This is a genomic window from Pseudomonas sp. JR33AA (genome assembly GCF_021378985.1).
Taxonomy (GTDB): domain Bacteria; phylum Pseudomonadota; class Gammaproteobacteria; order Pseudomonadales; family Pseudomonadaceae; genus Aquipseudomonas; species Aquipseudomonas alloputida.
The window spans coordinates 343,791-396,972 of the sequence record NZ_JAJSAW010000004.1 but is presented as its reverse complement, the minus strand read 5'-3'; the positions used below and the strand labels follow the sequence as shown (position 1 = coordinate 396,972).

The 53,182-nt window shown below is 62.0% G+C and carries 48 protein-coding genes, 3 pseudogenes and 1 riboswitch (1 of these 52 running past the window's edge); of the genes and pseudogenes, 29 read left to right on the top strand and 22 right to left on the bottom strand.

The annotated features are described in order from the left end of the window. Positions 1 to 185: 185 nt before the first annotated feature. The 6 genes and pseudogenes from LVS58_RS09915 to LVS58_RS09890 all read left to right on the top strand — a co-directional run bounded on the left by LVS58_RS09915 (position 186) and on the right by LVS58_RS09890 (position 5,663). Positions 186 to 1,067: a LysR family transcriptional regulator gene (locus tag LVS58_RS09915; RefSeq protein WP_233690925.1), complete on the top strand. Its 882-nt coding sequence runs from the start codon at positions 186 to 188 to the stop codon at positions 1,065 to 1,067. Between the two features lie 162 nt (positions 1,068 to 1,229). Beyond that, positions 1,230 to 2,414, top strand: coding sequence for an MFS transporter (locus tag LVS58_RS09910; protein WP_233690924.1), 1,185 nt, complete (start codon positions 1,230 to 1,232; stop codon positions 2,412 to 2,414). Positions 2,415 to 2,476: 62 nt separating this feature from the next. After that, positions 2,477 to 3,328 (top strand): LysR family transcriptional regulator, encoded by an 852-nt coding sequence (locus tag LVS58_RS09905; RefSeq protein ID WP_233690923.1) that lies wholly within the window; start codon positions 2,477 to 2,479, stop codon positions 3,326 to 3,328. 95 nt (positions 3,329 to 3,423) lie between these two features. Beyond that, on the top strand, positions 3,424 to 4,419 hold the full coding sequence (locus LVS58_RS09900) for an aldo/keto reductase (protein ID WP_233690922.1): 996 nt from the start codon (positions 3,424 to 3,426) through the stop codon (positions 4,417 to 4,419). A gap of 21 nt (positions 4,420 to 4,440) precedes the next feature. Continuing rightward, positions 4,441 to 4,683 (top strand): annotated as a pseudogene (locus tag LVS58_RS09895) (hypothetical protein); the annotation flags it as partial. Positions 4,684 to 4,697: 14 nt separating this feature from the next. Next, positions 4,698 to 5,663, top strand: coding sequence for an endonuclease (locus LVS58_RS09890; RefSeq protein ID WP_233690921.1), 966 nt, complete (start codon positions 4,698 to 4,700; stop codon positions 5,661 to 5,663). 43 nt (positions 5,664 to 5,706) lie between these two features. Here LVS58_RS09890 and LVS58_RS09885 read toward each other — a convergent pair whose 3' ends face one another. From LVS58_RS09885 to LVS58_RS09850, 8 genes are all read right to left on the bottom strand, one after another. Beyond that, positions 5,707 to 6,669 (bottom strand): 2-hydroxyacid dehydrogenase, encoded by a 963-nt coding sequence (locus tag LVS58_RS09885; RefSeq protein WP_233690920.1) that lies wholly within the window; start codon positions 6,667 to 6,669, stop codon positions 5,707 to 5,709. Positions 6,670 to 6,679: 10 nt separating this feature from the next. Beyond that, the gene (locus tag LVS58_RS09880; RefSeq protein ID WP_233690919.1) at positions 6,680 to 7,972 is read right to left on the bottom strand and encodes an MFS transporter; all 1,293 of its coding nucleotides are present in this window, start codon (positions 7,970 to 7,972) and stop codon (positions 6,680 to 6,682) included. Between the two features lie 55 nt (positions 7,973 to 8,027). After that, positions 8,028 to 8,978 carry a sugar kinase gene (locus LVS58_RS09875; RefSeq protein WP_233690918.1) on the bottom strand — a complete coding sequence of 317 codons (951 nt, stop codon included), beginning with the start codon at positions 8,976 to 8,978 and terminating at the stop codon, positions 8,028 to 8,030. Beyond that, positions 8,971 to 9,750: a sugar phosphate isomerase/epimerase family protein gene (locus LVS58_RS09870; protein ID WP_233690917.1), complete on the bottom strand. Its 780-nt coding sequence runs from the start codon at positions 9,748 to 9,750 to the stop codon at positions 8,971 to 8,973. Before LVS58_RS09870 ends, LVS58_RS09875 begins: the two co-directional genes overlap by 8 nt. Positions 9,751 to 9,816: 66 nt before the next feature. After that, positions 9,817 to 10,836 carry a transcriptional regulator PtxS gene (gene ptxS / locus LVS58_RS09865; RefSeq protein WP_233690916.1) on the bottom strand — a complete coding sequence of 340 codons (1,020 nt, stop codon included), beginning with the start codon at positions 10,834 to 10,836 and terminating at the stop codon, positions 9,817 to 9,819. A gap of 258 nt (positions 10,837 to 11,094) precedes the next feature. Further along, positions 11,095 to 12,342, bottom strand: a complete 1,248-nt coding sequence (locus LVS58_RS09860) for a cytochrome c (RefSeq protein WP_233690915.1) — start codon at positions 12,340 to 12,342, stop codon at positions 11,095 to 11,097. A gap of 12 nt (positions 12,343 to 12,354) precedes the next feature. Beyond that, positions 12,355 to 14,139 (bottom strand): GMC family oxidoreductase, encoded by a 1,785-nt coding sequence (locus LVS58_RS09855; RefSeq protein WP_233690914.1) that lies wholly within the window; start codon positions 14,137 to 14,139, stop codon positions 12,355 to 12,357. A 3-nt stretch (positions 14,140 to 14,142) separates the two neighbouring features. Beyond that, a complete protein-coding gene (locus tag LVS58_RS09850; RefSeq protein WP_233690913.1) occupies positions 14,143 to 14,889 on the bottom strand; it encodes a gluconate 2-dehydrogenase subunit 3 family protein in 747 nt (248 codons plus the stop codon). 374 nt (positions 14,890 to 15,263) lie between these two features. Here LVS58_RS09850 and icmH point away from each other — a divergent pair, with 374 nt between their 5' ends. Genes icmH through LVS58_RS09825 form a run of 5 tightly spaced genes read left to right on the top strand, consistent with a single transcriptional unit; the run spans position 15,264 to position 23,016 of the window. Next, the gene (icmH, locus tag LVS58_RS09845) at positions 15,264 to 16,112 is read left to right on the top strand and encodes a type IVB secretion system protein IcmH/DotU (protein ID WP_233690912.1); all 849 of its coding nucleotides are present in this window, start codon (positions 15,264 to 15,266) and stop codon (positions 16,110 to 16,112) included. 13 nt (positions 16,113 to 16,125) lie between these two features. Continuing rightward, positions 16,126 to 18,303, top strand: a complete 2,178-nt coding sequence (locus LVS58_RS09840) for a type VI secretion system Vgr family protein (protein WP_233690911.1) — start codon at positions 16,126 to 16,128, stop codon at positions 18,301 to 18,303. Then, positions 18,303 to 19,181, top strand: coding sequence for a DUF4123 domain-containing protein (locus LVS58_RS09835; protein ID WP_233690910.1), 879 nt, complete (start codon positions 18,303 to 18,305; stop codon positions 19,179 to 19,181). Before LVS58_RS09840 ends, LVS58_RS09835 begins: the two co-directional genes overlap by 1 nt. A gap of 14 nt (positions 19,182 to 19,195) precedes the next feature. Beyond that, positions 19,196 to 21,868 carry a T6SS effector BTH_I2691 family protein gene (locus LVS58_RS09830; protein WP_233690909.1) on the top strand — a complete coding sequence of 891 codons (2,673 nt, stop codon included), beginning with the start codon at positions 19,196 to 19,198 and terminating at the stop codon, positions 21,866 to 21,868. Next, the gene (locus LVS58_RS09825) at positions 21,868 to 23,016 is read left to right on the top strand and encodes a DUF6708 domain-containing protein (protein WP_233690908.1); all 1,149 of its coding nucleotides are present in this window, start codon (positions 21,868 to 21,870) and stop codon (positions 23,014 to 23,016) included. The genes LVS58_RS09830 and LVS58_RS09825 overlap by 1 nt, the downstream gene beginning before the upstream one ends. A gap of 12 nt (positions 23,017 to 23,028) precedes the next feature. Here LVS58_RS09825 and LVS58_RS09820 read toward each other — a convergent pair whose 3' ends face one another. The 6 genes from LVS58_RS09820 to LVS58_RS09795 all read right to left on the bottom strand — a co-directional run bounded on the left by LVS58_RS09820 (position 23,029) and on the right by LVS58_RS09795 (position 29,431). Continuing rightward, positions 23,029 to 24,309, bottom strand: coding sequence for an OprD family porin (locus tag LVS58_RS09820; RefSeq protein ID WP_233690907.1), 1,281 nt, complete (start codon positions 24,307 to 24,309; stop codon positions 23,029 to 23,031). Positions 24,310 to 24,355: 46 nt separating this feature from the next. Next, positions 24,356 to 25,672 carry an MFS transporter gene (locus LVS58_RS09815; protein ID WP_233690906.1) on the bottom strand — a complete coding sequence of 439 codons (1,317 nt, stop codon included), beginning with the start codon at positions 25,670 to 25,672 and terminating at the stop codon, positions 24,356 to 24,358. 67 nt (positions 25,673 to 25,739) lie between these two features. Then, positions 25,740 to 26,264, bottom strand: coding sequence for a gamma carbonic anhydrase family protein (locus tag LVS58_RS09810; RefSeq protein WP_233690905.1), 525 nt, complete (start codon positions 26,262 to 26,264; stop codon positions 25,740 to 25,742). A 12-nt stretch (positions 26,265 to 26,276) separates the two neighbouring features. Further along, positions 26,277 to 27,467 carry a CaiB/BaiF CoA transferase family protein gene (locus LVS58_RS09805; protein ID WP_233690904.1) on the bottom strand — a complete coding sequence of 397 codons (1,191 nt, stop codon included), beginning with the start codon at positions 27,465 to 27,467 and terminating at the stop codon, positions 26,277 to 26,279. Between the two features lie 24 nt (positions 27,468 to 27,491). Further along, the gene (locus LVS58_RS09800) at positions 27,492 to 28,421 is read right to left on the bottom strand and encodes a hydroxymethylglutaryl-CoA lyase (protein ID WP_233690903.1); all 930 of its coding nucleotides are present in this window, start codon (positions 28,419 to 28,421) and stop codon (positions 27,492 to 27,494) included. 98 nt (positions 28,422 to 28,519) lie between these two features. Further along, positions 28,520 to 29,431 (bottom strand): LysR family transcriptional regulator, encoded by a 912-nt coding sequence (locus LVS58_RS09795; protein ID WP_233690902.1) that lies wholly within the window; start codon positions 29,429 to 29,431, stop codon positions 28,520 to 28,522. A 269-nt stretch (positions 29,432 to 29,700) separates the two neighbouring features. Here LVS58_RS09795 and LVS58_RS09790 point away from each other — a divergent pair, with 269 nt between their 5' ends. The 7 genes from LVS58_RS09790 to LVS58_RS09760 all read left to right on the top strand — a co-directional run bounded on the left by LVS58_RS09790 (position 29,701) and on the right by LVS58_RS09760 (position 37,205). After that, positions 29,701 to 31,029: a hypothetical protein gene (locus LVS58_RS09790; RefSeq protein ID WP_233690901.1), complete on the top strand. Its 1,329-nt coding sequence runs from the start codon at positions 29,701 to 29,703 to the stop codon at positions 31,027 to 31,029. Positions 31,030 to 31,061: 32 nt separating this feature from the next. Then, positions 31,062 to 33,293: an Ig-like domain-containing protein gene (locus LVS58_RS09785; protein ID WP_233690900.1), complete on the top strand. Its 2,232-nt coding sequence runs from the start codon at positions 31,062 to 31,064 to the stop codon at positions 33,291 to 33,293. A gap of 15 nt (positions 33,294 to 33,308) precedes the next feature. Beyond that, positions 33,309 to 33,782, top strand: coding sequence for a curlin (locus LVS58_RS09780; protein ID WP_233690899.1), 474 nt, complete (start codon positions 33,309 to 33,311; stop codon positions 33,780 to 33,782). A gap of 16 nt (positions 33,783 to 33,798) precedes the next feature. Further along, positions 33,799 to 35,244 (top strand): curlin, encoded by a 1,446-nt coding sequence (locus LVS58_RS09775; RefSeq protein ID WP_233690898.1) that lies wholly within the window; start codon positions 33,799 to 33,801, stop codon positions 35,242 to 35,244. Between the two features lie 156 nt (positions 35,245 to 35,400). Next, complete coding sequence (gene alkB / locus LVS58_RS09770; protein WP_233690897.1) at positions 35,401 to 36,048, top strand: DNA oxidative demethylase AlkB; 648 nt, start codon at positions 35,401 to 35,403, stop codon at positions 36,046 to 36,048. A 168-nt stretch (positions 36,049 to 36,216) separates the two neighbouring features. Further along, the gene (locus LVS58_RS09765) at positions 36,217 to 36,504 is read left to right on the top strand and encodes a hypothetical protein (RefSeq protein WP_233690896.1); all 288 of its coding nucleotides are present in this window, start codon (positions 36,217 to 36,219) and stop codon (positions 36,502 to 36,504) included. An 86-nt stretch (positions 36,505 to 36,590) separates the two neighbouring features. Continuing rightward, positions 36,591 to 37,205, top strand: coding sequence for a Yip1 family protein (locus tag LVS58_RS09760; protein ID WP_233690895.1), 615 nt, complete (start codon positions 36,591 to 36,593; stop codon positions 37,203 to 37,205). A 20-nt stretch (positions 37,206 to 37,225) separates the two neighbouring features. On the opposite strand, the gene LVS58_RS09755 is transcribed toward LVS58_RS09760, so the two are convergent. From LVS58_RS09755 to LVS58_RS09740, 4 genes are all read right to left on the bottom strand, one after another. Beyond that, entirely contained in the window at positions 37,226 to 37,486 is a 261-nt protein-coding gene (locus LVS58_RS09755; protein WP_233690894.1) for a DUF1652 domain-containing protein, read from the bottom strand. Between the two features lie 258 nt (positions 37,487 to 37,744). After that, positions 37,745 to 38,632, bottom strand: coding sequence for a pirin family protein (locus LVS58_RS09750; RefSeq protein ID WP_233690893.1), 888 nt, complete (start codon positions 38,630 to 38,632; stop codon positions 37,745 to 37,747). A gap of 96 nt (positions 38,633 to 38,728) precedes the next feature. After that, complete coding sequence (locus tag LVS58_RS09745) at positions 38,729 to 39,601, bottom strand: alpha/beta fold hydrolase (RefSeq protein WP_233690892.1); 873 nt, start codon at positions 39,599 to 39,601, stop codon at positions 38,729 to 38,731. Positions 39,602 to 39,622: 21 nt separating this feature from the next. Then, complete coding sequence (locus LVS58_RS09740; protein ID WP_233690891.1) at positions 39,623 to 40,252, bottom strand: LysE family translocator; 630 nt, start codon at positions 40,250 to 40,252, stop codon at positions 39,623 to 39,625. A gap of 124 nt (positions 40,253 to 40,376) precedes the next feature. On the opposite strand from LVS58_RS09740, the gene LVS58_RS09735 reads away from it, so the two are divergent. The 8 genes from LVS58_RS09735 (at position 40,377) to LVS58_RS09700 (ending at position 47,780) form a co-directional block, all read left to right on the top strand. After that, entirely contained in the window at positions 40,377 to 40,856 is a 480-nt protein-coding gene (locus LVS58_RS09735; protein WP_233690890.1) for a GNAT family N-acetyltransferase, read from the top strand. A gap of 119 nt (positions 40,857 to 40,975) precedes the next feature. After that, positions 40,976 to 41,198, top strand: a riboswitch (cobalamin riboswitch). A 93-nt stretch (positions 41,199 to 41,291) separates the two neighbouring features. Continuing rightward, positions 41,292 to 41,480: a CbtB domain-containing protein gene (locus tag LVS58_RS09730; RefSeq protein ID WP_233690889.1), complete on the top strand. Its 189-nt coding sequence runs from the start codon at positions 41,292 to 41,294 to the stop codon at positions 41,478 to 41,480. Positions 41,481 to 41,489: 9 nt separating this feature from the next. After that, on the top strand, positions 41,490 to 42,176 hold the full coding sequence (locus LVS58_RS09725) for a CbtA family protein (protein WP_233690888.1): 687 nt from the start codon (positions 41,490 to 41,492) through the stop codon (positions 42,174 to 42,176). Beyond that, entirely contained in the window at positions 42,176 to 42,562 is a 387-nt protein-coding gene (locus LVS58_RS09720) for a cobalamin biosynthesis protein (protein ID WP_233690887.1), read from the top strand. Before LVS58_RS09725 ends, LVS58_RS09720 begins: the two co-directional genes overlap by 1 nt. A 34-nt stretch (positions 42,563 to 42,596) precedes the next feature. After that, the gene (gene cobM, locus LVS58_RS09715; protein WP_233690886.1) at positions 42,597 to 43,349 is read left to right on the top strand and encodes a precorrin-4 C(11)-methyltransferase; all 753 of its coding nucleotides are present in this window, start codon (positions 42,597 to 42,599) and stop codon (positions 43,347 to 43,349) included. Positions 43,350 to 43,415: 66 nt separating this feature from the next. Beyond that, a complete protein-coding gene (locus LVS58_RS09710; RefSeq protein WP_233690885.1) occupies positions 43,416 to 43,658 on the top strand; it encodes a DUF1272 domain-containing protein in 243 nt (80 codons plus the stop codon). Positions 43,659 to 43,879: 221 nt separating this feature from the next. Continuing rightward, a complete protein-coding gene (locus LVS58_RS09705; protein WP_014590838.1) occupies positions 43,880 to 44,494 on the top strand; it encodes a response regulator transcription factor in 615 nt (204 codons plus the stop codon). A 13-nt stretch (positions 44,495 to 44,507) separates the two neighbouring features. Next, complete coding sequence (locus LVS58_RS09700) at positions 44,508 to 47,780, top strand: transporter substrate-binding domain-containing protein (protein ID WP_233690884.1); 3,273 nt, start codon at positions 44,508 to 44,510, stop codon at positions 47,778 to 47,780. On the opposite strand, the pseudogene LVS58_RS25285 reads toward LVS58_RS09700, so the two are convergent. The 3 genes and pseudogenes from LVS58_RS25285 to LVS58_RS09690 form a co-directional block, all read right to left on the bottom strand. Continuing rightward, a pseudogene (locus tag LVS58_RS25285) lies at positions 47,755 to 48,174 on the bottom strand (methyl-accepting chemotaxis protein); the annotation flags it as partial. The gene LVS58_RS09700 and the pseudogene LVS58_RS25285 sit on opposite strands and share 26 nt — an antisense overlap. A gap of 117 nt (positions 48,175 to 48,291) precedes the next feature. Continuing rightward, a pseudogene (locus LVS58_RS25280) lies at positions 48,292 to 48,969 on the bottom strand (PAS domain-containing protein); the annotation flags it as partial. A gap of 313 nt (positions 48,970 to 49,282) precedes the next feature. Next, positions 49,283 to 50,302, bottom strand: coding sequence for a LacI family DNA-binding transcriptional regulator (locus tag LVS58_RS09690; RefSeq protein WP_233690882.1), 1,020 nt, complete (start codon positions 50,300 to 50,302; stop codon positions 49,283 to 49,285). Positions 50,303 to 50,508: 206 nt separating this feature from the next. Between LVS58_RS09690 and LVS58_RS09685 the strand changes: the two genes are divergently transcribed. The 3 genes from LVS58_RS09685 (at position 50,509) to LVS58_RS09675 (ending at position 52,902) form a co-directional block, all read left to right on the top strand. Further along, positions 50,509 to 51,048 carry a gluconokinase gene (locus LVS58_RS09685; protein WP_233690881.1) on the top strand — a complete coding sequence of 180 codons (540 nt, stop codon included), beginning with the start codon at positions 50,509 to 50,511 and terminating at the stop codon, positions 51,046 to 51,048. A 111-nt stretch (positions 51,049 to 51,159) separates the two neighbouring features. Beyond that, positions 51,160 to 52,512, top strand: coding sequence for a GntP family permease (locus tag LVS58_RS09680; protein WP_003253832.1), 1,353 nt, complete (start codon positions 51,160 to 51,162; stop codon positions 52,510 to 52,512). Between the two features lie 87 nt (positions 52,513 to 52,599). Then, positions 52,600 to 52,902 (top strand): hypothetical protein, encoded by a 303-nt coding sequence (locus LVS58_RS09675; protein ID WP_233690880.1) that lies wholly within the window; start codon positions 52,600 to 52,602, stop codon positions 52,900 to 52,902. 14 nt (positions 52,903 to 52,916) lie between these two features. Here LVS58_RS09675 and LVS58_RS09670 read toward each other — a convergent pair whose 3' ends face one another. Further along, positions 52,917 to 53,182, bottom strand: partial view of a sigma-54-dependent transcriptional regulator gene (locus tag LVS58_RS09670; RefSeq protein ID WP_233690879.1) — the 3' end only. 1,162 nt of this gene lie beyond the right edge of the window; the window shows 266 of its 1,428 coding nt (coding positions 1,163-1,428); its start codon lies beyond the right edge, outside the window; the stop codon is at positions 52,917 to 52,919.

The window sequence follows — 53,182 nt, the reverse complement described above, 5'->3', positions numbered from 1 at the left end:
TTGGGGTACTACCTCAAAATCTTTGTGGGATTGCAGATTTATTAAGCTGCGTGACTGAGATGTTGCAGGATGTCTCAGTGGCGCGCATCGTAGGCCCTCTGGTTAATAATAATAAATATATTGTTATGATGCTTAGCATCACAGTTCGTTATGAATGCATCTCGCATGAAAGGTAGCACCCCTCCATGAACCTCAAGGCATTGCGCTGCTGTGTCGAAATCGTCCGGCAAGGCAGCTTCACCAAGGCCGCGCAGCACCTGCACATCGCCCAGCCAGCGCTGAGCATGGCCGTTACCCGTCTGGAAGAAGAACTGGGGGTAACCCTGTTCAACCGCACCACACGCAAAGTGCTCCTCACGGCAGAAGGCGAGCAGTTCTTGCCGCGCATTGCCTCTGCCTTGCGAGAAATGGACGTTGCCCGGCAAGAACTGCGCGACATGGCCGACCTGAAGCGTGGCGAAGTGCGCCTGGGTATCCCGCCGATGTTCGGGCTGCACTACGTCCCCGGGTTGATGAACGCCTTTCGCAAGTTGTACCCGGGCATTGCCATGACCGTGTTCGAAGGCAGTGCCGAAGACATTGGCCATCGCCTTGAGCAACGGGAAATCGACCTGGCGCTGCTGGAGTCCCGGCGTGTACCGCCCGACAAGGAGTCGATCCTGCTGGGCAGCGACGAGATGCTGGCGTGCATGCACCCTGATCACCCCTATGCCGGCAAGGCCTGCCTCACCGCCGAAGACCTGCGCAATACCGACATGGTGGTGTTCGATCGCACCTTCGTTCAACGCCATCTTCTGGATGCGTTCTTCGCCGAACATGGCATCACTTACCAGGTGGCGCTGCAGAGCAACTTCGTCTCATTGGTGGTGCAGGCCGCGCTGGACAACATGGGGGTGGCGACCCTGCTGCGCTCGGTGCAGCAACGCACGCCAGGCATCGTCGGCGTGCCGTTCCGGCCAGCGCAGCAGATGAGTTTCCGCTTGTGCTGGCGCTCGGGGGAGTACCTGTCGCTGGCCAGCAAGCGGTTCATCGACTTTGCTGCACAGACGCATTACCTGGAGCGGTGAGGGCCAGTCTTCTGGGCGAGATGAGCAATCACCTGCTGCGCTGCACGCAGCTGCCGTGCCAGGACAACGTCGGGGAAGCCGGGTCGGCGTCCTCGACGTTGCAGCCATCGATTGACTATTATCCCACCTTGAACGTTTCAGCATGTTTCAATAAGGATACAGATGTCAGTCCAGGAACGCCCCCCGCTCCCCAGTAAATCCACCGTCGCCAAGATGGAAGCCGCCATGGCACTGGGCAGCTTCGCCATCGGCACCGGCGAATTCGCCATCATGGGCCTGATGCCCGACATTGCAAGCAATTTGCAGCTGAGTGAACCGCAGGTGGGCCATGCCATCAGCGCGTATGCGCTAGGGGTAATGGTTGGCGCCCCGACACTGGCCATTCTCGGTGCCAAACTGCTGCGCAAGCACATGCTGCTGCTGTTGATGCTGCTGTATGCCGTGGGCAACCTGGCCACTGCCTTTGCCCCCTCGTTCGGTGGCCTGGTCGCATTTCGTTTCATCAGCGGCTTGCCCCACGGCGCCTACTTCGGCATTGCCGCAGTGGTGGCCTCGAGCATGGTGACCAGGGATCAGCGCGCGGGGGCCGTTGCCCGGGTGATGATGGGCCTGACCTTGGCCATGTTGCTCGGCAACCCGGTTGCCACCTTCCTGGGCCAGTACTTCGGCTGGCGTTCGGCATTCGTGCTGGTCGGCGCGATCGCCCTGTGCACCATCGCCCTGGTCTGGCGTTTCGTGCCCCAGCGCCACGACGAAACACGCAGCGACCCGCGCAAGGAACTAAAGGCCTTTGCCCTCCCACAGGTTTGGATGGCGCTGGCTATCGCTTCGATCGGTTTTGCCGGCATGTTCTGCGTGTTCAGCTACCTGGCTCCGACCATGCTGCAAGTGACCCAGGTGTCGCCACAGTGGATTCCGTTCGGTCTCGCGGCCTTCGGCGTGGGCGGTATCGTCGGCAACATCGCGGGCGGCAAACTGTTCGACCGCCTGCAGTTCCGCGCCGTGGGCTTGGTACTGATGTGGTCGGTCGCCGTGCTGCTGTTCTTTACCTTTGCCGCCCAGGCGCTGTGGAGCCTGCTGCTGGGCATCGGCCTGGTGGGCACCATGATTGCTCTGGCGGCGCCGCTGCAAATCCGGTTGATGGATATTGCCCATGAAGCGCCGAGCCTTGCGGCAGCCTCGAACCACGCGGCGTTCAACCTCGCCAATGCACTGGGGCCATGGCTGGGAGGCCTGGCGATCACTGCAGGCATGGGCTGGACCAGTACCGGGTACATCGGCGCCGCGACTGCGCTGGTTGGCCTTGGCATTTACCTGCTGGCGCGGCGGATGAAAGGCGGGCATTGAAGCCGGCAGGGTCATAAAGGGTTACCCTACCCCTTTATGCACCCACCACTGCCGAGTCATGCATGTTCGATTGGGAAGACCTGCGCCATTTCTCCGCCTTCAGTTCGGCCGGCTCGCTGTCGGCCGCTGCTAAGACCCTGGGTGTCGACCACGCCACCGTGGCACGGCGCATCGCCTCGCTCGAAGCTTCGCTCAAGCTCAAGCTGGTCGACCGACGTCCCCGCGCCTATGCCCTCACCCACGAAGGCCAACGTGTCGCGGAACTCGCCGAGCAAATGGCCATGTCCTCTTTTGCCCTGGAGCATTTCGCCAGCGCCGGCCAACAGGCAGTGGAAGGCGAAGTGGTGCTCTCGGCACCACCGGCGCTGCTGGGCAGCATCGTCGCCCGGCGCCTGGGCGAACTGTACCAGCGCTACCCGCAGCTGCGCCTGAAGCTGGTAGGCAGCAAATCCAAGGCTTCCTTGGCCCGCCGCGAGGCTGATATCAGCATCGTCTTGGCCAGGCCGACAGAGCCAACTCTGGTGGTCAGCCTGCTGGGGCACCTGGATTACCGGCTGTACGCCTCGCCCAGTTACCTGGCCAGCGCAACGGTAAGGCGCTACATCGGCTACGACGAGTCCCAGGCCCGTTCCCCACAACAGCAATGGCTCAACCTCCAGGCCGGCAAGCAGCCGTTCGCATTGCGCAGCAACGACCTGCGTATCCAGGCCCAAGCCTGTGCCGGCGGCATCGGCATCGCCTGCCTGCCCGCGTTCATGGCACAGGAACACGGCCTGAAGGAGGCAGGCAGCGCCCAACAGACAATGAGCATCGAAATCTGGCTAGCCGTTCATGAAGACGTACGCGCCACGCCACGGATCAAGGCGGTTACCGACTTCCTTCAGCAACAGGTGCGGCCGCTGCTACGCTTGTGAATTCTTGCAGATGGCGCCTGCATCAATACGGAATTTTCGCCCAAGCCTGCCAGCGTTAGGCTAACTCCATCACTCACCCCTTGAAGGAGACGACGATGCAGTACGTAAAGCTGGGTAGCACTGGGCTGGACATTTCAAGGCTGTGCCTGGGCTGTATGACCTTCGGTGAACCCGACGCCGGCACTCATCCCTGGACCTTGGGCGAAGACGCCAGCCGGCCGATCATTCGCCATGCCGTCGAGCAAGGCATTAACTTCTTTGACACTGCCAACAGCTATTCCGCCGGCACCTCGGAAATCATCCTCGGCAAACTCCTGAGGGAGTTTACCCGCCGCGAAGAAACCGTGATCGCCACCAAGGTGTTCTTCCCTGCCAACATGTGGGAAGGCGACAGCCGGCCCAATGAGCAAGGTTTGTCACGCAAGGCGATCATGGCCAACATCGACGCCAGCCTCAGCCGCCTGGGCACAGACTACGTCGACCTTTACCAAATCCACCGCTGGGACTACCACACCCCCATCGAGGAAACCATGGAAGCCCTGCATGATGTGGTCAAGGCCGGCAAGGCGCGCTACATCGGCGCATCGTCGATGTATGCCTGGCAGTTCGCCAAGGCGCAGCAGGTAGCCGCCAGCCATGGCTGGAGCCGCTTCGTGTCGATGCAGAACTACCTCAACCTGATCTACCGCGAAGAAGAGCGAGAGATGATCCCGCTGTGCCTGGATCAAGGCGTCGGCCTGATGCCCTGGAGCCCGATGGCGCGCGGCCGCCTGACTCGGCCGCATGGGCAGCAGACCGAGCGCACGCGCACCGATGTGTCCGGGCAGTCGTTCTATGAAAAGACTGAGGTGGAGGACGGCCGGGTAATCGATGTGGTCGAGCAGATCGCCAGTGAACGGGGAGTGCCGATGGCCCAGGTTGCGCTGGCCTGGGTGCTGGGCAGGCCCGGCGTTAGCGCCCCTATCGTCGGCGCCTCGAAGCCCGCCCACCTGGACGATGCCCTGGGCGCACTGTCACTGCAACTGAGCGAGGACGAGGTGATGCGCTTGCAGGCCCCTTACGTTCCCCATGCGGTCACCGGCTTCAAGTAGCGTTGGCTTGTGGCAGTTCTTGATGGTGTCAGTCATGACCACCTCGCAATCGGGCACAACCAGAGCGGGGTTTCCCTGGAGGAATACGGTGACGTCGCTGCCGGTTTCGTCGAGCACCTGCTGCGCATGGGCAACCAGGTGCGGGACATGCTCGATTCAGCCACATTCAGCCGTATGGGCAGCGACGACCCGGGGCGACTATTGGTATGGCTCCGTGAGCTGGTCAGCACCGGGGAAACCATTACAATGCGCGGCCCAACCTGAAATATGTTTTCCCCATGAAATCACTGCTTTACGCCGTAACATTATTATTTTCCTTTACCCTCCCCGCCTTGGCCAGCCCGCCGGCCACCTTCACCGAAGCCAAGGTGGTGGCCAAGCAGAAGGTCTACCTGGACCAGGCCAGCAGTGCCATGGGCGACCTGTACTGCGGTTGCAAATGGACCTGGGTGGGCAAGTCTGGCGGACGCATCGATGCCGCCTCGTGTGGCTACCAGACCCGCAAGCAGCAGAACCGCGCCGAACGCACCGAGTGGGAACACATCGTGCCCGCCCATACCTTCGGTAACCAGCGCCAGTGCTGGAAGAACGGAGGCCGTGAGCATTGCGTGGACAACGACCCGGTGTTCCGCGCCATGGAGGCCGACCTGTTCAACCTTTACCCAGCCGTGGGTGAGGTCAACGGTGACCGCAGCAACTTCAACTACGGCATGGTCACTGGCAATGCCGGCGAATACGGCCAATGCACTACCAAGGTCGATTTTGTACAGCGCACCGCCGAACCGCGTGACGAAGTCAAAGGCCTGGTGGCCCGCACCACGTTCTACATGTTCGATCGCTACAAGCTGAGCATGTCGCGCCAACAGCAACAGCTGCTGATGGCCTGGGACAAGCAGCACCCGGTGTCGGCCTGGGAGAAGGAACGCGACCGGCGCATTGCCACAATCATGGGCCATGGCAACCCGTTTGTAAGTGGCGAACGCAAGTGGACTGCCGGCTACAAGCCGGTTGGCAGCGGCCTGGTACAGGTGGCGCCGGTAAAAGCGGCCAGGACAGAGGCCGAACCAAGCCTGGCCAGCGCCGGTTCGGTCGGTGCCGTGCTTGGCAACCGCAACAGCCACGTCTATCACCTGTCAGTCGGCTGCCCGGGCTACAACCAGGTTGCAGCTAAGAACCAGGTTACCTTCGCAAACGAAGGTGAAGCGCAGGCAGCGGGGTATCGCAAGGCAGGCAACTGCCGCTGACCGTTTCAAAGGCTGACGCAGCCCCTGTAGGAACGAGGCCGCGTCAGCCGTTGACCAGGTTTACCGGCCGCTCACCGGCCAGCGCGCTGAGCAGGTTGTCCACCGCGCAACGCGCCATGGCCTGGCGGGTTTCCTCGGTCGCCGAGCCAATATGCGGGGTCGCTACCACGTTATCGAGCTGCAACAGCGGCGAGTCGGGCGGCAGCGGCTCGTGCACGAACACGTCCAACCCCGCGCCGCGAATGCGCCTGGCACGCAGCGCTTCGATCAGCGCCTGCTCATCCACCACACGCCCGCGTGAGATGTTCACCAGAATTGCCTCAGGCTTCATCAACGCGAGTTCTCGTGTGCCTATCAGGCCTTCGGTGCTGGCGCTCAACGGAACCGTCAGGCAAACGAAGTCTGCCTGCTGCAACAAGTCATCCAGGCTGCACTGGCATGCGGCATAGCGTGCTTCCACCTCTGGCTTGGCACGCTGGCTGTGATACAGCACGCGCATGCCAAAGCCAGCGGCCGCGCGCCGGGCCAGGGCCTCGCCAATGCGGCCCATGCCGACGATGCCTAGCGTCTTGCCGTGCACATCACTGCCAAAATGCGCCGGCCCCAGGTTGGCCTGCCAGCGGCCGTCACGCACCCAGTTCGCCAGCTCCACCACCCGCCTGGCGGTAGCCAGGATCAAGGCAAAGCCTGTGTCGGCCGTGGTTTCGGTCAACACGTCAGGCGTGTTGGTGAGCATCACACCCCGCCTGCTGAGCTCAGCAATATCGTAGTTGTCCACGCCTACCGAAACGCTCGACACCACTTCCAGTTGCGGGGCAAGGTCGAGCAGGCTGGCATCCAGGCGCAGGCTGGCCCCCAGCAACCCGTGCGCCCCCGGCAACGCATCGCGCAGGCGGGCCAGGCCATCGGGCTGGGTGGTGTCCACCCAGGTCACCTCGACACGCTCTTGCAGGCGTGCCATCAAGTCGTCGGACAGGCGTTTATACAGGACGATTCGCTTCTTCATTGCAGATTTCCTAATGGTTCATGGCCAGACGCGAGCTATCGCGCTTTGCCCGGCCAGACGTCTGGGAAGTATTGAGTGCAGCGGTAAGCGCCACTGCGGTCAGCAGCGCACCGCACATGAACAGATAAGAGGCGCCGGGCCCGCCCGTAGCGCCATTGAGGTAGCCCACCAGCCACGAACCGCCAAACGAGCCCAGCGCACCCATGCTGTTGATCAGCGCCATTGCGCCGCCTGCGACGTTGGCCGGCAGGATCTCGGGCACGATCGCGAAGAACGGGCCATAGGGTGCGTACATGCAGGCGCCAGCGACCACCAGCAATGCATACGACAGCCAGAAATGCTCGCTGCCCAAGGCGTAAGAGCCATAGAACGCCACAGCGGCAATAAGCAGCGGCGGCCAGACGAAGCGCTTGCGCTTTTGCACGCGGTCGGACGCCCAGGACACGCCCACCATCGCCAGTACCGCCGCCAGGTAGGGCACCGAGGCCAGCCAGCCGGCCTGCACGATATCGACGTTCGCCGCCTGTTTGAGAATCGACGGCAGCCACAGCACGAAGCCATACACGCCAATGCTCCAGCAGAAGTACTGCAGCGCCAGGATGATCACCTGCGGCGAGCGGAACGCCTCGCGGTAGTTCTTCACAGGCTTGATACCCTGCTGCTCGGCAGCCAGCGCCTGCGCCAAGGCGGCTTTTTCCTGCTCGCTCAGCCAAGTCACCTGGGCCGGGCGGTCATCCACCAGGCGCCACCAGAAGAACGCCCATATCACGGCGGGCAAGCCTTCGATGATGAACATCCAGCGCCAGTCGTAATGCTTGATCAGGTAACCGGAAACCACCGACATCCACAGAATGGTCACCGGATTGCCCAGCATCAGGAAGGTATTGGCGCGCGAACGCTCGGCCCGGGTGAACCAATGGCACAGGTACACCAACATGGCCGGCATGACCGCAGCCTCCACCACCCCGAGCAGGAAGCGGATACCGATCAGCATGTAGACGTTGCTGACCATGCCGGTCAGCGTGGCAAGGCCGCCCCACAGGATCAGGCAGACGAAGATGAGCTTCTTCACGCTGCGCTTTTCGGCGTAGATGGCGCCGGGCACCTGGAAGAAGAAGTAACCGAGAAAGAACAGCGCACCCAACAACGAAGACAGCACCGGGGTGATATGCAGGTCTTCGGCCATGCCGGAGGCGGCGGCGAAGCCGTAATTGGCGCGGTCCAGGTACGCCAGGCTGTAGGTGACGAACACAATCGGGATGATGTACCACCAGCGGCGAGGTGCCAGGCTTTGGCTTTGCATGGTTTGTTTCTCCTGAGCTTGTTGTTTTTGTTGCAACAGGTGATTCGGAGTCGGCTCATGCGCTTCTGCGCAGGTCGTAGGCCTCCAGTTCATGGCGCAGCGGCAGCCCTTCCATGTCGCCCCGCGACTGCACGGCACGGCTGCCGCACCAGTTGCCGCGCGCTACCGCCTCGGCTACCGGACGACCCTCCAGTAACGCGCTGAGCACACCGACGGCAAAGGCATCACCTGCACCGACGGTGTCCACCACGCGGCTGACTGGCACGGCGGCTACCTGCCCTTCGCCCTTGGTGCTGCGGAAGTAGGCGCCAGCGTCGCCCAGCTTGATCACCACCAACTCCACCCCTTGGTCCAGGTAGAACGCGGCGATATCGGCCGGGGTGTGCTGACCGGTCAGCAGCCGCCCCTCCTCCAACCCCGGTAAAACCCAGTCGGCCTTGACCGCCAGGGCATTGATTTCACGCACCATGCTGCTTTGATCGGGCCATAGCGAGGGGCGCAGGTTAGGGTCGAACGATAGGCTGCGCCCGGCTGCGCGCATTGCATCCAGCAGCGCGTGGGACAGCGCCCGAGCACTGTCCGACAGCGCCAGCGGAATACCGGTAGCGTGCACGTGGCGCGCCTGCAGCCAAACGGGGCTCAACATCGCAGGTGACAGCCTGCTGGCCGCCGAACCGCGGCGAAAGTACTCCACTGCCGGGTCGCTACCATCATCGCTGCGGGCCTTGAGCTGAAAACCGGTCGGGTAGTTGGCATCCACCTCGACGCCGGAACAGTCCAGGCCTTCACAGCGCAAGCTGTCGAGTACGAAACGGCCCAACGAATCGTCACCTACCCGGCTCAGCCAGCGCACCTTGAACCCCAGCCGCGCCAGGCCGATCGCCACGTTACTGTCGGCGCCGGCGATGCGTTTGCCGAACTGGCGGACACCGGCCAGGTCACCGGCTTGCTCGGCAACGAACATGGCCATGGTCTCGCCGAAACACAGCACGTCATGTTCATGCATGGTCCAGCTCCTGCGCCGCGCCCAGTGCAGAAAGGTGACGCACCTGGGCCCGGGTCAGCGCCAGCAGGTCCTCGCCAACCAGGGGGTACTCGACGGCACGCACCACGCCCGGCGCGAACTCGGCCATCAGCGCTGCCCACGCTTGCAGGTCCGCTGCTTGCGGCGGTATGGCAACCAGGCGGCCATCGGCCCGGCGCTGCACAGCCTTGCAATGCACATAGCGCACCCAGCGGCCTAGCTGTCTTGCAGCTTGCTGTGCAGGCTCGCCCTGCCACTGCCAGTTACCGATATCGAACGTCATGCCCAGGCGCAGCCCAAGCGGGTCGACACGCTGGAAAAACTGCAGCATCGGTTCGATCCTGCCACCTTGTGCGGTCTGATCGTTTTCCACCAGCAACAGAGGCCCATGGGCAGGCAGCAGCGACGCCAGGGCCGTCACATCGCACTGCTCATCGAAGTGCCCCAGGGAAACCTTCAACGCCACCGCGCCAAGCACCCGGGCAGTTTCCAGCTTGCGGACCAGTAGCGGGTCAGGCACGCCTTGCGCGGTCCACAGTTCAAGAGGTGTCGAGTACAGGCACTCCAGGCGCAGTGCGGCGATGACCGCACCGAGTGCAGCCGCGTCCGGTGCACTGGCGAACAACTCTTCGCGCAATTCCACTCGGCTGACGCCAGCGGCCGCCAGCATGTCCAGGAACTGCTCCTGGCCACGCTGCCGCACAAAGTCGGCACCGTAGCTTGAGAGGCTGATGGAAACGGGGTTCGGGTGCATTGTTTTTATCCTTATGAAACCGGTTTCATTTTTAATCGGCACTAGCAGGCGAAGGCCTGCCGTTGCTTACTGGGGTTGGGTTGAACCGCGGATGATGAGGTTGGCCTTGAAGTCGATGCGCCGGGCTGCCTCGCTGTCGCCGCGCAGGCGACCGAGCAGGCTCTCGAATGCCGCCACACCGATACGCTCGGTGGGTTGGGCCAGTGCAGTGATGCCTTTGCCGACCAAGGGGTACCAGTCGAGGTCGTCGAGGGCGATCAGCCCGACATCGGCGAACAGGTTGCACCCGGCCTCGTGCAGGGCCCGGGTCACCGCCAAGGTGGCAACGCCGTTGAAGGTGAAGATGGCTTGCGGGCCATGGCCGCGGCTGGCAAGAAACGTAGCCAGTTGGCCCTGCAGCCCGGCGGTGATTTCCAGCACCTGCTGGCGCATGCCGGGCCGGCGGCTGACCGACGCGCCGAATGCCTGCACCCGCTCCAGGCGTGAGCTGGTTCCATCAAGGGGTTCACTGACCGCCAGGATGTCGCGGTAGCCCTGGGCCTGCAGGTGGTCCAGGGCCTGCTCGATTGCGTCAGCATTGTCCAGGCCGACAAGGTCCACATTCAGCTCGGGCAATTGGCGGTCGACCAGCACCATAGGGATATCACGCCGCAGGTTGAGCAGTTCGCCGGGGTGGTGACCGAGCGTGTTCACGATCAACCCTTCGACGTTGTAGCTCTGCAGGGCCACCAGGTGGTGACGCTCCTGCTCGTCGTCGCGGTTGGTGTTGCACACCACCAGGCTGTAACCATGCTGACGACAGGCGGTTTCTACGCCGTGCATCACGGCCACTGAATAGGGGTTGAGGATATCGGCCACCAGCATGCCGATCAGTCGCGTCTGGCCGCGCTTGAGGCCGCGAGCCATCTGGTTGGGGCGATAGCCGAGGCGTTCGATGACCTCTTCCAGCCGCTTGGCCGTGGCTTCGGCCAGCAATTGGCGGTCGCCACCGATGTAACGGGAGACGGTGGCTTTGGAAACGCCAGCGACACGCGCTACTTCGCTGATGGTGACCCGTTCGCGGGCATGGGCAGGCGCATCGGTCATGGGCTGTCCTTATGATTATTGTGATAGCGATGAAACCGGTTTCAATACAGCAAAACTACGCCGGTTCGTCAACCTGCCGTTGGTCGGCAATGTTAAAAAAATATGATATTCAAGATTAGATAAGCAAATTAAATGGTTGATGCACATACAATTTCAACCAAAAACAAAGCAGGCGCGGGTTCACCCGCGAATGCGTCGGTAGGTACGACATCGCATTCGCGGGTAAACCCGCAGTGGATCAGGGTGCAGCTGGAGAGGTCAGCGAAGCGGCTTAACATCGCCTGCTGTGACGGCGCTGCCATGATTACCCCAGCTGCTTCTGATGAAGTTCACCACCTCGGCCACCTCCTGGTCACTCAGGCGCCAGCCGAATGCCGGCATGGTGAAGTTCGACGGTGCGGTGTGCGTCGCCGGCACCGTCCCCCCCGCCAGCACCACGTGAATCAGCGACGTGGCATCTGCGGTCTGTACCACCGGGTTGCCAGCCAACGCGGGGAACACGCGGGTGTAGCCTTGGCCATCGGTACGGTGGCAGGCCGCGCAGTTGTCGATGTACACCGCCGCCCCGGGTTTGCTGTCATCACCCTTCCACAGCGCATCCGCCACCTGCTTGTCGTAGACGTGCGGCTGGTCATTCGGGTTGCTCGGCGGCAGGGTCTTCAGGTAACGGGCGATTGCGGTAAGGTCGGCGTCACTCATGTGCTGCATGCTGTGTTCGACCACATCGCTCATGCCACCGAATACCGCGCTGCGATCGCTACGCCCGGTCTTCAGAAACTGCACCAGCTGCGCTTCGCTCCAGCTGCCCAGGCCGTCCTTGTGATCGCCACGCAGGTTTTTCGCGATCCAGCCTTCCAGCGGTGCGCTGCCGGCCAGGAACTGCTCGCCCTCTGCAGGGCTCAGCGCCTTTTCCTGCATGGTCAGCGCCCGCGGCGTATGGCAGGCGCCACAATGCCCAAGCCCCTCGACCAGGTAAGCGCCACGGTTCACCACCGGGTCGGCTGCGGCCGATGCCTGCCAAGGCTTGGCCTCTGGCGCGAACAGGCCGCGCCAGATTGCCAGCGGCCAACGCATGCTCAACGGCCAGGGAATGTCAGTGGCCTGGTTCGCCTGCTCGACCGGCTCCACACCCTTCATGAAGTAGGTGTACAGCGCCTGCATGTCCTGCTCGCTGACCCGCGCATACGACGGGTATGGCATGGCCGGGTACAAGGTGCTGCCATCCTTGCCAATGCCCTTGCGTACCGCCTGGTCGAAGTCTTCGAAGCTGTAATTGCCGATACCGCTGGCCGCCGGGGTGATGTTGGTGGAGTACACCGTGCCGATTGGCGTTTCCATCGGCAGGCCGCCGGCAAAGGCCTTGCCGCCCTTGGCGGTGTGGCAGGCCACACAATCACCGGCGCGGGCCAGGTACTCGCCCTGGCGCACCTGCGCATCGTCATTCGCCACGGCCTGTAAGGCCGTAGTGGCACCGATCAGCAGGGTTGCGATCAACATTGTCTTCATGCTCATCGCTCCTCAGGCCTGGACCAACGGACCGGGGTTTTTCAGGTAATGCTCACGGATGGCGCGGGCCGACCAGTAGGTGAGCGCGGCCACCAGCCCGGTCGGGTTGTAACCCAGCCCCTGCGGGAACGCCGAAGCCCCCGGAACGAACACGTTGTGTACGTCCCAGCTTTGCAGGTAGCGGTTCAGTGCACTGGTCTTGGGATCGGTGCCCATGATCGCCCCACCGTTCAGGTGGGTGGTCTGGTAACTGGCTGTGTTGAAGTGGTCCTTGACCTGCTTGCCCAGCACGGCAATGGCCTTGGGGTTCATCGCTTGGGCGATCTTGCTCAGCTTGTCGACCATGAACTGGTTCATCTTGATGTCGTTTTCCTGCCAGTCGAACGTCATGCGCAGCAGCGGCTGACCGTAGGTATCGCGGTAGGTGGGGTCCAGGTCGAGGTAATTGCCACGGTAGGACTGGTGGGCGCCGTGGGCGTCCATCGACACCTGGTGGGTGTAGTAGTCGGCCGTGGCTTTCTTCCAGGCACTGCCCCAGGCCGGCGTGCCCGGCGGGTTGGAGGTACCGGCAATCGGCCGGCTGCCGGCCTGGTTCACCCACATTGGCGAACCGCCGACGAAGCCGTACGGGCCATGGTCGAAGTTGTCGGCGTTGAAATCGTCGATGGCAATGCCATTGCCACCCGCGCCGATGAAGTTGTTGGTGTAGGTGTTTTTGTCGAAGAACGCCTTGACCGTTCCCATGTTCTGGTAGGCGAAGTTACGCCCGACCACACCTTCGTTCTTGACGGGGTCGTAAGGCTTACCGATGCCGGAAAGCAGCATCAGGCGCACGTTGTTGAACTGGAACGCCGCCAGGATCACCAGCTCCGCCGGCTGCTCCACCTCGCGTCCCTGCGCATCGATGTAGGTCACGCCAGTGGCCTTGCGCTTGCTGTCGTCCAGGTTTACCCGCAGCACATGGGCATTGGGCCGCAACTCGAAGTTGGGCACCTGGCGCAGCGCCGGCAGGATATTCACGTTGGGCGAGGCCTTGGAGTACATGTAACACACGTAGCCGCTGCAGAAGCCGCAGAAGTTGCACGGCCCCATCTGCGCCCCGTAGGGGTTGGTGTATGGCCCTGAGGTGTTGGCCGACGGCAGGTTGTAGGGTTTATAGCCCAGGCTGGTGGCAGCCTTTTCGAACAGCCTTGCCGATACAACGTTCTTCTGCGCGGGCAGCGGGAACGGGTTGGAACGGTCCGGCGCGTAGGGATTGCCGCCCTTCCCTTCACCCACCACCTGGCCGTTGACGGTCCAGGCCTGGCCTGAGGTGCCGAAGACCTTTTCGGCAAAGTCAAAATAGGGTTCCAGCTCTTCGTAACTGACGCCGAAGTCCTGGATGGTCATGCCCTCAGGGATGAACTTGCGCCCGTAGCGCTCTTCGTAGTGGCTGCGCAGACGCAACTCGACCGGGTCGACCCGGAAGTGAACGCCCGACCAGTGCAGGCCTGCGCCGCCAACGCCCTTACCCGGCAGGAAGGCACCGAGCTGGCGATTGGGCAGTGCCACGTCCTTCACGCTGTGGCGTACAGTGACGGTTTCTTTCGACACATCGACGAACAGCTTCTTGCGCACACTGTAGGTCAGCTCATCGATTACCTGCGGGTAGCTGCCTTCGGGGTAGGTATCCTGCATCGGCCCCCGCTCCAGGGCTACCACGTGCAGCCCGGCCTCGGTCAGCTCTTTGGCCATGATCGCACCGGCCCAGCCGAAGCCGACGATCACCGCATCCACTTTGTTCAACACAGTCGCCATGCCTCAGGCCCTCTCACCACGGATCGACACAGCCGGGAACGGGTAAGGCTCATTGCGCTCGACCCAGTCCATGAAGTCGGCGCGGGCGCCGGGGAAGCCGATCTGCGTCCAGCCGACCATGCCTTTGTTGCCGCCATGAATCGGGTCGCAGAAGAACCCTTCGCGCGTGTTTTGCACCAGCAGGCTGAAGAACACGTTCGCCGGAACGGTTTCGAGAACCACCTCTCCTGCCTCTAACTTGCTGAGAATGCGGTCCCGGGTAGCGCTATCTTGCGCAGCAAAAACCTGTCCGCTATTGGCCTTGCACCAGCCGTCCACGGCAGCGATGCCCAGGCGGTAGATTTGTTGCGGGCTGAGCTGCAGCTGGTAGCCCAACTCAGGCGGCGCGTCGGCGTTGAACGGCCCTTGCATGTACCACTGAGCGCCCGTCGCGTAGGGCGTGTTCATTTGCCGGTCGATAAATTCGGCGGCCCCCGCTTCAAGTGCCCCTGGGCCAAGCTCATCGGCTGGGATAATGCGCGACACGGCAGCTTGTACAAAAGCCCACTCTTCGGCGCTGAAGAATGTCGGTTGGTAGTTGCCAGCAGGCGGCGTGGCCGGCGCTTTCGGTTGCGGTTGCGGTTGCGGGGCCGCAAGCAGCTGGCTGGCGCCCACGCCAAGCCCTGTGCTGGCCACTGTAACGGCAGGGATCAGGGTCAAGGTCTTGCGCAGAAAATCCCTGCGCGGGTTGTCTGGGGCATGCTCAGGCATTGCGAATCCTCATCGGCTGTGGGGGGTGGCCTTGATAAGCGCCATCTGATTTTCAATTGAACGGTGATCTTGATAGGCCACCCAGAAGACAGCCGAATAATCTAGCGCGTTCAGGAATGTTTTGAAACCGGTTTCATGCTCGATTCCGACCACATGAAGCCCGCTTACAACACCTGTGCGAAGCATCATTTTTTGACAGAAAGCACTTACCAACAACTTTTAGCGATACGTCCTACAGCACATCAGGAGGTTTCGATCTGCCACCAACGTTGACTCCTCGATAGTCTTCAAACTTTCGCAACGGCTTGCGCCCGACCGCATGGATGCAGGGGGCCAGCGCGAATGTTTGATCTGCCAAGAGACGAGGATCAAGGATGCCCAAAGAGTCCAACCACACTGGCAAACCAGTGCCTGCCCCCCAAAAACCAATCCTGCTTGAAGACATAAACGAAACCCCAGCGCCTCCTGCCGGCAGGGGTCCTGAATACGCAACCGATCTACCCGGCTACCCGGCCGACCCGGACTTTCAGCTACGCGGCGGCTACGACAACCTCATGCTCGATGCGGCAAGCCAGCTGTTCGGCCTGGTCATTCGCCTGCGCACGCTGGATGACCTGCCCAACATCCAGTTCGTGCACAAAACCGTGCAAACGCAGGTCAGTACTATCCGCGAAGAAATGCGACAGCACGGCTATTGCTCGGTCCACCAGGAAGTCTATTCCTACGCCCTGTGCCTGCACCTGGACGAGGCCGTGATGACCCGCCCCTGGGGCCAGAACTCGTGCTGGAGCCACGAACCGCTGCTGAGCATCTTCCACGACGAAACCCAGGGCGGCGAAAAGATCTTCGTGCTGCTCGAGCGCATCATGCAATCGCCAAAGGAATTCCAGGATGTGCTGGAGTTCCTGTACTTCTGCTTTTGCCTGGGCCTGCAAGGCAAGTACGCCCTTGACCCCAAGGGCGATGAAATCCTCAGCGCGCTGATCAGCAGGATGCACAAGGTCATTCGCCAACTGCGTGGCCCCACGCCGCAAACAGTGAGCGACCCCTATAGCAACGTCGTCCATTGCCCGCATCGTATGCGCCGGTGGCAGTGGCCCTGGTGGACCCCGCTGGTCATCTCGGCCATCGCCATGGTCTGCGCCTATAGCTACTACAGCTACCGCCTCGACCTGCTAACGGCCGAAGTTCTCGAATCGCTCAATGCCATTTTGCAGCAATAGCCAGGGACGCCAAATGCCCAGCCAATCCGATTTACGCTTCACTTTTCAGCCGCTGATCGGCCGAAGCGAGTTTGAGGTGGTGTCGTTCGAGCTGGACGAAGCCATCAGCTCACCGTTCCAGCTGCAGCTGGAACTGATCAGTTTCGAAGACGATGTCGACTTCGGCCAGCTCCTCGACAAACCGGTGCTGTTCACCCTCTGGCAGGATGAGCGCCCGTTGCGCTACGTGCACGGCCTGGTCAGCACCTTCAGCCAAGGTGAAACAGGCTTCCATCGCACCCGATACCGCGCTCTGGTCGAGCCTGTGCTGGCCCGCGCCGGGCTGCGCTCGAACTGGCGCATCTTCCAGCAGAAAACCGTACCGCAGATTCTCGAGATCATGCTCAAGCGCCAGGGCGTGAATGCCTACGAACTCAAGTGTCTCGACCCGCATCAGGTGCGCGAATTTTGCGTGCAGGCCGGTGAAACAGACCTCGACTTCATGACCCGCCTGGCCGCCGAGGAAGGCATTGTCTACCGCTTCGAACACACACCGAAACAACACTTGCTGGTCATCACTGACCGGCTGCTGGCGCTGGGGCAGATCAGCCGGGGTGCGATCAAGACCGATGATGAGGATGAAGGGTTTCGCGATGACGACGTCGGCCCCGATCAGGTGCTGTACCGATCCGTTGGAGGCGGCGATCAGGCCAGGCCTTGCCTGCGGCGCTTGCATTACAGCGAACAGGTGCGAACAGCGCGGCAGGTGCAACGGGACTACACCTTCACTCATCCGCAATACCGTCAGGAACACAAAGCGTACGACAATAGCAACCCTCATCAATCGCTGAACTATGAGCGCTTCGACTACCCCGGCCGATACAAGCGTGATGCGGTCGGGGTTACGTTCACTGCCATCCGCCTCACCGCCCTGCGCCACGATGCGCGCATTGCCGAAGTGGAAGGCGACGATGTGCGCCTGCAACCGGGGCTGAGCTTCACCCTCATCGAGCACCCGCGTGAAGACCTCAACGTGCACTGGCGCACGGTCGGCGTGCATCACGAAGGTACCCAGTTCACCAGCCTGCAGGAAGAGGCCGCGGGCTCGCAGCAAGGCACCCGCTACAAACAGGAAGCATTGCTGGTTCCGGGCAGGGCCGAGTGGCGCCCGGCCCCCCTGCCCAAGCCACGCATCGACGGCCCGCACATGGCGACGGTGGTCGGGCCCAAGGGCGAGGAAATCTATTGCGACCAATGGGGCCGGGTGAAAGTGAGCTTTCCTTGGGACCGGGAAAGCGAAAACAACGAGTTCAGCTCCTGCTGGGTACGCGTGTCGCAAGGTTGGGCGGGGGGCAGTTGGGGCTCGATGGCCATCCCGCGCATCGGCCAGGACGTGATCATCCAGTACGTCAACGCCGACCCCGACCAGCCGATGATCACCGGGCGCACCTATTGCGGTAACCAATTGCCGCCCTATGACCTGCCCGAGCACAAGACGCGCATGACCATCAAGAGCCAGACCCATAAAGGCGAAGGCTTCAACGAGCTGCGCTTCGAGGATGAACTGGGTCGCCAGGAGGTGTTCATTCATGCCGAGCGGGACCAGAACAACATCGTCAAGCACGACGAAACCACACGCGTGGGTAATGATCGTACCGAACGCGTCGAGCGAAACGAGACGACGTCGATCGGGCAAGACCGTCGCGAAGACATTGCCCGTGACGAGTCTGTTGGTATCGGCCAGAACCGGGTACACGAAATTGGCAACGACGACAGCCTGAGCATCGGTCGCAACCACACGATTACCACAGGCAAGGACCGAATCGAACAGGTGGGGAACCACCGACAGGACATCACCAAGGCAAACCACACAATAGAAATCGGCGGCCTCCTCGAACAGGTCGTTGCCGGTCATAGCACGTTGCAAACGGGCGAAGCCATCCGGCACACCACCAAGGTGTATGACATCCAGGTCAGTGAAAGCCTGACGATCCGCAGCCCCGCTGGGCTTTTGAGAGTCGACGGCGCCGGTATCACGCTGGACGGCCTGGCGCTGGCCTTCAAAGGGCCTGTCAGCCAGCAGGCCATGGGTAGCAATCGCGTCACTTCAACGTCTGGCGTACCAGCGCCGGGCGACCCCATTTGCCTCAGCTGCCTGCTCAAAGCGATCGCCGACGGCCACAACATCATTCGCATGGAGGGAGCAAGCTGATGCCCAGCCCATTTGTCAGAGCAATGGTCGAGGTACTGCGGGCATCCGATCACTATCGCCTCAGCGCCGTCGTGGAAATGGCCAACTTGGCACCCGAGGTGCAGAAACAACTGACCGGGCACTACACGGGCCGCTGCTGGCCACTGCTGCAACAAGCCCAGTTGAGGAACCTGCGGGCAGCAGGCCCTTGGTTGTTCGGTTCGCGCCCCGGTTCCGATGTCTCGGCCCAGTACGACTTCCAATGGCAGCTTGAACAAGGTGCCGCTGGCGCAGTCTGCGGCTGGATAGTCAGCGCACTCCCCGCTGCCCGGCTCGCCCGACACATGAGCCACGCCAACATCGTCACGGGCGCGGACGGCCACGCGTACCTGTTGCGCTTCCACACCGCCGCGGCTTTGTTAGTGCTGGACAGGCACCGTGAGCTGCCCGGGGTAAGCGAATGGCTGGCCCCCATCCATCACTGGTGGGCACCCGTGGCGCACCCGAGCAAGCGGCTGTGGATGCAGATATCCGGCGGTGATCAGCCTCAATCCACGCAGTCTCCGCCAATTACGTTGAACGAAGCGTGTTGGGCCGAATTGGCGGGTGACCCGCTGAGCTACCAACTTGCCGAGTTGCTCAAGAACTACCTGTCCTGCCCGACCTTGCCTGCTACTTGCCACGGCACACGGATCGGCTTGATTCAGCACTATCTGGATCAGGCGCGCGCACAAGGCCTGGAACGTGAAGAAGACCTGATCAGCTATGTGCTGATGCTGGCTCGCGGTGGCGAACAGCTCAGTAGCTCGCCAGCCTGGCAGGAGGCAATTGCCGCCACGCGCGAGCAGCAGACATCCCTGATGGACAATGTGCAGCGCTGCCTGCGCACCAAGGGCTGAGGCACAGCACAACCATGGACTCACTCAACGAAACCCTCGAACTGTGCAGGCGCATCACCTCCGGCTACCGCCCTGCCCTGCGCAACAGCCCCGTCGCCGACTGCACCCGCCGCTTCGAACTGCTGCCCCTGCGCTACGCCGCCGTCGGCGGCAACCCGGCACAACGTGCCCGCCTGCCCAAACTGCCGGGCTATCTCAGCCCGTTCCAGGATGTCGGCGAGCTGACCCACTCCAGCTACGCCATCCGCCCTTTGCGCGAGGGCTTTCTCTACCTGCTGATCAAGCGCCATAGCGCACCGGCCTACGAATGGCACAGCCAGTACCGCGTGGCGCCCAATGGCTCGCTGCTGTACATCAGCAGCGACGCCCCCTGGGCGCCTGCCCCCAGCGCCGGCAATCTGGATGACATCCTTCGCGGTTTCGGCTGGACCATCACCCTCTACGACCTGGATGACATCCAGGAGCTGCGCCCCTTGTTCAGCCCTTCCCCGCTGACCCCGCGCATGCTCGACAACTACCGCCTGCTCGACGACGAATACCGCAGCAGCCTGCCCACGATCGATATCGCCCGCTTCATCCAGCCTTCCGACGCCCCGCCACAGCCCCACGTCCTCAAGCATGACCAACTTAACTGGGTGGCCGACTTCAAGGCCCAGGACGATACAGACCTGCAGGCACTGCTGGACCTGCAGCCGTTCAACAACGACCAGATCGTCTCGCCGCACGCATCACGCCAAGCGCTGGCTCCGCAGGTGAACCACAGCAAGCCCCGTGGCGCCGCCATCGTCATCGAAGACGCCATCGGGATCACCCAGGAGCTCAACGCCTGGCGCAACGCCGCGGTCGAGGATGTGAAGACCCAGTGGCTGGCGCGCACCGTGGCGCCCGGGGTCGACAACGAGCGCAAGCTGTTGGTCGCGCAGTCGTTTCTGGAAATCGAAAAGCTCTACCCGCAGATGGTGGCCGAGCAGATCGTCAAGCGCGAAGTCACGGCCGAGAAAGTACGCAACCAGCCCCACCTGCATCCCGAGATCTACTTGTTCTCCGAACGGGCCAGGCAACAGGCCGATGCCCATGATGAACGCATGAAGCCGCACATGGCGCAGTTCGAGCGCGACGTCCGCGGCAAAATCCAGGCCCGCCAGGACGCCGGCGAGTTCACCAAGAAATTCGATCAGAAATACGGCCACCTGGTCGACCGCCAGGCCATGCACGATCAGCTCGACGCTTTCGAGCAGGCCATGCAACAGGCCCAGCAAGCCGCCGAAGACCGCGCCAAGGACCATGCCCGCTGGCTGGTCAGCGAACGCTTGTTGCAGGCGCTGGACCGCTACGACAACGCCGACCTGATCAGCGGCCTGGCCTTTGCCGAGCAGACCGGCCAGTGCGTGATCGGCATGGAGTTGAGTGAATGGGGCACGAAGGTGCTGGACCACTGGTGGCGCAGCGGCGTGGCAGACCGGGGCAACCTGGCAATGCGCGGCATCACCTACAACCAGGAGGACCTGCGGGAAGAACTGGCGGCGCTGCTGGAAGCGGCCAAAAGCGAACCGTCGTCAGCGTCCTCCTTCGCCCTGCCGGAAGCGCTTGCCAGGCAAGCCCATGCCGCTGCCAATGCCTTTGGGCGCATCAACACCCTGTACGAACAGATGCAGGCACAGAGCAGCACGGCCAGCATTGGCCTGTATGCCTGGTACGTCGCCCTGGGGCGGCAAGTGCTGCGCACCGCGACACCCAACAGCATGGACCGCGCGCTGCACCAGGGTTTACGGCTGACCTTGTTCGCTTCGGTGCATGAAACCGCTGTCGATATTCGCCTGGGCGAAGCCGCACGTAGCGGGCAGCCCATTAACCCACAACGCAGTGCAGGCCAGGTATCAAGGTACCTCGACCAGGCCTGGGCTGAAGGGTTGATGCAAGCCCATAACAGTGACTTCTACAAGGTGCGTGTCTCCGGGCTGGTGTGCCTGCTGGAGGGGATGCTGATGGCCTTCAAAGCGCGCGAACTGCCTGACAGTGATGCGCGGGTGAAGACCGAACTCCTGGCTGCGGCGATGACCACGGCTGCGGCGGGCTTCGAAGTTGGAGCCAGTTATGTGGATCAGGTGGTCGCGCGGTATGGCGCGAACAGTGTGACTGGAAGAGGAGCAGTGGCCACTTTAGGCCGTTTGAAACTATGGGGCGCCAGTTTAGCTGGGACAGGTGGTTTCGTACTCGCCTGGTGGGACTTCACCGATGCGGCTCAGCAGTTAATATACCGCCAGCAAACCCCTACAGAACAAAGTACAAAAAAACCCAGAACTCTGGCACTCGCATACGCATCGCGGGCAATGGCAACCATTACAATTTCGTTGGCGGAAGCAGGAACAGCCATTGCAATCGCAAAACCTCTTTTTGACCACCTATCTCAAAGTGCCAAAACAAAAATTGTGAGAATGATATCAACATCCATGGGTGCGCTCGCCAACAAACTGGGAACACAAGCTGCTCGCCTACTACTCGCACGTTTAGTCCTAGGCGCATTTTGGATTGGTCTCGCCCTGACACTTATAATCTATATTCTTGAAGATGACGCTTTAGAGAAGTGGTGCAAACGCAGCTGCTTCCGAACTCATAAAAATATCAAGCCCTATGAAGAGCAGGAAGAACTGAGCGCCCTACATTCTGCTATCGGCGAGGTTTTATAATGTATCTTATCGAATGGGGATTCTGGCAGATGGCAACGCAGTCAGAAGCTGCACGTAGAACGTACGAAGCAGGTATGACACCAGCAGAGAAGCGCGCAAATAAAGATTTTTATGAAGGTGACCTGAATGAAGAGATTCACTTTTGCCAAGTAAGTGAAGCGCCCCTCATACGCGGCCCTGTTTATGCATTCAATGAAACCTACATGGAAATGCGCTGTGGCGGTTCAGAAGAGAAGCGCGGCCTCATTACGCTAGTCACGATCGGCGGGGTGCTGCCTGGGATAATTTTCGGAACCGGCATAGCTGTCGGTTCCATCTGGCTTGATATCACCCAACCTTATTCAATCTCCTTTATAGCAGTCTTACTTACAGCTCTCTTGGCTTCAGCTTCAGGAGCAGCATTGTATTTTTACCTAAAGTACGGCGTAAAAATCTCGCGACTGGAAATGCTGACCAGTCGGCATCTGCTCATTCGCTTCAATCGAATAACTCAACAGGTCCACCTCCACCGCCCCAGCTACTGTGGTGGCATCGTCACCTTCCCCTGGAAAACAACCGGAAGCACCGGCATTCGCCCAGAAGATGATTCGCTAAGCGTTGGAACACGACTCGGCCTAATCTGGCACCCCAGCCGCACCGGCCTGCCCCACATGGAAATGGCCTTTATCGGCAAACAAGGCCAAGGCGGCAGCGAACTGCGTGATGAGTGGGAATTCATCCGCCGTTACATGGAAGAAGGCCCACACGCCGTCCCCCGCCCCCGCCTGAGCACCCAGCTACCCTCACCCCTCCAGGCGTTCAGCGCCCAGTTCGAGGGCCTTGGGCGGTTCTTTCGCAAAAGCAGTTGGTTGTTCAAAGTTGCACTGCTGTTTGTCTGGCCCGCTTTCGTCATCATCGGCACCGGCCACTGGCTCAGCCTGCTGCTGTGCTGGCGACCGCGCTGGCCAAAAGTCATCCGCGAGGCCGGCATGCCCGGCAAGCCAGTCCCACCCGTGACAACCCTGAGCGACTACCCACCCGCAATCCAGGCACGCCTGCTCGCCAACGCCGACCGCTGGCAACTCAAGCCCGGCAAACGGCCGACGAAACAATCACGTAAACCACGCAAATCCAAAGCGCAAGAGAAACCGGCTGCGCCCAACGAATGATTGTGTCTGAATTCAGAATTCGAACGTGTACCCCACGATCACCCGGTTCTCATCCGCTGCATCGGCAAAATTCGAGCGCATGCTCGCATTGCGCCAACGCAGCGACACATTCCTGAGCGCCCCCGACTGCACCACATAGGTGATATCCGTAGTCCGCTCCCATTCCTGCCCCTCCCCGTCGGCAGCCGCCAATGTCCTGCCCTTGACACTGGCAATGTGCTGCGGGTTCACCTGATCACCCTTGACGTAACGCACGTTGAACGTCAGCCCGGGGATACCTACAGCAGCAAAGTTGTAGTCGTAGCGCAGCATCCATGCGCGTTCGTTGGCCAGGGCAAATGTACTGACCTGCTGTTCGCTGAACAGGTAGGTATCGGTGCCGCCTACGTAGGCATAGGCCGTATCTCCCCACACTTTCTGGTAGCCGCCACTGAACATGTGGCCCTGAACGCTGTACCCGAAGTTGGTACTGAGGGTCTGATTGTCGACTCCGCCCAGCAACGCCCGGCCCTGCTCCCTTGCATTGAACCAGCGCCACTCGGTGAACACATCTCCCGGCCCAAAGCGGGTCTTGAACTTGAACCCAGCAAAATCACGCCGGAACAGGTCTTCGAGCGCACTGGTGTGAAGGCTGAGGGTCAGGTTGTTCAACGGCTGGTAATCGACACCGGCGTAGCGCAGACGATCACTGGTAACCGTCGCCGGGTAGGCCCCTTGCTGCGCCATGGCGGTCAGGTCCTCATAGTCGGTGGAGTCACGCAGTTTGGTGGCATTCACCTGCAGCAGGGTGAAGGTAAACCGGTCCAAGTCTTTGCTCACCAGTTGCACACCGTTGAACCACTGGGGGAACAAGCGGCTGCTGTTGGACGCCAGCAATGGCAGTTGCGGGCTCAGCCCCCCCGCTTTCAACTCGCTCTGCGCCAGCCTGGCCTTGAAGGTAGCCACGGCCTTGGCGTAGTCATCCGCGGCGCGTTTGTCGCTACCTCGCGGCAACAGGCCGGAACCGCTACGGTCAGGCGAGGAATCCAGCTTGAGCCCCAGCATGCCGGCTGCGTCCAGGCCAAAGCCAACCACGCCGTCGGTATAGCCAGACTGCAAGCGCAGCATGAAGCCCTGGGCCCATTCACCGCGCCGCGATTGCGTGGCGCTGTCACCGTGAAAGTCGCGGTCGAAATAGAAATTGCGCAGTTCCAGGCTGCCACTGCCGTCATGGATAAAGGCAGCCTGTGCGGTTTGACAGGCGCAGTAAAGCACCGAGAGCACCAGCGATGCTCGCCGAAAGATCACGATCATTGGTATGCCTTGCTCTTGTTCTTGTTGTTCGAAGACTCAGCGCCAATCAGCTTTGAGGGTTGCGCACGTAACGCATCACCACCAGGCATGCGACCAGGATCAGCGGCGCGATTGACAGCATGCCCATGTAGGTGCTGTCGGTAAGGTCATTGATCTTGCCCACCATCACGGGTGCAACGATGCCGCTCAGTTGTCCCACCGAGTTGATCGCGGCGGTGCCGGTGGCAATTGCCAGCCCCGAGAACGTCGACTGTGGAATGGTCCAGAAGATCGGGATAGCGATAAAGGTGCCCGCGGTGGCCAGCACCAGCGCGGTCATCATCGCGAAGGGAAAGTCGGAGAACAGGCACGCCAGCAGGTAACCGACGGCGGCCGCCAGCAGGCAGTACACCAGATAGCGCTTGCGCTCGCCGGTGCGATCGGAGTGGCGAGTCAGCAACACCATGCCGATGCACGCTATCGCATAGGGCAATGCCGACAGTACGCCAACCCAGAGCATGTCTTGCACCCCCGAGGATTTGATCAGGTGCGGCATCCAGAAATTCAGCCCATAAGACGCGGTTTTGACCACGTAGTAGATGAACGCCATGATCGCCACTTCACGGGTCAGCAACACCCGCCAGATCGAGCCGAGTATCGGTTTTGCGGCGCGTTTGTCTTGGGCAAGGTTCTCCGCCAACAGGTCCTTCTCCTCGCGGCTCAACCATTTCGCCGCCTCGATATCGCGGTCCAGCTTCCACAGCACCAGCAGGCCCAGCAGCACACACGGCAGCCCGGACATCAGGAACAACCAGTGCCAGCCAGCGAGGCCCAACACGCCGTCCATTGTCCCCAGCAAAAAGCCAGCAGCCGGGCCACCCACCGCACCGGCCAGCGGCACCGCCAGGAACCACAGGCCATTCATCTTCGCCAAGTGCTTGCGGGGAAACCAGCATGCCAGGTAAAACAGGATCGCCGGGCCGAAACCGGCCTCCATGACGCCGATCAGAAAGCGCAGGAAGTACAGCGTGTACTGGGTGTAGGCAAATACCAGCGCAGCCGTCGCCAGGCCCCAGGACACCATGATCCGGCAGATCCAGGCCGGAGCCCCGTAGCGTTTCAGGCCGAGACTGCTGGGCACTTCGAACAGCACGTAGCCGACGAAGAACATGCTCGCGGCCAGGCCGTAGGCGGCATCGCTCAGGCCCAGTTCCTGCTGCATTTGTGTCTTCGCAAAGCTGATGTTGATGCGGTCGAAGTAGGAGAACAGGAAGCAGATGATAGCCAGTGGCATAATGCGCCAGGCCACACGGCGGTATAGCAGCAGCTCATTGATGTGAGTTTCGTTGCGCTCACGCGCCAGTTCGCCGGTCAAAGCAACCATGGTAAATCTCCATTCTTGTAATTATTGGAGAGCAGCGACGTCTCGAAGGGCGCCACCAGCAGGTTTGTTAGCGAATACGGATCAGCTTTTCCTTGTAGCTCTGGCCTTTTGCGACGTACTCGGTCGCATTGCGCTGCATACTGGCGATGGCATCGGCCGTGAGCTCGCGCACGACCTTGGCAGGTGCACCCAGGATCAACGAGTTGTCGGGAAACACCTTGCCTTCGGTGACAATGGCGCCGGCACCCACCAGGCAGTTGTTGCCGATGACCGCGCCATTGAGCACTACCGCCTGAATGCCGATCAGCGCGCCATCGCCGATGGTGCAGCCGTGCAGCATGGCCTGGTGGCCGATGGTGACACCTTGCCCCACTGTTAGCGCAAAGCCGGGGTCAGTATGCAAGACAGCACCCTCCTGCACGTTGCTGTGCTGGCCGATACGGATCGCTTCGTTGTCACCCCGTAGCACGGCCTGCGGCCATACACTGACGCCTTGTTCCAAGGTAACGTCGCCGATGACGCTGGCATCCTCGGCGATGAACGTTTCCGGGTGCAGGTTGGGCGCAAGGTTGTCATATTGGTAGATCGCCATCTCAAGTCCTCCTCACGCCGCGTCGTCTGTTTTCAGCACGCCCGCCGCACACAGCTGGGCGATGTGCGCGTCGCTGTAACCCAGTTCACGCATCACTTGGCGGGTGTGCTCACCGATCCGCGCGATCGCCCGCCGTGGCTGCAGGCGCTGGCCGTCCAGTGACAGCGGTAATAACGGCATCGGTGTGTGGCTGCCGTCTTCCAATTGCAGCTCGGCCATGCCGCCGCTCTGTAGCAGGTGGGGGTCCTCGAACAGCTCTTCAGGGCGGCGGATCGGCGCAAAAGGAATGCCGTTGGCTTCAAGCTGCACCGCCAACTGCCCGGCATCCAGCGGCGCAAACACCTCGGCCAGGTGCGCCAGCAACCGTGGCCGCTGCAACACGCGGTCGTTATTGCTACCAAGGGTCGGGTCATCAAGCAAAGCGGTCTGTCCCAGTACCCGGCATAACGCGTGCCACTGGCCTTCACCTGTGGCGGCGACAAACATCTGCTCGCCACCGGCAAAAGTGAACACGTCATAGATGGCCCAGGCACTGATGCGGTTCGGCATCGGCGCTGCTGCTTCACCAGTGACAACGTACTGCTGCATATGCTGGGCAGCCAGCAGCACGCAATTCTCGTACAGGGCACTTTGCACCTCACGGCCCCTTCCGGTGCTATGGCGCTCGTTGAGTGCGGCCAGCACGCCAATGGCGCCGAACATGCCACCCATGATGTCGTTCACCGAGCTGCCTGCACGCAGCGGGCGCCCCACCGGCCCGGTCATGTAGGCCAGACCGGCCATCATCTGTACCACTTCATCCAGCGCCAGGCGGTTATCGTATGGCCCGCTGAGAAACCCCTTGTGCGAGGCGTAGATCAGCCCTGGATTGCGCTGGCACAGTGCTTCGTAGCCCAGACCCAGCTTGTGCATACGCCCGGGCTTGAAGTTCTCGATGAAGACGTCGGCGGTGTCGATCAGTTGCAGCACGGCCTCACGGCCCTCGGGCGTTTCAACATCGACAGCGATGCATTGTTTGTTGCGGTTGAAGGTGCGGAAAAAACCCGCCCCTGCGCCCAGCAACCGGCGCGTGCCGTCGCCACGTACCGGCTCGATCTTGATGACTTCGGCGCCTAGGTCGCCGAGGATCATGCCGCACGTCGGGCCCATGACCATATGCGAAATCTCTACGACACGGATGCCGTCCAATGGAAGTCTGGACATCGTGGTGCTCCTCTTGCGGGCAGTTCAGGCGTGGCGATGGGTGTTGGTGAAGTTGAGCGGCAATCCGGCCCGGGCGATGAAGCCGTAAAGTGGCTCGCCCGGTAGCGCTTCGCTTAGCACCTGCCGGGTTTCGATCAGTGCAGGCAAGTCGATGCCGGTGTCGTAGCCCATGCTCTGCAGCATGAACACCAGGTCTTCGGTCACGGTATTACCAGACGCGCCAGGGGCGAACGGGCACCCTCCCAGGCCCGCCAGGGAGGCATCCAGTTCACCAATGCCCTGCTGCACCGCCACCAGGCTGTTGGCCAAGGCCAGGCCCCGGGTGTCATGGAAGTGCGCGGCCTTGAGACGGTCGCCTGCAATCTCCCGTACGGCCTGAAGCACCGTTGCCACCTGGCCTGGATTGGCATAGCCAGTAGTGTCTCCCAGGGAGACAAGGTCGCAACCGGCTTCGATCACCTGGCGGGTCAACGCACACAGGTCAGCCAGCGGCACCTCGCCTTGGCGGGTGCAGCCGAAGGCCACCGACATGCCAGCCACGACTTGCACCCCATGCAGGCCCATTTCAGTACGCAGCTGGCACATGCGCCCCAGTTCCTCGACCATCTCCATTGGCGTACGGCGCACGTTGGCCAGGCTATGCGCCATGCTCACCGATACCGGGGCGACGATGCGGTGTGCACCGGATTCAAGTGCGTCCCTTGCGCCACGAAGGTTTGGAGCTAGCACGGTTACTTGCAGGTCCGGGTATGTGAGGGCGTGGGCCACCACTTCGCGGGCATCGGCCATCTGCGGCAGCAAGTGTGCCGGCACGAACGACGCGACTTCCATATGACGCACGCCGGCGCCGTAGGCGGCATCGATCCAGCGGCGTTTGGCTGCCGTCGGCATGATCACTTGCAGGCTCTGCAAGCCATCGCGCAGACCGACTTCATTGATTGTTATTTTGGTCATCACGGTCTCTCTGTCTGAAGCGTTGCGCCAGACTAAAAGCTGGATGACGGGCAGAAAAGACGTGTTTCGCGGGCTGATCCATCGTCAGCCACGATGGATCAGCCCGCGACCTGCCAGGCCGGTGCACGCAGTAACAGATGGTCAAGCAGGCGCCGAGCCGACAGTGAGAGCGTGTGCCGATCGCGCATGCAGATGACGAATTCGCCAAGCGCCCAGTCGTCAGTCAGCGCAATGACCCGTAGGTCGAACAACGCCGCATAGCGGGACACGGCCTCCTGCGGGAACACCGCCAGGCCAAGGCCGAACTGCACCAGGCGGTATGCCGCGTCGAACGACGACACGTACGAACGAAAATGCAGCGTCTTGCCTGACTGTTCGGCGCTTTTACGCATGAACGCGTTCAATGTGGCAAAGGCCGAGAGCCCCAGGTGGTCGTAACCCAGGGTATCCTCGAAGGCAATCTCGCTGCGGCCCGCCAACGGGTGGTCCGCAGCAACGACCACGGCCAGGTGATCCTGTCGATACGGTACGAAATCCAGGTCACCCACCGCCATGGATTTGCGGCAGATGCCAAGGTCTGCAGTGCCCTCGGCCACACCACGAACGACATCGGCGCTGAAGCGCTCTTCGATATCGGCCTGAATGAGTGGGTATTCCAGCATGAACGCTGACAATTCTTCGGGTAGAAATTCCATGATCGACGATACATTGGCCAGCACTCGCACATGACCACGCGCGCCGTGGGCGTATTCGCTAAGCTCGCTATCCAGCCGTTCCATGGCGCGGGTCATTTCTCTGGCATGACGCAGCAGCGCAAGCCCCGCCGGGGTGGGCTCCACGCCGCGCTTGCTACGTTTGAGCAAGGCGGTGCCGAAGCGCGCCTCGATGTCTGAAATACGTTTGCTGACGGCGGATGGCGCCATGAACGCGCGCTCGCCAGCGCGGGCGATGGTGCCTTCTTCGCAAACGACGATGAACAGGTTCAGGGAAAGGTGGTCGAGGGGTTGCATCGCTTGGCTCGGCTCGGGGAAAGGGACCGCCGCAGCACTGTAGCAAAAACCGCATTGGCTTCTGAAACTGGGTTTGTATTACCGGCCCCCAATCCCCAACCTTGGGGCAACGCTGCCCACCGCCAGCCGCTGGCATAAAGCCCTACTGAAAATCTGTACCCCCTGCCCCACAAGGCCTGCAAAGCCTTTTTCAGGTTTTGGCACAGCTCTTGCCGATCTCCTCCCAGACGCCCCAAGTCCATGGGCCCGTTTGCAGGAGGAATTGACTCATGCACCGACCGATACCCCACCCGCTGGCAGTGGCGATTTTCGCCGGCATGCTCCAGCTTCCGGCGCAGGCCGCCTTGAACGCTGTCGATCCAGGCGCTTACGTCCCTGCCAATGGCGGCTTCCCCGCCTGGTACCAGGACAGCCACGGCCGTACCCTCGACCTGTGCCTGACCAAGGCCGTCAGCTCCCGGGTCGCCGGCGCACCTGGTGCCCCCTCATACATGTGCACACTGTTGCCAACGCCGGGTGTGTTCGACGATACCCAACCCATCGTCTTCCCCACCAACTTCCCTGACGAAGCGTTCTGGTTCACTGCCGACGCTGCAATCGTCGACGCCGCCCGTGGCATCGACCTCAGCTATGGCACGGCGATCGAAGCGGCATTCGCCGCCGAAGAACCTGTCGAGGGCGACCAGGTCAGCTTCGCCCGCGTCCGTATCCGGGTCGACGTACCCACCGCGGGCACCTACGTGGTCACCCACCCCTATGGCGTTGAAGTGTTCGATGTGCCCGTTGCAGGCCGTCGGGCGATCAACATGACCCGCGACATCGGCATCGCCGGGGCAGGCGACTTCACCGGCGCACTCAAGGGCGATGTCGGGCCGTTCCTGCGCAGTGTCAACGGCCCCTACACCGAAGGCAACGAGCGCTTCATCGGCGACCCGAACCTGGAAGAGCGGGTCACCGGCAGCCCATTCAACACCAACTACGTACGCATCGAAGGCCCTGGTGGCATCGACCTGCGCACCGAACTGTTCGCTGTCTCGGGCAAACTTTCCGAAGTGGCCCTGCCAACCCCGCTGATGCCACAACGCAGCACTTACTCACGCCATACCGAGAACGGCGACCTCATCGCCCAGCAAGACATCTTCGTGTTGGCCCCGCCGCCACCGGCAAGCGTCACCCTGACCAGCCAGACGCCCAACCTGAGCCTCACCGAGGCCAACGGCACCGGCGCCTGGTACGCCCAGTCAGCCCTCAACCCGGCGGCCGGAACCCTCGTGACACTGGCCGCTGACAACAGCGTGGCAATCCCGACCAGCAGCCTGACCACCCGCAACGTCCCCCTGACCGACCTGGTCACCATCACGCAGGCCCAGTACCGCCTGTCCACCGGCGAGCTGACCCTGGTAGCCAGCACCAGCGACGAGACCACACCACCCGTACTTACCGCACATACCGGCAACGGCACGTTGATCGGCAACCTGGGCGGTACCGGCGCCGTGAAGACATTGAGCATGACCCTCTCGCCCATTCCACCGGCCAAGGTGCAGGTCACCAGCGCCAACGGTGGTAGCGACACCGAAGACGTGGTGCTGGTGCCATGAACAGACAAAGGCTCAGCCTTCAAGGAGGCAGCATGAACACTTGGTCGCGCCGTGCGCTGTTGGCCGCCGGTTTCTCTCTTACCGTTACAAGCGCCGCGTTCGCCGCGCTGTCTGATGTCGATCCTGGGCCCTATACCTTCGCCACAGGCGGCTATCCGATGTGGTACAAGGACAGCCTCGACCAATCCCTGGAGCTGTGCCAGTCGCGTGCCACCAGCACCCGTGCGCCAGGCGCACCGGGGGCGCCGGCCTACATGTGCACCTTGTTGCCCGAGCCCGGGATCTATGACGATGCCCTGCCGCTGGTATTTCCCGATAACTGGCCACCCGAGATGTTCTGGTTCCTGGCCGAAACCTCGATACCACAAGTGGGTAACAGCGGATATGAACTGGAAGTCTACGTTGCCGGTATAGAGGCAGCCTTCGCTGCTGAAAACCCGGTAGACGGTGATCAACAAAGTTTCGCCCGCATCCGTATCCGCGCATCGGTCCCTCGCACCGGTACCTACACCATCACGCACCCTTACGGGGTGGAGACGGTCAACGTCACCACGGCAGGGCGTCGCGCAATCAATATCACCCGGGACATAGGCATCGGTGCTCCGGGCAACTTCCAGGGGGCGCTGGGGGGGGCAATCGGCCCTTGGCTGAAAGGTGTTGGCGGGCCTTACACAGAGGTCAACCCTGACACTGGCACCACCGAAACCTACATCGGCGACCCCAATATCACCGAAGCGGTAACCGGTAGCCCCTTCAATACCAACTTCGTGCGCATCGAAGGGCCCGCTGGCGCCATTCAGACCAACACGTTCTCAGTGTCTGGCAAGGTGCTGGACCCGCGAGCACAAACCCCGGCCACCCTGGAGCGCGCCACCTACTCGCGCAACGGCAGCGGTACCCGCGTGGAAGTGTTCGCCAAGGCCCCGAGTGAAGCCAGTCTGTGTATGCGCAATGGCCTGGCACTGATCGGCACGCCGCCGTCGCCTTGTCAGTTCACCCTGACTTCGGACAACAACGGTTTGTTCTTCAGCCAGCAATTCAACCAGTCGGTGCCGCCAGAGGTGGTGGTTGTCACCGCCAGCAACGCAATCGGCGGCACCCAGCCGACTGCGCTCTCGAGCAAGCTCAGCGACGTGGTCAAAGTCAGCACCGCACGCTATGACTGGGCCAACAAACGTCTGTTGATCGAAGCCCGCTCCAGCGACGAAGTCGCGGTACCCGACCTGCTTGCCCAAGGCTACGGCCGCTTGTCGAAATCGGGCACACTGCAAAGCATCACGGTCAACGACTTGGCGCAACCGCCCGCCACCGTTACGGTCAAGTCTGCCCGCGGCGGTAGTGATGTGGAACCGGTGATCGTGATCGGCAACGCCCCGGTCGAGGCCGCCAACCAGCCACCGCTAGCCCAGGCCGATGTCGGCAACACCAGTGTCGGTGTACCGATCACACTCAACCTGCTGCTGAACGACAGCGACCCGGATGGCAACGTGCCGCTGACCGTCAGCGACCTGACCCAACCCGGGACCGGCCTTGGCGGCGTAGTGATGAATGGCACCACCTCGATTACCTACACGCCGCCGACCGGGGCCACACAACCGCTGGTAGCCACCTTCAGCTACCGGGCGGTGGATGCCAAGGGCCTGAAATCGGTACCGGCCACGGTCACCATCAACGTCGCACCTAACCAGGCACCGACTGCCAACCCGGAAACCGTCGCCACCTTGGGCGTGCCATTGACCATCAACGTACTGGCCAACGACACCGACCCAGAAGGCAACGTACCGCTGAGCGTGACCAACATCACCCAGCCCGCCGCCGGCCGCGGTACGGTCAGCACCGACGGCACAACCGTAACCTATACCCCACCGGCCACTGTAACTGCAGCCTTCACCACCACGTTTACCTACCAGGCACGTGACTCGCTGGGGGCGCTGTCCACCCCAGGTACGGTCACCGTCAATGTGTCGCCTCGGCCTGCCGCTGAAACCTTCGCCGTCACGGCAGCCACGGTCACGGCGCGCTCCAACAACCGTTACAACTGGGACATCAGTGGTACTTCGTCGGTGACCACCGGCAATACCGTAACCGTGCGGGTCACCACGACGACCGGCGTCCAGACCTTGGGTACGGCCACGGTGGCGCTGACCGGCCGCTGGCGCCTGGCGGTGAGCAATAGCACCACGATCATCCCGACTGCGGCACCGACGGCGACGATCACCACCAGCCAAGGCACCACGCGCACCGTCAACGTAGTCGTGCAGTAAAAGCCGGAGGCTTCAATGAAACGGCTGTACTCCCTGTTGCTCTGCCTGGCCCTGGCGGGCCATGCCTGCTGGGCAGAGGACCTGATGGACAATGCCGACCTCGCACCCGGCAACGACCTCAGTGAGCCAGTGATCATCCGCCTGCTGCCGGCCGGTGCCGGCCAGGCTGCGGTGATCGAGCAACACGGGGCAGGCAACCGCGCCGCCCTCGACCAGAACGGTCAGGCCCTGCTGGGCCGTATCGTCCAGTCCGGCGGCGCCCAGGAAGCGTACATCTTGCAGGAAGGCAGTGACCTGATGGCCATCATCAGCCAACAGGGAAATGGCAACAGCGCGTCGATTCGCCAGAGTGGCAGCAGCAACAGCGCTGCCATCGAGCAGATCGGCAACGACAACAGCGCCAGCATCGTGCAGTCCGGCTCAGGGCTCAACAGCTCCGTGACCCAGGCTGGCAATGGCCAACATGTTCAGATCACCCAATACCGATAGACCTGGAGGCACCACCATGTACAAGCTCGCTCCGTTAAGTGCCGCTATCGTCCTGGCCCTCGCAGGTCAGGCCATGGCTGCTGACAGCACCTCGTCCCAGACCCAGGACGGCAAGGAAAACATCGCCGAAGTCTCTCAGACCCAGGCATCCTTCGCCTCGGCCACCCAGCACCAGACGGGCAAGGGCCACAACCACCTCGCCGTGCAGGCCGAAAGCACCAGCGATATTCAGCAGAGCGCCACCGGCCAGTACAACGCCGGCTACGCCGAGCAACTGTTCGAGAACGGCAGCCAGATCACCCAGCACGCCGGGGGAAGCTACAACGATGCCTTCGCCAGCCAGTCGATAGGGTCGAACAACGAATCACTGCAAACCCAACAGGGCGTCGGCAATAAGTCCACCGTGTGGCAGGACAGCCAGGAAGGCAGCAAAGCCACCAGCTGGCAATCCGGCCAGCGCAACGAAGCGTTCATCGAGCAGACCTTCGGTGGCAGCAACAATCGCAGCACCGTCAACCAGACCGGCCAGGACAACTACGCCACCGCCGAGCACCTGAACCATGTCGATGGCGATATCCAGGTCTATCAGGATGGCCACGACAACTGGGCCTATGGCGACCAGCGTGAAGGCACTGGCGGCACCATTGCCATTGGCCAATATGGGGGCGGCAACTCCGTGGAAGTGTGGCAGGACACACAGATCGGCAGCCAGGCCTCCGTGACCCAGACCGGCCAGTCGAACGAAGGCTATATCGACCAGAGCTTCGGCGTCAGCAACAAGGTCAGCCTGTCGCAGCAGGGCAATGCCAACGCCAGTTGGTCGGACCAGTTCGAGACCAACAACTCAAACGCCACCATTACCCAGACCGGCAACAACAACCTGCATTTCACCTATCAGAATGGTGAGAACCTCAACCTGACCATCAACACCCAAGGCAACGGTAACAGCATCACCGCCAGTAACTGGAAAGGCGCCAAGATGGGGGGCCAGTTCGGCACCAACCAGAACGCCACCATCAACCAGATTGGCAATGGCAACGGCGTCAATCTGACCCAGAAGGGCGCTGACCATCAGGCCACGCTGACCCAGACGGGTAAAGGCAACCAGATGTCGACCAAACAGGATGATGTCAGCAACGAGCTGTACTTCGAACAGAACGGCACTGACAACATTCTGATCGCCGACCAGCGTGGTACCGACAACTATGCCTACGGCAACAGCCAGGGCACCGGCAACACCATCACGCTCGACCAGTCCGGCTATAGCAACCAGAGCTACACCAACCAACTCTACGGAAGCGGCAACGAAGCCACCATCAAACAGGCTGACAGCATCAACGTCGCCTACGTGACCCAGGGAGGCCAAGGCAACAAGGCGTTCGTCGACCAAAGTGGTGTCGCCCAATCCGCCACCATCACCCAGCTGGGCAGCGCGAACCTGGCCACTGTGACCCAGCAGTAAAACGCTCCCCCTTGAACCGCGGTGCTCCTCTCCCTGGTGCCGCGGTTCCTTTTTTGTTATCCCGCCCCAGCGATCGTTCGCGCCTTCCGGCGTGTGCAATCCCTTGACTCGAATCTGTCGGGTACAATGGCAAACCGCTCGAAGATGTGCAGCAGCATGATCCAGTCCGACCTCGACCTGTTCGGCCCCCAGCCGCAACGCCTTGCCAGCCACACCGTGCTGCTGCCCGGCTTCGCCCTGGCCGAAACCGAGGCGCTGCTCGATGCCCTGCGCCCGGTGCTGCGTGCTGCGCCGTTCCGGCACATGTACACCCCAGGCGGCCTGCGCATGGCAGTGGGCCTGACCAACTGCGGTACGCTGGGATGGGTGAGTGATCAACATGGCTACCGATACAGCCCCAGCGACCCACTCAGTGGCCAGCCCTGGCCCGCCCTGCCCCCGATTCTGCTCGTCTTGGCTTCCCGCGCTGCAGCCATGGCCGGGTTTGATGGTTTCGTGCCAGATGCCTGCCTGGTCAACCATTACCTGCCAGGCACACGCCTGAGTCTGCACCAGGACCGCGACGAACACGATTTCGGCCAGCCGATCGTGTCGGTGTCGCTAGGTTTACCGGCGGTGTTTCTGCTCGGCGGCCTGCAGCGTGCCGACAAGGCTCAGCGCATTACGCTGAGCCACGGCGATGTGCTGGTCTGGGGAGGCGAAGACCGCTTGCGCTTCCACGGCGTGCTACCGATCAAACCCGGTGTGCATCCGCGCCTGGGCGAACGGCGGATCAACCTGACCTTGCGCAAGGCGGGTCCCTGAACAGGGGCCGTCATCTGCCACCCAGCGCAGAACAAGATGAATGCACATGAAACACATTGAACATCTTGGCCAGGCAAGCTTCGAACATTAAGCCGCCTTCTTTTGTCTGGAGCCTGCCATGCCCAACCCGCCTGGTTCTTCGAGCCGTTGCAACGGAGCCATGTACCAATGAAGATGCCTGGCCGCGCACCCAATGCCTCGCTGCAACTCGATTACGTACGCGACACCCTGTTCGGACCGGTGGCGCAACGTGTGGAATGCCAATGCCAGCTCGCCGCCCTCAACCTGCAAGGCCGCCCAGGGCTTCGCCTGCACGTTTGCCCCCCACTGCCTGACAAGATCGACCGTGCTCACAGTGTGGCCTTCGTCTGGGATGGGCAGAGCTACCACGGCGTGGTTCGCGAGAAGGGAAAGTGCGGCGACGGCGGCCTGAACCTGCTGCTGGAACTGCAATAAGCCGATCAACGGCGGCCATCCAGGGTGAACCGGCTGGGAGCAGCGTGTCTCCATAGCAAAAGGGCTCATGCCTGCCGGAGAACGCCATGAACAGTCCGTTACTCAAGCTCTTCACCCACCCCGCCGACGCCTGGCTGGACATCCGCCGAGCCGAGGAAGACCACCCACAGCAATACCTGCCACGCCTGCTGGCTCTGGCGCTGATACCTGCCGTGTGCCTGTTCGTTGGCACTACCACCTTCGGCTGGAGCTTGGCGGCCGAGGAACGGGTACGCCTGAGCATGGGCAGCGCCGCGCAGTTGGCAGGCCTGCTGTACGTCACCACTGTGATTGGCGTGATGCTGATGGGGGTGATGATCCGCTGGATGTCACGAGGGTTCAATGCACAGCCCAGCCTGAACCAGTGTATTGGCTTTGCCGCCTATTGCGCCACGCCGTGGTTCTTTGCCGGAGTGGTCGGCCTGATGCCGATTCGTTGGCTCGCCTTTGTCGCGCTGATCGCTGCCTCTGCTTATGCCAGCGTGTTGCTATATGGCGGGTTGCAAACTTTCATGCGCCTGAAAAAGGAGCAGGCGATGCTGTTTGCAACCTGCGTCTGGGGGGTGGGGCTTCTGCTGCTGGTGACCATCCTGGTGGCAATGATCCTGTTCTGGTTCAACGGCCTGATGCCGGAATACGTACGCCCGGCCAACCTGGGCTGACCGGGGCACGACAGACGCGCTCAGGCAATCGCCTTCAGTGGCGCCGGATGGTTGTCACGCAGCGCATGCAGCTGCTCCACCAGGTTGACCAGGTCACGGCAACTGTTGAGGGTTTGCAGCGGGACCCCGCTGAGGGTCACGCCCTGATCGAGATCCTGGCCCTGACCAAGGCGGATGGTCAGGTTGGCGCCGTCCGGGCAGCTGACTTCACAGCGGTCTGGCAAGCAGGCCTGCTCGATCAGTTGCCGCATCTCTAGCAGTGAAACGCCTATCAACGACATGGTACGACCCTCTCTGTGGGATGGTCTGTTGTTTGGAAGTACGCCTTTGTCGGGCGGGGCGCCAATTGACATTGCGCATGCGCGGGTACAGGTCCATGTGCCGGGGCAATGAGCATGCGGGGAATCCTCTAGCACCTTAGTGGAAGATTCCTCCCGTGAGCCGAGTGTTCGAATGCATAAGCAAACTTAACGACGAGTGGTCTCGGTCAGCACCACGGCCAGTGTCCAGCCGGGACAGGCCCCCCCCCATCAACAGTGTCAGTGTGCGGCGCCTCCCCTCTCACCCTGCATCTGCCCAAACCGCCCGGCATGAAAATCATCGAACGACTCGGCAATCTCCGCCTGGCTGTTCATCACGAACGGGCCGTAGCCGACGATTGGCTCATTGATCGGCTCACCGCTGAGCAGTAGCACACTGGCGCCGTCCAGCGCCTCGACAGCTACGTCCATACCCTCGGGGTCGAGCAGCACCAGGCTGGACGGGCCAGCTTCGCGCTCGTTATTGATTCGAACCGTACCGCGCAACACCACCAGCGCCGCATTGCGACCGGCAGCAACCGGCAACTGCAAGGCCGCGCCGGCGTTGAGCCGCAAATCCCACACGTCCATCGAGGTGAAGGTCCGAGCCGGCCCCCGGTGGTCATGATAGTCACCGGCAATCACCCGCAAGCGCCCGGCATCACCGTCAAGCGCTACCACCGGAATTTCGCCGGCCAGCAGCGTCTGGTAGCCGGCCGCTGCACGCTTGTCCCGCGCCGGCAAGTTCACCCACAGCTGGACCATTTCCAGGGTGCCGCCACTGCGGGCAAAGTCCGGGGAATGAAACTCTTCATGAATGATTCCGTTGCCAGCCGTCATCCACTGCACGTCACCTGGGCCGATCAAGCCGCCAGCACCGGTGGAATCACGGTGCTCCAGTTCACCTTGGTAGACGATGGTCACGGTCTCGAAGCCGCGATGCGGATGCTGACCTACGCCGCGTCGTGTTCGGGTCGGGGTGAAATCATGCGGGCCGGCGTAGTCCAGCAGCAGGAACGGGCTGATCCGGCTGGCCAGGTTGTCGTAGGTGAACAGGCTGCGCACCGGGAAACCGTCGCCCACCCAATGGGCATGGGGGCTGCGGTGGATACCCACAATCTTTTTCATGAGAAGGCTCCTCTCTTGGCTGAGATAACCTTATCAATGATGTCAATCAAGCGGTAGCGGGCTAAAATGGCATGCATCGTCCCGCCTGTAGAACAGTCAGCCCTGCAGGAAATCGAGCACTTGCTCGGCCGCCATGGCCGGGTCTTCCTGCATGAAACAGTGCCCACCAGCAACCTGCTGCGCGGTCACATTGCGGTTGAGCAGCGCCAAGCGGTTCACCGAATGGGGTACGAAGGGATAGGTGTGTTCACCATACAACACCCGTGTCGGCGTACTGATTGCGGCCAGACTGGCCCACATGCGTTTGGGGAACGAACTGAAGATTTCTACTTCACGGCTGGGCCGGCACTTGAGCACCACGCCCTCCCCACAATCGCCAATGGCATGCTCGACATAGGCCTGCAGCGCCGCATCGGTCCAGCCTTTGAAGATGCCGCGCCCTTGCAGGGAGGCCAACGCCGACTCGCGATCGGGCCAGTAGCTGCGGCGGCTGGCAGCCTTGCGGGCCAGGGCGTGGCGCTGATGCAGGCCGACCAGGGCTGCCGCCCCCATCACGCCGATCATGCGTCGGCTGAACAGTACCGGGTCGAGCAGCACGGCCCGTGCGAACAGTTGCGGCTCACTGCCCAGGATCAGCCCCGTGAGCACGCCACCAAAGCTGTGCCCTACGGCAAACCGCTGTACCTCGCCATACTCGCCACGCCCTCCCTGAAAGGCCTCCACCGCCAAGGCAGCGGTGCGGTTCCAGCCGCGAAACACCCCACCATGGTCACTGTCGCCATGGCCCTGAACGTCGCAAAGCCACAAGTCGAAATGCTCGCCCAGGCGCATCAGCAACGGTTGGTAGGCCAGGCAGCAGAAGCCGTTGCCATGCAGAAAGTGCAGCAGCGGTTTGCCACTGGCCGGAGTTCGCCAGCCACGCAGGGTAAAGCCTTCGGCGCATTCGTGGGACCAGGGAATCAACTGCATCGGCTTACTGTACTCTCGGGGTCAGGAAAACGCTGATTCTACAAACAGCAGCGGGTACAGGGAAATCACCAGCAACAGGGCCATCACGACATTGAACAGCATCAGCCAGCGCGAATTTTGCAACAAATTGCGCAGGGCGCTGCCGAACATCACCCATACCCCCACGCTGGGCAAGTTGACCAACGCGAACAATGCCGCAATGACGATCACGTTGGTGAAGTAGCCTTGCGCTGGCGTGTAGGTGGTAATCGCCCCCACCGCCATCACCCAAGCCTTGGGGTTGACCCACTGGAACGCCGCCGCCCCCCAGAAGCTTAGCGGTTTGCGGGCACTGGACGAGGCCGTGCCGACCGGCCCGGAAGTGGCGATCTTCCAAGCCAGGTACAGCAGATAGGCGGCGCCAGCGTAGCGCAGCAACGTGTACAGTGGCGGCCAGGCCTTGAATACCTCACCCAACCCCAGGCCGACAGCCATTACCATCATCATGAAACCGAAACTAATACCCAAGGCATGAGGAACCGAGCGGCGCACGCCAAAGTTCACCCCCGAGGCCAGCAACATGGTGTTGTTGGGGCCAGGCGTGATGGAAGACACGAAGGCAAACAGCACAAAGGCGGTCAGCAGGTCGGCAGAGGCAAGCATGGCGGGCATTCCACTTTCTTTATAGGTGCTGTCACACTAGCGGAGTCGCCATTCTCAGCGACCGGTACAGTCTTGTTAAATTATGTAGATACACATCACTGTACCGACAATCCGGATCAAGGAAGCCGTCACCATGACCCTCACCATTCGCCCTGCCGTCCGTACCGATGCCGAGCAGATCCTCACCTTCATCACCGAACTGGCCGAGTACGAACGCGCGCGCCACGAGGTGGTCGCCACCCTTGCCGACATCGAGCACAGCCTGTTCGACGAAGGCAGCACGGTGCACACCCTGATGTGCGAGCGTGATGGCCGTGCAATCGGCTTTGCCGTGTACTTCTACAGCTACTCGACCTGGCTCGGGCGCAATGGCATCTATCTTGAAGACCTGTACGTAACCCCCGGGCAACGCGGCGATGGCGCCGGCCGGCAGTTGTTGCAGCACATTGCCCGCGAAGCGCTGGCCAACAACTGCGGGCGCCTGGAATGGAGCGTGCTGGACTGGAACGAGCCCGCGATCGGCTTCTACCAGAAGCTGGGGGCCGAGGCACAGGATGAGTGGGTGCGCTACCGGCTGGATGGCGACAAGCTGGCGGCATTCGCCCGCGGGTGATCGCCCGGTTTCTGCACTTCTGCCTGCTGGAAGAACGCTGCAGGCCTGAGCCTGTCATACCTGCTGCTCGGCAGCCTCGCGCGCTGTATGACATTGACGCCAAGCCCGCCCCATGCTCTCCTTATGCCTCGCGTTCAGGTGCCCCTCAAGGGGTGAAACGGGAAACCGGTGCGTCCCAGGCCCTTCAGCAGGGCCGGACAATGCCGGTGCTGCCCCCGCAACGGTAAGCGAGTGAAGCGTCTGTACCACTGTGCCCTTTAGTGCGGCATGGGAAGGTGACGCGTTCCAGGAGCTCAGCTCTTCCTCGCAAGCCCGGAGACCGGCCTGGCGTTCATGAACACCCCGCGGTGGGCGGGCGCTGTTGCATTCCCTTGGGCGACCCCGTCCGGGGCTGCCGCGCTCGCCCATTGCCCACAAAAAGCAGAGGATCGCGACATGCCCGTCACCAGCGCCAAACAACACAGCCTTGCTACCTCCGTTACCCTCAGCCAGCGTGTAACCATCGCCGTCGGTGCCAGCTTGCTGGGTCTGTGCCTGGTCTACTTTGCCGGGTTCTCGCACATCGAGGCCGTGCACAACGCTGCCCACGACACCCGCCACAGCGCCGCTTTCCCCTGCCACTGAGTACGCCTGATGATCACGCGCATTGCCCGTACTGCGGGCTTCAGCGGGCTCCTTGCAGCCCTGTTGCTGACCTTGCTGCAAAGCTTCTGGGTGGCTCCGCTGATTCTTGAGGCGGAAACCTACGAGTCCTCGGCCCCGGCCGCACATCACGAACACGGTAGCGAAGTGGCTGCTCATGAACACAGCGCCGAAGCCTGGTCGCCGGAAGACGGCTGGCAGCGCGTGCTGTCCACCACAGGCGGCAACCTGGTGGTCGCGGTCGGCTTCGCCCTGATCCTCGCCGCCCTGTACAGCCTTCGCGAGCCCAAACGTGCTGCCACCGGCGCATTGTGGGGGTTGGCGGGCTTCGCCGTGTTCTGCCTGGCCCCAACCCTGGGCTTGCCACCCGAACTGCCGGGTACTGCGGCCGCCGACCTGGGGCAACGCCAGGCCTGGTGGGTCGGTACAGCCAGTGCCACAGCGCTGGGCCTGGCCTTGCTGGTGTTCGCCCGCCATTGGCTGCTGAAGGCGCTGGGCGCCGTGCTGCTGGTCATTCCCCATGTAATCGGTGCTCCGCAACCCGAGGTGCACGAAAGCCTGGCCCCCGAAGCATTGGAAACCCAGTTCAAGGTCGCCTCCTGGCTGACCAACGCCGCCTTCTGGCTGGCCTTGGGCCTGCTCAGCGCCTGGCTGTTCCGCCGCGCCAGCCAGGCTTGATGCCTGCCTTCTACGCCGGTTTTGGTTGCCGCCGGGGTTGCCCGGCAGATGCCGTGCAACGCTTGCTGCGCCAGGCTCTGTACAACCAGGGGCTGGCGTTGGCCGACCTGCGCGGCATCGCAAGCATCAGCCTGAAGGCCGACGAGCCCGGCTTGTTGCAACTGGCAGAGCGCCTCGGTTTGCCCTTGGTGCTGTACCATGGCGCGCAACTGCAACCCTATGAACCACTGCTCAGCCACCGTTCCGCGGCTGCCCACCAGCACAGTGGCTGCTGGGGCGTAGCCGAGAGCGCGGCACTGGCCCTGGCCAGCCAGCGGCAGGGTACGGCCAGGCTGCTGCTGACGCGCCAGGTACTGGGCCCGGCCACGCTCGCCCTGGCCTGCTGAGCGTTTCGCACCCTCTTTCTTGCCAGGACTTTGCATGACCATCTACTTTATCGGTGCCGGCCCCGGCGACCCGGAGCTGATCACGGTCAAGGGCCAACGGCTGATTCGTCAGTGCCCGGTGATCATTTATGCCGGTTCACTGGTACCCGCCGCCGTGCTCGAAGGCCACCAGGCCGAAACCGTGATCAACAGCGCCGAACTGCATCTGGAACAGATCATCGCCGCCATGCACAACGCACACGAAAAGGGTCAGGATGTGGCCCGGGTGCACAGCGGTGACCCCAGCCTGTACGGCGCCATCGGTGAGCAGATCCGCCACCTGCAGGCGCTGGGCATCGATTACCAGATCATCCCCGGCGTTACCGCCACCGCAGCGAGCGCCGCCCTGCTCGGCTGCGAGCTGACCTTGCCTCAAGTGGCGCAGACAGTGATCCTCACCCGCTATGGCGACAGCTCGCCCATGCCGCCGGGTGAACAGTTGGGCGACCTGGCGCGCCATGGCAGCACCCTGGCCATTCATCTGGGGGTCAAGCACCTGTCGCGCATTGTCGACGAGTTGATGCCGCACTATGGCGCGCACTGCCCAATTGCAGTGGTGCATCGGGCCACCTGGCCAGACCAGGATTGGGTGCGCGGCAACCTCGGCGATATCGTCGAACGCGTAGCGGCCAAGGATTTCCGGCGCACGGCGCTGATCCTGGTAGGCCACGTACTGGGCGATACCCCATTCGCCGAATCGGCCTTGTACCGTGCCGGGCATGCCCACCTGTACCGCCCTGGCGACTGAACATTGCCAGCCTTGCCTCGGGCGTAGCAGACTCCGGGTTCCCGCCTGCGAACAGGAGTCATACCCATGCTGGAACTACGCCCCAACTGCGAGTGCTGTGATGCCGATCTGCCGGGTGACAGCCCCGACGTCATGATCTGCTCCTTCGAATGCACGTTCTGCCGTGCCTGTGCCGAAACCCGCTTCCAAGGCCGCTGCCCAAATTGTACCGGGCAGTTGGTAGCCCGCCCGACGCGGGTCGGAAAGGCATTGACCAACAACCCTGCCTCCACACTGCGTATACACAAACCGCACGCTGCCTGTGCCTGAACAACTGCAAAGAACCGGCATCATCGCTTTTTCAGGGTGATGCCTTTCCTGTTTCTTGTAGGACTTTTCAACAGTTAGCGCTGGGGATTTCAACACTTCTATACTCGGCATTACCAAACTTCGGGAATGGTCGTATCGTGCAGCGCTTCCGATAACCCCACTTGCAAACGTATTCCTGAGTGTTCCAGGAAGCGGACCACATCCCAACAGGAGTTTTCCTCATGACAACCGTGCTGATCGTCGACGACCACCCTATTGTCCGGCTGTCCCTGCGCCTACTGCTCGAGCGCGAGCGCTTCCATGTCATCGGCGAGGTCGGCAATGGCAGTGAAGTGGCTCAGGTAGCCCGCGAACTGCGCCCGGACGTAGTCATTCTCGACATCGGTCTGCCTGGCCTGGACGGCATGGAAGTCATCAAACGGTTGCAGAGCCTGGAGCCGGTACCGAAGATCATGGTACTGACCGGCCAGGCCACCGATCTGTATGTGCGCCGCTGCCTGGATGCCGGGATAGGCGCCTTCGTCACCAAGGAAGAGGACCATGAGGCCCTGCTGTTCGCCCTCAAGGCCCTGATCAAAGGTTATTCGACCTTTCCGCAAATGTCGGTCAACAGCAACTCGCTGGAGAGCGAGCCCGTGCGCCTGGCCAGTCTCTCCAACCGAGAAATGGAAGTGCTGCGGCGCCTTGCGCGCGGCGAGAACAACAAGAACATCGGCACTTGCATGAACCTCAGCGCCAAGACCATCAGCACCTACCGGGGCCGTATCATGGAAAAGCTCAAGACTGAGTCTCTCGTGGAAATGGTCGACCTGGCCAAGCGCAACAGCGTCTATTGAGCGCTCGGCTCCCATGAAACAGTTGCTGGCGAGCGTCCTTCTGACTATTGGTCTGGCCAACTCCACGGTGCTGCAGGCCAGCAGCGAACCACGCCATCTGCTGGCGCGCTCAATCAGTGCCGCTGCCCCGCTGGCGTTATCCGGCGATGATCGCCACTGGCTGAAAACTCGCCAACGTCTGATACTGGGCAGTGCGCGCCCCGACTACCCCCCGTTCGAAATCAATGTCAGTCAGCATGACTATGAGGGGTTGAGCGCAGACTACGCCGGTATCATCGGCGAACAGCTTGACATACCCATTGAAGTACGCCGTTTTGACAGCCGTCACGAGGCCATCACTGCCCTGCGTGATGGGCATATCGACCTGCTCGGTAGCTCCAACGCCTTCGAAGCGGCAGACGCCCAGCTTAGCCTGAGCACCCCCTATGCCGACGACCTGCCAGTGATCGTCACCCGTGAGGGGCATAGCTTGAAAAGCGCGCCCGACCTCGCCGGCCTGCGCCTGGCGATGGTCGATCACTACCTGCCGGCCGCCAGCGTTCGCACCCTGTACCCGAAAGCGCAACTGAGCCTATACCGCTCGACCCTGGCCGGGCTCGCTGCCGTGGTGCTGGGCGAGGCGGACGCCTATCTGGGCGATGCGATCAGCACCGACTACATGATCGGCAAAAGTTTTCAAGGTACGTTGAAAATCGACCACTTCTCGCAACTGGCTCCAGAGGCTTTTGCCTTCGCCATCGCCAGCGACAACCCGCGCCTGCATCGGCTGGTGAACAAGGCGCTGTCACGCATCAACGAAAGTGAACGCCTGAACATTCTGCGCCGCTGGAGCAGTGGTAACACCAGCCTGCTGCTACAGCGCCACCTCACGGCCTTGAGCGAAGAAGAAGAATCCTGGATCACCGCCCACCCCACAATCAGCGTACTGGTCAATACCTCGCTGGCACCTTTGACGTTCAACGATGCTCAGCACCGCCCTAGCGGTATCACCCTGGACCTGCTCAAGCAGATCTCACTGCGCACGGGGTTGCAGTTCACACCCGTCGAGAGTGCTTCATCGCAGGCCATGATCGACCGCCTGGTGCACGGCGAGGCACAGATGATCGGGGCGCTGGGCTATGGTGCCGACCGTTTGAAGCAACTGCGCTACACCCGCCCCTACCTGGTCAGCCCGCGCGTGCTTGTCACCCGCAACGACGGTGAACCACCTGCACAGGCCAAGTCCCTGGACGGCAAGCGCATCGCCTTGGTGCGGGGCTCACCGCAGCAGGCCGTTTTGCAACAGCGATACCCGCAGGCCGAGATAGTCGAAGTTGACAACCCACTTAGCCAGATGGAGGCAGTGGCCAACGGTGTTGCCGACGTGGCCCTGAGTAGCCATATCAATGCTGCCTATTACATCAGCCATGTGTTCAAGGACCGTTTGCGCATCGCCAGCGTGCTCGACGACGCCCCGGCGATTGCCGCCTTTGCCGTAGCCGCCGACCAGCCACAGCTACAGGCCATTCTCGACAAGGCGCTACTGAGCATTCCACCTGAAGAACTGGACCAGTTGATCAACCGCTGGCGCACCAGCACGCTGGTGAGCGACAGCCCATGGCGCGACTATCGCACCCTGGCTTTGCAGGTGCTGGTGCTGTCGGCCCTGCTGCTGGCCGGGGTGGTGTTCTGGAACAGCTACCTGCGCAAGCTGATCAACCAGCGAACCGAGGCACAGCACGCGCTGCAGGCACAGCTCGCGCTGAGCCGCGGGCTGCTGGAACAGCTACGCCAGGCCAAGGACGATGCCGAACAGGCCAGCCAGACCAAAAGCACCTTCCTGGCCACCATGAGCCATGAGATCCGTACCCCGATGAATGCGGTGATCGGTCTGCTGGAACTGGCCCTGGAAGATAGCCGCAGCGGCCACAGCGACGCCCAGACCTTGCAGACCGCCCATGATTCAGCCATTGGCCTGCTTGAGCTGATTGGCGATATTCTCGACATTTCCCGCATCGAATCCGGGCATATCAGCCTGCAGCCGGTGCCTACCAATCTGGTCGAACTGGTGCGCGCCACGCTGCGGGTGTTCGAAGGCAATGCCCGGGCCAAAGGGTTGCATCTGCAGAGCGAGCTGCCTGCAGAGCCGGTATGGGTGCTGGCCGACCCACTGCGACTCAAGCAAATTCTGTCCAACCTGATCAGCAACGCCATCAAGTTCACCGACCGTGGTGAAGTGCAGGCATGCCTGCTGCTGCCCAAAATTGCCGGCCACGGCCTTCTGGCAATCGAGCTGAGTGTGCGCGACACCGGCATCGGCATCAGCCCCGCCGACCAGGGCAGGCTGTTCAGTGCCTTCGTTCAGGTCGATGGCCCTAGGGCACGTCAAGGGGCAGGCCTGGGGTTGGTCATCAGCCGTACCCTGGCCGAACTGATGGGCGGCGCCCTGAGCCTTCAGAGCGTCGAGGGCGTTGGCACCCGGGTACAAGTCAGCCTGCGGTTACCCGTCTGCGCAGCACCGGTACCCGCACAACAGCCACTCACGACACAGGAAAGCAACAGCGGCCCGCTCAATATTCTGGTGGTCGACGACTACCCGGCCAACCTGCTATTGCTGGAACGGCAACTGCAAACCCTGGGGCACCACGTCACACTGGCGGAAAATGGCGAGATCGCCCTTGCACGCTGGCAGGAAGCGCGCTTCGACCTGGTGATCACCGATTGCAGCATGCCGGTCATGGACGGGCATGAACTCACCCGGCGCATTCGCAGCCTGGAGGGCGAACGCGGCCTGCCAGCAGGCCGTATTCTTGGCGTGACCGCCAACGCCCAGGCCGAGGAGCGTACTCGTTGCCTGGCCAGCGGCATGGACGAATGCCTGTTCAAGCCGATTGGTCTTCGCACGCTCAAAACCCATCTGCCCCAGGTGCGTCCTCAGCAGCCGTCGCCGGAGCCTTCCCATAGTGGGTTCGATCTGGCCGAATTGCGTCACCTGACCCAAGACGACGAACAGTTGACACGGCATTTGCTGGAGCAATTGTCGATAAGTGTCGGTGAAGACCTGGCCGCCCTGCGTGCCTTGGCGACAGATGCCCCTGATGAAGCCGTACGCGCCTTGGCCCACCGCATCAAAGGTGGCGCCAAAATGATCAGAGTGCGCACCGTGGTCAAAGACTGTGAAGCGATCGAACACGCCCACGCACAAGGGCTGTCCACCGTTGAACAGCGCCGGCAACTGCAAGTCAGCCTGCAGGCACTGCTTGACGAGATGCGCGAGGCGCTCAATGCAATTGCAGCGTCGAGCTGATCTGGCTGATGGCGTCCACGACGTGCCGTGAGCCTTGCTGGATTTCCATGATCACCGTCCCCGCCTCATTGGCCAGCGCCACGCCATGACCGGTGCGGTTGAGGCTCGATTGCATGCTGGCCACTGCCAATAGCGACAGGTCGTGGTTCTGCCGCACCACATCGACGATTTCCAGGGTGGCCTTGCTGGTGCGCGCTGCCAGGTTGCGCACCTCATCAGCCACCACGGCAAAGCCGCGCCCGTGCTCGCCGGCACGAGCGGCCTCGATGGCGGCATTCAGGGCCAACAGGTTGGTCTGGTCGGCGATGCCGCGAATGGTCAGCACAATCTGCCCGATCACGTCCGACTGCTTGTTTACCGCATCGATGCTGCGCGCTGCGTCGTTAAGCTCCTGGGAAATCTGCTCGATTACCTGCACTGCCTGCTGCACCACTTCGGTACCCTTGCGCGCGCAGGCATCGGTCTGCACCGAACTGGCATGGGCGGCATGGGCGGCGCTTTGCTGGGTGCAGACCTGATGGGTGATGTCGCTGGCAAACTTGACCACTTTGCACAGGCGGCCCTTGCTGTCGAAGATCGGGTTGTAGGAGGCCTCCAGGAAAACGGTCTGGCCTTGCTTGTTGACGCGTTCAAAGCGGTGCGAGTGGTATTCGCCACGGTTCAGCGAAGCCCAGAACTCCCGGTACTGGGCCGATTCGCGCTCATGTGCCAGGCAGAACAGCCCGTGATGGCGGCCAACCACCTCATCCAGGCGGTAGCCCATGGTGTCGAGAAAGTTTTGGTTGGCCTTGATCACCCGGCCTTGCGGGGTGAACTCTATCACCGCCATGGAGCGGCTGATGGCCTTGAGCAGGCTCTCGCTCTCGTGCTCCAGCACCACCCGCTGGGTGATGTCCGATGCTACTTTGATTACGCTGGTGACGTGCCGGTGCTCGTCCAGCACGGGCATGTAGCTGGCTTCCAGCCAGACCTCGCGACCCGCCTTGTCGATGCGCTCGAAGGTACCGCTGATTGCCTTGCCCTGCCCCAACTCGTGCCACAGTTGCTGGTATTCGGCGCTTTTTGCATAGTCCGCCTCACAGAACAGCCGGTGGTGCTTGCCTCGCAGTTCGTCGGCACTGTAGCCCATGGCCTGGCAGAAGCGCTCGTTGGCGTCGAGGATAGTGCCGTCAGGGGTGAACTCAATCATCGCCATGGCACGACCGATAGCGGCGAGTTTGGCTTGCGCATTGGCCAACGCCTCGCGGCTGCGCTGGATTTCTGCCAAATCAGACTTGCGGTGGAAATCGAACATGACGCGGGGCTCCCTATGCGCGGTTTTCTGAGCATAGATCGCCGTTGGCAAGTCGTCGCTTAGCCCCCGTAGGAGCGGGTTCACCCGCGAACACCGGCACAGCTGGTGCCATGCCCGCATCGCCTGCTTCGTGGGTAAACCCGCTCTACATACGTTTCGGGCCAATCATTCCTGTGGGATTCGCGCGAGAAGGCCCTGGCGGGCACTCTCAAGAGCTCTCGCGCACCATCAGCTCAAAGCCCAGATCCTGCTGCGCGTTCGTCACCCGCTTGCCATCCAGCAACGCCAGCAACGCCTGCGCCGCGCCCCGCCCCACCGCAGCCCGTGGTGTGCGGATCGAGGTCAGCCGCGGCACCATATGCGCCGAGGCCGGCAAATCGTTGAAACCGACCATCGCCACCTGGCGTGGCACCTCCACCCCTTGACGCAAGGCCTGCAGCACCGCGCCCTGGGCCAGGTCGTCATTACAGAAGAAGATACCGTCGACATCCGGCGCCTGCAGCATCAGTTGGCTGAACAGCACACTGCCCAGGGCAATCGACGACGGCTCCGGGGCCAGCACCTCCAGCTCGGCAGCCTGCAAACCGGCCTCTGCCAAAGCCTGACGGAAACCCTCGGCACGCTGCATCACCCTCGGGTCCAACTGCGCGGCAATGAATGCAAGGCGCTTGCGCCCGCGCTCGATCAGGTGCCGTGCAGCAGCATGCCCGGCCTGATGCTGCGAGAAGCCGACCGACAAAGCCCCTGGCTCACCATTGAGTTCCATCATGTGCACACACGGCACGCCGCTGGCAGCCAGCATCTGCCGCGCAGCATCGCTACGCTCGAAGCCGGTCAGCAAAATGCCGCAGGGCTGATAGGCCAGGTAATTGCGGATCAGGTTCTCTTCTTCGGCAAGGTCGTAGTGATAGTTGCCGATCAGCACCTCTAGCCCACGAGGGCGCATGACCTCGTGAATGGCCTCCAGGGTGTCGATGAACAGCTGGTTGGACAACGACGGGATCAACACCACCACCGACTGGCTGCGGGCCGAGGCCAGCGCCCGGGCCGCCGGGTTGGCAACATAGCCAAGGTTCGCCGCTGCGGCGATGACCTTTTCCACCAGGTCAGGCGCAACCGTGCTGACTCCGCGCAAGGCGCGCGAAGCGGTAATCGGGGAGACCCCGGAAAGCCTGGCAACTTCTGCCAGAGTGGGACGACCTGTAGTTCGGGAGCCGGTGCGGGACATGAATGTTGTAATTTTACTACTTGCAAGGAGAGGGAACGGCCACTAAGGTAGCGCTGTCTCAGGATGCAGGCAATGTAATCTTTGGTAGCGGCCACTACGCGCTTGCCACCAGGCGTCCATACTGCGTAAGGACAAGACCAATAACACCGGGGAGATGGCTGTTCGTCAACGGCGAGACAGCGCTATCTCACCCGCAGGAGGTACTGATGAATTCTCCCCTGTCCGCCATTGTGGTGATGGGCGTGGCCGGTTGCGGCAAAAGCTGCATCGGCGCCGCCATCGCTGCCAGAAGCGGCGGCCGCCTGATCGAAGGCGACGCTTTCCACCCTGCCGAAAACATCCGCAAGATGAGCGCGGGCATCCCGCTGGACGACAGCGACCGTGCCGGCTGGCTGGTACGCCTTGGTGAAGAGTTGCAAGCCACCACCCAGGCCGGACAACGCCCGATCCTGACCTGCTCGGCACTCAAGCGCCGCTACCGCGACACCCTGCGCGATGCCATGCCAGGGCTGGTGTTCGTGTTCCTCGAACTGTCGCCTGCCGAGGCCGAAAAACGCGTGCTGGCTCGCCCAGGGCACTTCATGCCGGCCAGCCTCATCGACAGCCAGTTCGCTGCCCTGGAATCGCCACGCGGCGAGCCACTGACGCTTGCACTGGACGCCACCCAACCGATCGAAGCACTGGCCGAAGCGGTTGACCACTGGCTAAAGCGCTGCGGTGAGCCGGGCCTGGCGCAAACCGCCTGACCTCGGTGGCTTTTCCGTCTCACCCAAGACAGCGCTACCCCAAACCGTAAACGCGACAAAGACTCCACAAAGCTACGCCCAAAACAACGATAAGACCGAGGCCTTCAAACCATGTTCGGACTGGCTACTGATACCTTCCTGCTGCTCGACGCGCTGGTTACCATCGTCGGGCTGATCCTGCTGATCACCCACTTCAAGGTTCACCCCTTCGTCGCCCTGACCCTCGCGGCCGGCTTCTTGGGCCTGACTTCCGGCATGCCGGTGGCCAAGGTCATGAAATCGTTCCAGGACGGTTTTGGCGGCGTACTTGGCTTCGTCGGTATCGTGCTCGCCCTGGGCACCATGCTCGGCAAGCTGATGGCCGACTCTGGTGGCGCCGACCAGATCGCGCAAACCCTCATCCGCGCCTTCGGGAAGAAGAACGTGCATTGGGCGATGATGTTTGCCGCCTTCCTGGTGGGCATCCCGCTGTTCTTCGAAATCGGCTTTGTGCTGCTGATTCCACTGGTATTCATCGTCGCCCGGCGCTCGGGCGTATCGTTGGTGAAAATCGGCATTCCGCTGCTGGCCGGCCTGTCGGTGGTGCACGGGCTGGTGCCGCCACACCCGGGCCCCTTGCTGGCGATTGGCATTTTCCACGCTGACATTGGCAAGACCATTTTCTACGGTCTGATCGTCGCACTGCCCACCGCGATCATCGCCGGTCCTCTGTTCGGTAACTTCATTTCCCGCTACATCCCGGGCAACCCGTCGCAGGAGCTGATGGACCAGATCGCCAAGGAGTCCGACCAAGGCAACCTGCCAAGTTTCAGCATCACCCTGATCACCGTATTGCTGCCGGTCGCATTGATGCTGCTGAAAACCTTTGCCGACGTGGTGCTGCCTGCCGAGCACATCGTGCGCCAGTGGATGGACCTGATCGGGCACCCGATCACCGCCCTGCTTGCCGCCCTGCTGCTGGCCTTCTACACCTTCGGCTCGGCCCGAGGCTTCAACCGCCAGCAGATCATGAAGATGCTTGACCAGAGCCTTGCACCGACTGCCGCCATCGTGCTGATCGTCGGTGCTGGCGGTGGCTTCAAGCAAATGCTGGTGGACACCGGCGTAGGGAACGTGATCGGGCAGATGGCGGTGCAGGCAGAAATCTCGCCGATCATGCTGGCATGGCTGGTGGCGGCGGTGATCCGCATCGCGACCGGCTCCGCCACAGTCGCCACCATCACCGGCGCGGGTATCGTGGCACCGGTGATCGACCTGGTGCCGGGGGTGAATCGTGAGCTATTGGTACTGGCCACCGGTGCCGGCTCGCTGATCCTGTCGCACGTGAACGACGCCGGCTTCTGGCTGGTAAAGCAGTACTTCAACATGACCGTGGCAGAAACCTTCAAGACTTGGAGCATGATGGAGACGATCCTGTCCATCGTCGGCATCATTTTCATCATGTTGCTGTCGCTGGTGGTGTGACCGTTGATCGGGGTAATGGCACCTTGACGTTTCGGGTAAGGCCAAAGATGAAGTATGAGCCTTACCCGAATAGCAAAGGAGCCTGCCATGCCCCGCTCAATCATCCTGTCGATTGCCCTGCTCGCCTCGCCGCTGGCCTTTGCTGTCGGCACAGGTCCGACCTACCCCGACGACCCGCACAATACGGCGCCACAGCCTGGCGCGGATAGCACCCTCAACCCGATCGAGAAGCCTTTGCCGCGGGACACCGACCCGCGCTTACAGGGCAACGAACCGCAAAGCCCGCCGGCCAAGCAGAATGACAACCGCGACCTGCCGGGGATAGATGGCAGTGGGTCGGAAGGTACCGGCCGGCAAGGAGAAGGCAGCTCGGGCACAGGTAACCCCTGACGACACCGCCTGTACTACCACTGACGCTTGTCAGGCCGGGTCAGCCCCAGCTTTTCGATCCGGTAACGCAGCATATCCCGCGACAATCCAAGCATCCGCGCCGACTTGGTCACGTTCCAGTCGGTGCGGTCCAGCGTCTTGCAGACGAGATCACGCTCCATGTCAGGCAGACTTGTACCCGGCTCTGGCTCATGCCGAGGCATTTCGAACATGGCCGCCATCGGCTGCTGCACCAACGGCTCGTCAACCAAGGTCATGCACAGGTTCAACTGATGCGCCT

What these genes read in the sequence shown, in the direction of transcription:
- LVS58_RS09910 (WP_233690924.1), top strand. Translation starts at nt 1,230, where the DNA reads ATGTCAGTCCAGGAACGCCCCCCGCTCCCCAGTAAATCCACCGTCGCC.
- LVS58_RS09825 (WP_233690908.1), top strand. Translation starts at nt 21,868, where the DNA reads ATGTATCTTATCGAATGGGGATTCTGGCAGATGGCAACGCAGTCAGAA.
- LVS58_RS09810 (WP_233690905.1), bottom strand. Translation starts at nt 26,264, where the DNA reads ATGGCGATCTACCAATATGACAACCTTGCGCCCAACCTGCACCCGGAA.
- LVS58_RS09775 (WP_233690898.1), top strand. Translation starts at nt 33,799, where the DNA reads ATGTACAAGCTCGCTCCGTTAAGTGCCGCTATCGTCCTGGCCCTCGCA.
- LVS58_RS09685 (WP_233690881.1), top strand. Translation starts at nt 50,509, where the DNA reads ATGAATTCTCCCCTGTCCGCCATTGTGGTGATGGGCGTGGCCGGTTGC.
- LVS58_RS09900 (WP_233690922.1), top strand. Translation starts at nt 3,424, where the DNA reads ATGCAGTACGTAAAGCTGGGTAGCACTGGGCTGGACATTTCAAGGCTG.
- LVS58_RS09720 (WP_233690887.1), top strand. Translation starts at nt 42,176, where the DNA reads ATGCCTGCCTTCTACGCCGGTTTTGGTTGCCGCCGGGGTTGCCCGGCA.
- LVS58_RS09760 (WP_233690895.1), top strand. Translation starts at nt 36,591, where the DNA reads ATGAACAGTCCGTTACTCAAGCTCTTCACCCACCCCGCCGACGCCTGG.
- LVS58_RS09700 (WP_233690884.1), top strand. Translation starts at nt 44,508, where the DNA reads ATGAAACAGTTGCTGGCGAGCGTCCTTCTGACTATTGGTCTGGCCAAC.
- LVS58_RS09860 (WP_233690915.1), bottom strand. Translation starts at nt 12,342, where the DNA reads ATGAAGACAATGTTGATCGCAACCCTGCTGATCGGTGCCACTACGGCC.
- LVS58_RS09850 (WP_233690913.1), bottom strand. Translation starts at nt 14,889, where the DNA reads ATGCCTGAGCATGCCCCAGACAACCCGCGCAGGGATTTTCTGCGCAAG.
- LVS58_RS09725 (WP_233690888.1), top strand. Translation starts at nt 41,490, where the DNA reads ATGATCACGCGCATTGCCCGTACTGCGGGCTTCAGCGGGCTCCTTGCA.
- LVS58_RS09750 (WP_233690893.1), bottom strand. Translation starts at nt 38,632, where the DNA reads ATGAAAAAGATTGTGGGTATCCACCGCAGCCCCCATGCCCATTGGGTG.
- LVS58_RS09765 (WP_233690896.1), top strand. Translation starts at nt 36,217, where the DNA reads ATGAAGATGCCTGGCCGCGCACCCAATGCCTCGCTGCAACTCGATTAC.
- LVS58_RS09890 (WP_233690921.1), top strand. Translation starts at nt 4,698, where the DNA reads ATGAAATCACTGCTTTACGCCGTAACATTATTATTTTCCTTTACCCTC.
- LVS58_RS09730 (WP_233690889.1), top strand. Translation starts at nt 41,292, where the DNA reads ATGCCCGTCACCAGCGCCAAACAACACAGCCTTGCTACCTCCGTTACC.
- LVS58_RS09735 (WP_233690890.1), top strand. Translation starts at nt 40,377, where the DNA reads ATGACCCTCACCATTCGCCCTGCCGTCCGTACCGATGCCGAGCAGATC.
- LVS58_RS09815 (WP_233690906.1), bottom strand. Translation starts at nt 25,672, where the DNA reads ATGGTTGCTTTGACCGGCGAACTGGCGCGTGAGCGCAACGAAACTCAC.
- LVS58_RS09820 (WP_233690907.1), bottom strand. Translation starts at nt 24,309, where the DNA reads ATGATCGTGATCTTTCGGCGAGCATCGCTGGTGCTCTCGGTGCTTTAC.
- LVS58_RS09675 (WP_233690880.1), top strand. Translation starts at nt 52,600, where the DNA reads ATGCCCCGCTCAATCATCCTGTCGATTGCCCTGCTCGCCTCGCCGCTG.
- LVS58_RS09690 (WP_233690882.1), bottom strand. Translation starts at nt 50,302, where the DNA reads ATGTCCCGCACCGGCTCCCGAACTACAGGTCGTCCCACTCTGGCAGAA.
- LVS58_RS09800 (WP_233690903.1), bottom strand. Translation starts at nt 28,421, where the DNA reads ATGACCAAAATAACAATCAATGAAGTCGGTCTGCGCGATGGCTTGCAG.
- LVS58_RS09885 (WP_233690920.1), bottom strand. Translation starts at nt 6,669, where the DNA reads ATGAAGAAGCGAATCGTCCTGTATAAACGCCTGTCCGACGACTTGATG.
- LVS58_RS09835 (WP_233690910.1), top strand. Translation starts at nt 18,303, where the DNA reads ATGCCCAGCCCATTTGTCAGAGCAATGGTCGAGGTACTGCGGGCATCC.
- LVS58_RS09795 (WP_233690902.1), bottom strand. Translation starts at nt 29,431, where the DNA reads ATGCAACCCCTCGACCACCTTTCCCTGAACCTGTTCATCGTCGTTTGC.
- LVS58_RS09905 (WP_233690923.1), top strand. Translation starts at nt 2,477, where the DNA reads ATGTTCGATTGGGAAGACCTGCGCCATTTCTCCGCCTTCAGTTCGGCC.
- LVS58_RS09880 (WP_233690919.1), bottom strand. Translation starts at nt 7,972, where the DNA reads ATGCAAAGCCAAAGCCTGGCACCTCGCCGCTGGTGGTACATCATCCCG.
- icmH (WP_233690912.1), top strand. Translation starts at nt 15,264, where the DNA reads ATGCCCAAAGAGTCCAACCACACTGGCAAACCAGTGCCTGCCCCCCAA.
- LVS58_RS09680 (WP_003253832.1), top strand. Translation starts at nt 51,160, where the DNA reads ATGTTCGGACTGGCTACTGATACCTTCCTGCTGCTCGACGCGCTGGTT.
- LVS58_RS09740 (WP_233690891.1), bottom strand. Translation starts at nt 40,252, where the DNA reads ATGCCCGCCATGCTTGCCTCTGCCGACCTGCTGACCGCCTTTGTGCTG.
- LVS58_RS09840 (WP_233690911.1), top strand. Translation starts at nt 16,126, where the DNA reads ATGCCCAGCCAATCCGATTTACGCTTCACTTTTCAGCCGCTGATCGGC.
- LVS58_RS09780 (WP_233690899.1), top strand. Translation starts at nt 33,309, where the DNA reads ATGAAACGGCTGTACTCCCTGTTGCTCTGCCTGGCCCTGGCGGGCCAT.
- LVS58_RS09855 (WP_233690914.1), bottom strand. Translation starts at nt 14,139, where the DNA reads ATGGCGACTGTGTTGAACAAAGTGGATGCGGTGATCGTCGGCTTCGGC.
- LVS58_RS09790 (WP_233690901.1), top strand. Translation starts at nt 29,701, where the DNA reads ATGCACCGACCGATACCCCACCCGCTGGCAGTGGCGATTTTCGCCGGC.
- alkB (WP_233690897.1), top strand. Translation starts at nt 35,401, where the DNA reads ATGATCCAGTCCGACCTCGACCTGTTCGGCCCCCAGCCGCAACGCCTT.
- LVS58_RS09830 (WP_233690909.1), top strand. Translation starts at nt 19,196, where the DNA reads ATGGACTCACTCAACGAAACCCTCGAACTGTGCAGGCGCATCACCTCC.
- LVS58_RS09755 (WP_233690894.1), bottom strand. Translation starts at nt 37,486, where the DNA reads ATGTCGTTGATAGGCGTTTCACTGCTAGAGATGCGGCAACTGATCGAG.
- LVS58_RS09805 (WP_233690904.1), bottom strand. Translation starts at nt 27,467, where the DNA reads ATGTCCAGACTTCCATTGGACGGCATCCGTGTCGTAGAGATTTCGCAT.
- LVS58_RS09870 (WP_233690917.1), bottom strand. Translation starts at nt 9,750, where the DNA reads ATGCACCCGAACCCCGTTTCCATCAGCCTCTCAAGCTACGGTGCCGAC.
- LVS58_RS09710 (WP_233690885.1), top strand. Translation starts at nt 43,416, where the DNA reads ATGCTGGAACTACGCCCCAACTGCGAGTGCTGTGATGCCGATCTGCCG.
- LVS58_RS09745 (WP_233690892.1), bottom strand. Translation starts at nt 39,601, where the DNA reads ATGCAGTTGATTCCCTGGTCCCACGAATGCGCCGAAGGCTTTACCCTG.
- LVS58_RS09785 (WP_233690900.1), top strand. Translation starts at nt 31,062, where the DNA reads ATGAACACTTGGTCGCGCCGTGCGCTGTTGGCCGCCGGTTTCTCTCTT.
- LVS58_RS09915 (WP_233690925.1), top strand. Translation starts at nt 186, where the DNA reads ATGAACCTCAAGGCATTGCGCTGCTGTGTCGAAATCGTCCGGCAAGGC.
- cobM (WP_233690886.1), top strand. Translation starts at nt 42,597, where the DNA reads ATGACCATCTACTTTATCGGTGCCGGCCCCGGCGACCCGGAGCTGATC.
- ptxS (WP_233690916.1), bottom strand. Translation starts at nt 10,836, where the DNA reads ATGACCGATGCGCCTGCCCATGCCCGCGAACGGGTCACCATCAGCGAA.
- LVS58_RS09705 (WP_014590838.1), top strand. Translation starts at nt 43,880, where the DNA reads ATGACAACCGTGCTGATCGTCGACGACCACCCTATTGTCCGGCTGTCC.
- LVS58_RS09875 (WP_233690918.1), bottom strand. Translation starts at nt 8,978, where the DNA reads ATGCATGAACATGACGTGCTGTGTTTCGGCGAGACCATGGCCATGTTC.